The sequence below is a fragment of the Streptomyces sp. NPDC060205 genome, from assembly GCF_042728395.1.
In the GTDB taxonomy this organism is placed as follows: Bacteria; Actinomycetota; Actinomycetes; order Streptomycetales; family Streptomycetaceae; genus Streptomyces.
In genome coordinates this window covers 1-47,675 of the sequence record NZ_JBHWZP010000034.1, presented here as the reverse complement: position 1 = coordinate 47,675, position 47,675 = coordinate 1, and the positions used below count along the sequence as shown (strand labels likewise).

Annotated in this window: 30 protein-coding genes and 2 pseudogenes; 14 read left to right on the top strand and 18 right to left on the bottom strand. The window is 71.2% G+C overall.

Annotated features, from left to right (window positions below; translation table 11 throughout):
- From ACFWGJ_RS08950 to ACFWGJ_RS08910, 9 genes are all read right to left on the bottom strand, one after another.
- Nucleotides 1-10,853: amino acid adenylation domain-containing protein (locus ACFWGJ_RS08950; protein WP_387321970.1), on the bottom strand; the 10,853-nt coding region annotated here is incomplete at its 3' end.
- A 20-nt stretch (nucleotides 10,854-10,873) separates the two neighbouring features.
- Nucleotides 10,874-11,671 (bottom strand): alpha/beta fold hydrolase, encoded by a 798-nt coding sequence (locus ACFWGJ_RS08945; RefSeq protein WP_387321968.1) that lies wholly within the window; start codon nucleotides 11,669-11,671, stop codon nucleotides 10,874-10,876.
- A 14-nt stretch (nucleotides 11,672-11,685) separates the two neighbouring features.
- Nucleotides 11,686-11,907 (bottom strand): MbtH family protein, encoded by a 222-nt coding sequence (locus ACFWGJ_RS08940; RefSeq protein WP_387321966.1) that lies wholly within the window; start codon nucleotides 11,905-11,907, stop codon nucleotides 11,686-11,688.
- Nucleotides 11,908-12,025: 118 nt separating this feature from the next.
- Nucleotides 12,026-13,975, bottom strand: coding sequence for an ABC transporter ATP-binding protein (locus tag ACFWGJ_RS08935; RefSeq protein WP_387321972.1), 1,950 nt, complete (start codon nucleotides 13,973-13,975; stop codon nucleotides 12,026-12,028).
- A gap of 303 nt (nucleotides 13,976-14,278) precedes the next feature.
- Entirely contained in the window at nucleotides 14,279-14,986 is a 708-nt protein-coding gene (locus ACFWGJ_RS08930) for a response regulator (RefSeq protein ID WP_387321964.1), read from the bottom strand.
- Nucleotides 14,983-16,239: a sensor histidine kinase gene (locus tag ACFWGJ_RS08925; RefSeq protein WP_387321961.1), complete on the bottom strand. Its 1,257-nt coding sequence runs from the start codon at nucleotides 16,237-16,239 to the stop codon at nucleotides 14,983-14,985. The genes ACFWGJ_RS08930 and ACFWGJ_RS08925 overlap by 4 nt, the downstream gene beginning before the upstream one ends.
- A gap of 115 nt (nucleotides 16,240-16,354) precedes the next feature.
- Nucleotides 16,355-17,470 (bottom strand): capreomycidine synthase, encoded by a 1,116-nt coding sequence (gene vioD, locus ACFWGJ_RS08920; RefSeq protein ID WP_387321959.1) that lies wholly within the window; start codon nucleotides 17,468-17,470, stop codon nucleotides 16,355-16,357.
- Between the two features lies 1 nt (nucleotide 17,471).
- Nucleotides 17,472-18,473 (bottom strand): guanitoxin biosynthesis L-enduracididine beta-hydroxylase GntD, encoded by a 1,002-nt coding sequence (gene gntD, locus ACFWGJ_RS08915; protein WP_387321956.1) that lies wholly within the window; start codon nucleotides 18,471-18,473, stop codon nucleotides 17,472-17,474.
- Nucleotides 18,474-18,737: 264 nt separating this feature from the next.
- Nucleotides 18,738-19,778, bottom strand: a complete 1,041-nt coding sequence (locus ACFWGJ_RS08910; RefSeq protein WP_387321952.1) for an ornithine cyclodeaminase family protein — start codon at nucleotides 19,776-19,778, stop codon at nucleotides 18,738-18,740.
- Nucleotides 19,779-20,038: 260 nt separating this feature from the next.
- On the opposite strand from ACFWGJ_RS08910, the gene dpgD reads away from it, so the two are divergent.
- The 4 genes from dpgD to ACFWGJ_RS08890 all read left to right on the top strand — a co-directional run bounded on the left by dpgD (nucleotide 20,039) and on the right by ACFWGJ_RS08890 (nucleotide 25,643).
- Nucleotides 20,039-20,758: an enoyl-CoA-hydratase DpgD gene (gene dpgD / locus ACFWGJ_RS08905; RefSeq protein ID WP_387321949.1), complete on the top strand. Its 720-nt coding sequence runs from the start codon at nucleotides 20,039-20,041 to the stop codon at nucleotides 20,756-20,758.
- Between the two features lie 104 nt (nucleotides 20,759-20,862).
- Nucleotides 20,863-22,974 (top strand): ArnT family glycosyltransferase, encoded by a 2,112-nt coding sequence (locus ACFWGJ_RS08900; RefSeq protein WP_387321947.1) that lies wholly within the window; start codon nucleotides 20,863-20,865, stop codon nucleotides 22,972-22,974.
- Nucleotides 22,975-23,188: 214 nt separating this feature from the next.
- Entirely contained in the window at nucleotides 23,189-23,731 is a 543-nt protein-coding gene (locus ACFWGJ_RS08895) for a GNAT family N-acetyltransferase (RefSeq protein ID WP_387321945.1), read from the top strand.
- A 481-nt stretch (nucleotides 23,732-24,212) separates the two neighbouring features.
- Complete coding sequence (locus tag ACFWGJ_RS08890) at nucleotides 24,213-25,643, top strand: MFS transporter (RefSeq protein WP_387321943.1); 1,431 nt, start codon at nucleotides 24,213-24,215, stop codon at nucleotides 25,641-25,643.
- 70 nt (nucleotides 25,644-25,713) lie between these two features.
- Here the strand turns inward: ACFWGJ_RS08890 and ACFWGJ_RS08885 are convergent.
- The 4 genes and pseudogenes from ACFWGJ_RS08885 to lnt form a co-directional block, all read right to left on the bottom strand.
- Nucleotides 25,714-27,553: pseudogene (locus tag ACFWGJ_RS08885) on the bottom strand (GAF domain-containing protein).
- A pseudogene (locus tag ACFWGJ_RS08880) lies at nucleotides 27,528-27,986 on the bottom strand (SDR family NAD(P)-dependent oxidoreductase); the annotation flags it as partial. The pseudogenes ACFWGJ_RS08880 and ACFWGJ_RS08885, both read right to left, overlap by 26 nt.
- A gap of 60 nt (nucleotides 27,987-28,046) precedes the next feature.
- Entirely contained in the window at nucleotides 28,047-28,520 is a 474-nt protein-coding gene (locus tag ACFWGJ_RS08875) for an NUDIX domain-containing protein (RefSeq protein ID WP_387321941.1), read from the bottom strand.
- A gap of 26 nt (nucleotides 28,521-28,546) precedes the next feature.
- Nucleotides 28,547-30,175 carry an apolipoprotein N-acyltransferase gene (gene lnt, locus ACFWGJ_RS08870; protein ID WP_387321939.1) on the bottom strand — a complete coding sequence of 543 codons (1,629 nt, stop codon included), beginning with the start codon at nucleotides 30,173-30,175 and terminating at the stop codon, nucleotides 28,547-28,549.
- A gap of 263 nt (nucleotides 30,176-30,438) precedes the next feature.
- Between lnt and ACFWGJ_RS08865 the strand changes: the two genes are divergently transcribed.
- The gene (locus tag ACFWGJ_RS08865; RefSeq protein WP_387321937.1) at nucleotides 30,439-31,473 is read left to right on the top strand and encodes an O-antigen ligase family protein; all 1,035 of its coding nucleotides are present in this window, start codon (nucleotides 30,439-30,441) and stop codon (nucleotides 31,471-31,473) included.
- Between the two features lie 67 nt (nucleotides 31,474-31,540).
- Here ACFWGJ_RS08865 and ACFWGJ_RS08860 read toward each other — a convergent pair whose 3' ends face one another.
- Nucleotides 31,541-32,098: a hypothetical protein gene (locus ACFWGJ_RS08860; RefSeq protein WP_387321935.1), complete on the bottom strand. Its 558-nt coding sequence runs from the start codon at nucleotides 32,096-32,098 to the stop codon at nucleotides 31,541-31,543.
- A 141-nt stretch (nucleotides 32,099-32,239) separates the two neighbouring features.
- Nucleotides 32,240-33,025, bottom strand: coding sequence for a glutamate racemase (locus ACFWGJ_RS08855; RefSeq protein ID WP_387321932.1), 786 nt, complete (start codon nucleotides 33,023-33,025; stop codon nucleotides 32,240-32,242).
- 58 nt (nucleotides 33,026-33,083) lie between these two features.
- On the opposite strand from ACFWGJ_RS08855, the gene ACFWGJ_RS08850 reads away from it, so the two are divergent.
- Nucleotides 33,084-34,256, top strand: coding sequence for a glycosyltransferase (locus ACFWGJ_RS08850; protein ID WP_387321930.1), 1,173 nt, complete (start codon nucleotides 33,084-33,086; stop codon nucleotides 34,254-34,256).
- A gap of 19 nt (nucleotides 34,257-34,275) precedes the next feature.
- On the opposite strand, the gene ACFWGJ_RS08845 is transcribed toward ACFWGJ_RS08850, so the two are convergent.
- Nucleotides 34,276-35,577: a TerD family protein gene (locus ACFWGJ_RS08845; RefSeq protein WP_387321928.1), complete on the bottom strand. Its 1,302-nt coding sequence runs from the start codon at nucleotides 35,575-35,577 to the stop codon at nucleotides 34,276-34,278.
- A gap of 293 nt (nucleotides 35,578-35,870) precedes the next feature.
- Here ACFWGJ_RS08845 and ACFWGJ_RS08840 point away from each other — a divergent pair, with 293 nt between their 5' ends.
- The 4 genes from ACFWGJ_RS08840 to ACFWGJ_RS08825 all read left to right on the top strand — a co-directional run bounded on the left by ACFWGJ_RS08840 (nucleotide 35,871) and on the right by ACFWGJ_RS08825 (nucleotide 40,584).
- Nucleotides 35,871-36,332 (top strand): DUF6643 family protein, encoded by a 462-nt coding sequence (locus ACFWGJ_RS08840; RefSeq protein WP_387321926.1) that lies wholly within the window; start codon nucleotides 35,871-35,873, stop codon nucleotides 36,330-36,332.
- 46 nt (nucleotides 36,333-36,378) lie between these two features.
- Entirely contained in the window at nucleotides 36,379-37,203 is an 825-nt protein-coding gene (locus tag ACFWGJ_RS08835) for an MOSC domain-containing protein (RefSeq protein WP_387321924.1), read from the top strand.
- Nucleotides 37,204-37,364: 161 nt separating this feature from the next.
- Complete coding sequence (locus ACFWGJ_RS08830; RefSeq protein WP_387321922.1) at nucleotides 37,365-37,970, top strand: hypothetical protein; 606 nt, start codon at nucleotides 37,365-37,367, stop codon at nucleotides 37,968-37,970.
- Nucleotides 37,971-38,148: 178 nt separating this feature from the next.
- Complete coding sequence (locus ACFWGJ_RS08825) at nucleotides 38,149-40,584, top strand: right-handed parallel beta-helix repeat-containing protein (protein ID WP_387321920.1); 2,436 nt, start codon at nucleotides 38,149-38,151, stop codon at nucleotides 40,582-40,584.
- A gap of 36 nt (nucleotides 40,585-40,620) precedes the next feature.
- Here ACFWGJ_RS08825 and ACFWGJ_RS08820 read toward each other — a convergent pair whose 3' ends face one another.
- Nucleotides 40,621-43,038, bottom strand: a complete 2,418-nt coding sequence (locus ACFWGJ_RS08820) for a hypothetical protein (protein WP_387321917.1) — start codon at nucleotides 43,036-43,038, stop codon at nucleotides 40,621-40,623.
- 269 nt (nucleotides 43,039-43,307) lie between these two features.
- Here ACFWGJ_RS08820 and ACFWGJ_RS08815 point away from each other — a divergent pair, with 269 nt between their 5' ends.
- Together ACFWGJ_RS08815 and ACFWGJ_RS08810 are read left to right on the top strand one after the other, a co-directional pair.
- Nucleotides 43,308-44,162 carry a DeoR/GlpR family DNA-binding transcription regulator gene (locus tag ACFWGJ_RS08815; RefSeq protein ID WP_387321914.1) on the top strand — a complete coding sequence of 285 codons (855 nt, stop codon included), beginning with the start codon at nucleotides 43,308-43,310 and terminating at the stop codon, nucleotides 44,160-44,162.
- A gap of 185 nt (nucleotides 44,163-44,347) precedes the next feature.
- Nucleotides 44,348-44,833, top strand: coding sequence for an SRPBCC family protein (locus ACFWGJ_RS08810; protein WP_387321912.1), 486 nt, complete (start codon nucleotides 44,348-44,350; stop codon nucleotides 44,831-44,833).
- A 63-nt stretch (nucleotides 44,834-44,896) separates the two neighbouring features.
- Here the strand turns inward: ACFWGJ_RS08810 and ACFWGJ_RS08805 are convergent, their stop codons facing one another.
- Nucleotides 44,897-46,030 carry a PLP-dependent cysteine synthase family protein gene (locus ACFWGJ_RS08805; protein ID WP_387321910.1) on the bottom strand — a complete coding sequence of 378 codons (1,134 nt, stop codon included), beginning with the start codon at nucleotides 46,028-46,030 and terminating at the stop codon, nucleotides 44,897-44,899.
- Between the two features lie 478 nt (nucleotides 46,031-46,508).
- On the opposite strand from ACFWGJ_RS08805, the gene ACFWGJ_RS08800 reads away from it, so the two are divergent.
- On the top strand, nucleotides 46,509-46,832 hold the full coding sequence (locus ACFWGJ_RS08800; RefSeq protein WP_107019186.1) for a hypothetical protein: 324 nt from the start codon (nucleotides 46,509-46,511) through the stop codon (nucleotides 46,830-46,832).
- Nucleotides 46,833-47,049: 217 nt separating this feature from the next.
- Complete coding sequence (locus ACFWGJ_RS08795; protein ID WP_387321907.1) at nucleotides 47,050-47,598, top strand: ATP-binding protein; 549 nt, start codon at nucleotides 47,050-47,052, stop codon at nucleotides 47,596-47,598.
- Nucleotides 47,599-47,675: the final 77 nt, after the last annotated feature.

Genomic DNA, 47,675 nt, shown 5'->3' with positions numbered 1-47,675 from the left:
CGCTCACCCACCGCAACCACGTAATGCACCAGACCACCATGCGTGACCTGCACACCCTTCGGCCGCCCCGTCGAACCCGACGTATAAATCACATACGCCAACTGATCAGGAGACGTCACCACCTCGGGCGCACGCGCCGGCAGCCCCGCCAGCGCGGCCACGACCGCCGGATCGTCCACGACGACCGTCCGCAGCCGCCCCACCGGCAGCTCGTCCACCAGCTCCTCGGTACCCACCAGCACCGTGGCCCGGCTGTCACGCAGCATGAACCCGAGCCGGTCCACCGGATACTCCGGGTCCAGCGGCAGGTACGCCCCACCTGCCTGCCACACCGCGAGGATCGCCACCACCATGTCCACACCACGCGGCAGACACAGCGCCACCACCGACTCCGAGCCGACCCCCACCGACCTCAGGTAATGCGCCAGACGACTCGCCCGGCCCATCAACCCGCCATAGGTGACCCACTCACCGCCAACGACGACAGCCACCGCATCCGGCGTCGCAACCGCCCGCTCCGCGATCAGCTCATGCACCCCACCCACCGCAGGCACATCCAGGCCCTCCACACCCGGACCACCCACCAACAGTTCACGCTCACCGGCCGACAACAGCGGCAGCGCACCCACCCGCTGATCCGCGTCCGCCGCCACCGCCGACAGCAACGTGACGAGATGCCCGCCTAGCCGCTCCACCGTCACCGCATCGAACAACGCGGTGCTGTACTCGAACTCGGCACCCAACCCGGCACCGCCATCACTCAGTACCAACCGCAGGTCGAACTTCGCGACGATCCGTTCCGCGGCGCTGCCCGTACGGTCCACCGACCGATCCACCGGGCCGCCGGCCGCGTCGCCATCGCCACCGTCTTCGCTCTCCACGAAGTCGTAGTTGAACAGTGCCTGGAACAACGGCGTCCGCGAGCGATCCCGCTCCGACACCAACGCTTCCACCACCTGCTCAAACGGCACGTCCTGATGCGCATACGCACCCAGAGCCGTCTCCCGCACCCGCCCCAACACCTCACGGAACGACGGATCACCCGACAGGTCCGTCCGCATCACCAACGTATTCACGAAGAACCCGATCAGGCCCTCCGTCTCGGCACGGTTCCGGTTGGCGACCGGCGTGCCCACCACCACATCCTCCGACCCCGCACACCGCCCCAACAGCACCGCATACGCCGACAACAGCAGCATGAACATCGAGACACCACACACACGCGACAACTCACGCAGCGACTCCACCGTCCCCCGCGGAATCTCAAACCTCGCCACCGCACCCGCAGACGACCGAATCGCCGGCCGAGGCCGATCCGTCGGCAGATCCAGAACCGCAGCCCCCTCCAACCGCTCCGACCAATAACCCAGCTGACGCTCAAGCAACTCACCGTCAAGCCACTGCCGCTGCCACACCGCAAAATCCGCATACTGCACCTCAAGCGGCGGCAACGGATCGGACTCACCCGCACGGAACGCCTCGTACAAGACCCCCAGCTCACGGTGGAAGATCCGGTCCGACCACTCGTCGAAGACCACGTGGTGGATCGCCAGCGCCAGTACGTGCTCCTGCGCGCCGAGCCGGAACAGAGTGGCCCGCACCAGGGGCCCCGTCGCCAGGCCGAACGGCACGGCCGCGTCCACGGCCGCCAACTCCCGTACGGCTTCTGAGGGTTCGGGGCAGTGGGACACGTCGACGACCGGCAGTGGGAACGGCGCCGGCGCGTCGATCACCTGATGCGGCACACCGTCCGCACCGGCCACCAAACGCGTCCGCAACACCTCGTGCCGCGCCACCACCCCGCCCAACGCCGCGCCCAGCGCCGCCACGTCCAGGGGCCCGTTCCATGCCACGGGTGACAGCAGGGCGTACTCCACCGCCCCGGGGGCCAGTTGGTCCAGGAACCAGAGGCGCTGCTGCGCGAACGACAGCGGCAGCGGCCGGGAGCGGTCGGCCGGCGTCAAAGGATGCACGACGGTGCCGGTGGCCGAGTTCTCCAGGACCGGTGCCAGCTCGCGCACCGTGGGCAGGTCGAACAGGGCGGAGAGGGGCACATCGGCTCGGAACGCGTCCCTGATACGGGAGACGACCTGGGTGGCGAGCAGTGAGTGCCCGCCCACCTCGAAGAAGTTGTCGTCGGCGCCGATCCGGTCCACGCCGAGCACCTCGGACCAGATGCGTGCGAGCTGTTCCTCCGTGGCGCCGGCCGGGGCGGCGAAGTCGGCGGCGGTGGCGTGTGCCGGTTCCGGCAAAGCCGCCCGGTCCAGCTTTCCGTTCGCGGTCAGGGGCAGTGCCGCGAGCTCGACGAAGGCGGACGGGATCATGTAGTCGGGCAGCTCACGGCGCAGGTGGGCGCGCAGCTCCTCTGCGTCCGGAACGCCCGCGGTGTGGGCGGCGGGGACGAGATAGGCCACGAGCCGCCTGTCCGTACCGTCGCCGGAGGCCGTCACCACGGCGGACCGGACGGCCGGGTGGGCAGCGAGCAGTGACTCGATCTCACCCGGTTCGATCCGGAAGCCCCGGACCTTGATCTGCTTGTCGGCGCGGCCCAGGTACTCCAGGGTCCCGTTGGGCAGGAAGCGGGCGCGGTCGCCGGATCGGTAGAGCCGGGAGCCATCCGCGGCGTACGGGTCGGCGACGAAGCGCTCGGCCGTGAGCGCCGGCCGGCCGCCGTATCCGCGCGCGACACCGGCGCCGCCGATGTACAGCTCGCCGGGCACACCGGTGGGTACGGGCATGAGGTGCTCGTCCAGTACGAGGGCCCGCCAGCCGGGGAGCGCACGCCCGAGCGGCAGTTTCGGATCTGCCTCCATGTCGGTGGCGTCGATCCGGTGGTGGGTGACGTGGACGGTCGTCTCCGTGATGCCGTACATGTTGACCAGGGCGGGTGTGTCCAGGCCCCATGTGTCGACCCACCGCTGAACGTGAGCCCGCTGCAGCGCGTCGCCGCCGAAGACGACGAATCGCAGGTCGGTGGGCGTGCGTCCCGGCCCGGCGGCCTCGGCCAGCTGACGGAACAGCTCCGGAGTGGCACTCAGTACGGTCACGCCCTCGCCGGCCAGGACGTCACGGAGCAGCCACGGCTGCCGCACGGTCTCGGTCGGTACGACGAGGCACCGGGCGCCGTGGGCCAGGGCTCCCCAGATCTCCCAGACGGAGAAGTCGAACGCCGAGGAGTGGATCACGCTCCACACGTCGGCAGGCCCGAGGTCGAAGGTCTCTGTACGGTCCACGGCCGCGAGGAGGCTCTGGACGTTCGCGTGCGGGACGTGGACGCCCTTGGGGCGGCCGGTCGAGCCCGACGTGTAGATCACGTAGGCGAGTTGTCCGGGCTCGGTGACGGCGACGAGTGCGGTGGCCGGACGCCGGGCGATCTCGGCGGCGGTGCCGGGGGCGTCGACGACGAGCAAGGGCACGGTCCGGGCGTCCGCCTGCACGCCGGTCATCGTGTCGGTGAGGACGCCGGTCATCACGTCGGTGAGGACCCCGGTCAGCGTCGCCGCGTGATGCTGCTGCGTCACCACCGCCTTCGCGCCGCTGTCGGCCAGCATGAAGGCGAGCCGCTCGGACGGGTGCGCCGGGTCGAGGGAGAGGTAGCCGCCGCCGGCCTGCCATACGGCGAGCATGGCCGTGACCATGTCGGCACCGCGGTCCAGGCACAGTCCGACGACGGTCTCCGGGGCCACGCCGGCATCGCGCAGGCGGTGCGCGAGACGGTTCGCTCCGGCCATCAGCTCCGCGTAGGTGAGCTGCTGCTCGCCGCTGACGAGGGCCACCGCGTCGGGGGTCTCCGCGGCCCTCTGCGCGATGAGCGCCGGGACGCCTCCGGCCGCGGGCGCCGCAGCGAAGTCGTCCCACTCGGCGACCAGGCGATCGTGTTCGTCCCCCGACAGCAGGGACACCTGCGACAGCGGCCGCGTGTCGTCGGCGGCCACCGTCTCCAGGAGGCCGACGAAGTGCCCGATCATCCGCTCGACCGTGGCTGCGTCGAAGAGCGCGGTGCTGTACTGCAGCTCACCGACGAGAGCGCCGCGGCCGGCACCGGAACCGTCGCCGTCGCCGTCGCCGTCGCCGTCGCCCAGCGTCAGAAGCAGGTCGAACTTCGCCGGGAGACTGTCCGCGAGGAAGTCGGTCGCGAGAGCGTCCGGGCCGAAGAGGTCACCGCGGCCCGGCAGGGCCCCGGGCTCCCGGGACTCGTACGTGAACATGACCTGGAACAGCGGCGTCCGGGACCGGTCCCGCTCACCGACCAGCTCGTCGACGAGCTGATCGAACGGCAGGTCCTGGTGCGCGAAGGCCGCAAGAGAGGTCTCGCGCACGCGGCCGAGGAGTTCTGCGAAAGAAGGGTCTCCGGACAGGTCCGTGCGCATGACGAGCGTGTTCACGAAGAACCCGATCAGGTCCTCCGTCTCGGCGCGGTTCCGGTTGGCGACCGGGGTGCCCACCACCACGTCCTCCGAGCCCGCGTAGCGGCCCAGCAGGACGTCGAAGGCGGCGAGGAGTGTCATGAACATCGTCGTGCCGCGCTCGCGCGAGACGACCCGCAACGCTTCGGCCGTACGCGCAGGCACGGTGAACCGGAGCGCCGCACCCTGCGTGGACCGTACGAGCGGCCGGGGCCGGTCGGTCGGCAGCTCCAGCACCGGCGCGCCCGCCAAGTGCTCTGACCAGTACGCGAGTTGCGAGTCAAGTACGTCACCGGAAAGCCACTGCCGCTGCCATGCCGCGAAGTCGGCGTACTGCACGGCCGGCGGCTGGAGCGGATTCGGCGCACCCTCGCTGAACGCCTCGTACAGCGCGGCGAGTTCACGGCGGAAGACCTGATCCGACCACTCATCGAAGACGATGTGGTGCACCGACAGCATCAGGACGTGCTCGTCGGGAGCCACCCGGATCAGCATGGCGCGGATCGGTGAGTCGGCCGCCAGGGCGAAGGGCAGCACCGCGTCGGCAGCGACCAGTTCGCGGGCGGCGGCCACCGGGTCGCGCTCCGCGGAGACATCGACGAGCGCGAGCGGGAACGTGTCCGCCGGCTGATCGATCACCTGGTACGGGATGCCGTCCGCACCGGTGACGAACCGGGTGCGCAGTACCTCGTGCCGCGTCACTACGGCGCCGAGAGCGGCGGCCAGGGCGCCCACATCGGGCTTGTCGCCGCGCAGCCACACAGGTAGGGCGACGTTGTACTCGGCGGCCTCGGGGTCCATCTGCTCCAGGAACCAGAGGCGCTGCTGCGCGAACGACAGCGGCAGTGGCTGCGTACGGTCCGCCACACCGACGGGCGGCAGGGCGTTCGCCCGGTCGGCGCCCTCCACGGCGGCGGCCAGACCGCGCACGGTCGGCCGGTCGAAGAGCAGGTGCAGCGGGATCTCCGCCCCGATCAGCTCTCGGACGCGCGACCTAACGCGCGTGGCCAGCAACGAGTGCCCGCCCAGCTCGAAGAAGTTGTCCGTCGCCCCGACGCGGTCCAATCCGAGCAACTGTGCCCAGACACCAGCGAGCAGTTCCTCGGTGGCCGTGCCCGGGGCCACGAACACGTCCAACTCGGGCCGCACACCCGTCGGCTCGGCGAGGGCAGCACGGTCGAGCTTGCCGTTCGGGGTCAGCGGCAGGGCGGCGAGTTCCACGAACCCGGACGGGATCATGAAGGCGGGCAGCCGACTGCCCGCGTATGCGCGCAGGTCGGCGACGGAGGGGATGCCGGCTGCCTGGTCGGCGGGCACGAGGTAGGCGACGAGGCGGCGGTCCTCGATGTCACCGAAGGCGGCGACGACCGCCGTGCGGATCTGCGGGTGGTCGGTCAGGACGGCCTCGATCTCGCCCGGCTCGATACGGAAGCCACGGACCTTGACCTGTCCGTCGGCCCGGCCGACGAAGTCAAGCTGCCCGTCCGGCAGCCAGCGCGCCCGGTCACCCGAGCGATACATGCGGCTGCCGTCGCCGGCGATGGGGTCGGCCACGAACCGCTCGGCGGTCAGGTCCGGGCGACCGCGGTACCCGCGGGCCACCTGCGGACCGGCGATGTACACCTCACCGGCCACGCCCACCGGGAGCGGGTTCAGCCGGTCGTCGAGAACGTACAGGCGGGCGTTGGCGACCGGCGCACCGATCGCGGGCGCACCGGTGAGGAGGTCCGGGTCCACGACACCGGTGGTCACCATGACCGTCGACTCCGTCGGCCCATACGTATTCACCAGACGCCGACCAGCCGACCAGGCACGGGCGACCGGCTCGGTCAGCCGCTCCGCCCCCAGCAACAGTGTCCGCAGCCCCGACACGCCCTCCGGGTCCAGGACACCCAGCAGGGACGGGACGACGCTCGCCGCACCCACGCCCTCGGTGCGCAGCATCGACGTGAGCTGGGCCGCCTCGGCCCGCTCCTCCGCCGTCGCCACCGCCAAGACACCGCCGGAAGCGAGCGTCACCGCCACATCAAGGACGGCCGCGTCGAAGCTGAAGGAGGCGAACTGAAGCATCCGCGTTCCCGGTCCCGCGTCGAGGACCGGAGCCAGCGCGGACACCATGCCCACCACACTGCCGTGCCCGACCTGCACACCCTTCGGCCGGCCCGTCGAACCCGACGTATAGATCACGTAGGCGAGTTGGTCAGCGGTCGGAGTCGTCTCGGGCGCCTCCGCAGGCAGCCCGGCCAGGGCCTCTCGTACGGCCGGGTCGTCGAGCCACACGCCCTGCCCGACGGGCAGTCCTTCCACCAGGGAACGCTCGCCCACCACGACCTGCACACCCGCATCCGCCAGCATGAACTCCAGCCGGTCAGCCGGGTACTCAGGATCCAGCGGCAGATACGCCCCACCCGCCTGCCACACCGCGACCATGGCCGCCACCATGTCGATCCCGCGCGGCAGGCACAGCCCCACCACCGACTCGGCGCCCACACCCAGACCGCGCAGGTGATGCGCCAGACGGTTGGACCGTGCCATCAACCCGCCGTACGTCACCGACTCCCCGCCTGTGACAACAGCCACGGCATCCGGGGTCGCCACCGCACGCTCGCCGATCAACTCATGCACCCCACGCACCATCGGCAGCTCGACCGACGACGCGTTCCACCCCTCCGTCACCAGCTCGCGCTCAGCCGCCGACAGCACCGGTAGGTCACCCACCCGCTGCCCCGGGTCGAGAACAATGGCGTCCAGCAGAGTGACCAGATGACCCGCCAGGCGCTCCACGGTGGCCGCGTCGAACAGCGCGGTGCTGTACTCGATCTGCCCCGACAGGGTGTCGTCGGCGCCCTCGATCCGGACTGAGAGATCGAACTTCGAGGGCAGGACGCCGTCCGGGTTGGTGTACATGCCACCGTCGGCGACATAGCTGAACAGGACCTGGAACAACGGGGTCCGGGACCGGTCCCGCTCCGTGACCAGCTCGTCCACCAACTGCTCGAACGGCACGTCCTGATGCGCGTACGCACCGAGAGCCGTCTCCCGCACCCGCCCCAACACCTCACGGAACGACGGGTCGCCGGACAGGTCCGTCCGCATGACGAGCGTGTTGACGAAGAGCCCGATCAGGTCCTCCGTCTCGGCACGGTTCCGGTTGGCGACCGGCGTGCCCACGACCACGTCATCCGACCCCGCGTACCGGCCGAGCAGTACGTCGAAGGCGGCGAGGAGTGTCATGAACATCGTCGCGCCGCTCTGCCGCGACAGCTTCCGCAGCGCCTCAACCGTCCGCGCCGGCACGCTGAACGTCTGAACCGCACCTGCGGAGGAACGAACCGCCGGACGCGGCCGGTCGGTGGGCAGGTCGAGTACCGGCGTATGAGCCAACTCGTCGCGCCAGTAGGCGAGCTGGCTGTCCAGGACGTCACCGGCCATCCATGCGCGCTGCCAGACGGAGAAGTCGGCGTACTGCACGGGCAGAGGGGGCAGCGGGTTCGGCTCACCGGCGCGGAAGGCCTCGTACAGAGCCGACAGCTCACGTTGGAACAGGTGATCCGACCACTCGTCGAAGATCACATGGTGCGCCGTCAGCAACAGAACATGCTTCTCGTCGGCCACCTTGATCAGGGTGCCTCGGACGAGCGGGCCGTCCGCCAGGTCGAAAGGCTCCGTCGCATCGGCGCGCAGCAGCTCCGCCGCGTATGTGTCGGGGTCCGGCTCGCCGGACGCATCGACCACCGACAGCGGGAACTCGGCAGGCGGGTCGATCACCTGATGCGGTACGCCGTCCGCGTCCGCGACGAGTCGGGTGCGCAGCACTTCGTGGCGGACGGTCATCGCATCCAGTGCGGTGGTCAGCGCGGCCACGTCCAGGTCGCCGTCCAGCCGGATCGGCAGGGGCAGGTTGTATTCGGTGGATCCGGGGTCGAGCTGGTCGAGGAACCACAAGCGCTGCTGCGCGAACGACAACGGCAACGGCCGCGTGCGGTCGACCGGCCTGACCGGCTCCGCCAGCGGCCCGCGGACCGTGTCCTCGACCACCGCGGCCAGACCCCGCACCGTCGGCTGATCAAACATCGCCGCCACAGGCACATCAACACCCAGCACCTCACGGATCCGGGAGACCACCTGCATGGCCAGCAGCGAATGCCCGCCCAGCCCGAAGAAACTCTCGGTCACACCCACCCGGTCAAGCCCCAGCACACCCGCCCAGACACCGGCGACCAGCTCTTCCGTCGTCCCGGACGCAGCCACGAAGTCTGCGGCCTGGCTCATGGACTGCTGCATGTCCGGGGCAGGCAGCGCCGCACGGTCCAGCTTCCCATTGGCCGTCAACGGCAGCCCGGCCAGCTCCACGAACACCGACGGCACCATGAACTCCGGCAACCGACCCGCCACGAACTCCCGCAGCTCAGCCGCCGCCGGCATCCCGATGACACCGTCGGCCGCAACCACATAGGCGACGAGACGACGATCCGTCCCCTCACCGAACGCGACCACCACCGCGGTACGGATCTGCGGATGACCGGTCAGGACGGCCTCGATCTCACCCGGCTCGATACGGAAGCCCCGCACCTTCACCTGCTCATCCGCACGGCCCACGAAATCAAGCCGCCCGTCCCCCAGCCACCGCACCACATCACCCGAGCGATACATCCGACTGCCGTCCGCCGCGAACGGATCAGCAACAAACCGCTCACCCGTCAGCCCCGCACGGCCTCCATAACCACGCGCCACCCCGGCACCCGCGATATACAACTCCCCCGCCACACCCACCGGCACCGGACGCAACCGCGCATCCAGCACATACACCCGCGTATTCGCCAACGGCCTGCCGATCGCCGGCACACCCACAGCGGCAGCATCCGCATCCGATTCCGCTTCCGCATCCGCATCCGCATCCGCATCCGCGAGGCCCGCACAGGCAATCACCGTGGTCTCGGTCGGCCCATAGCCGACGAAGAACCTGCGGCCCGGCGCCCACTCCCGCACCACCGAACCGCTGACGCGCTCCGAACCCACGAACAGACTGCCCACACCCGCCAGCGCCGCCTCCTCCAGAACCCCCAGCAGAGACGGCGACACACTCGCCGACACCACACCCTGCGCACGCACCAGAGCCTGCAACTCCACCGGCACACGCCGCTCCGCAGACGAGGCCACCACCAGCACCCCACCACCAGCCAACGTCACCACCACATCCAGCACCGCCGCATCAAAACTCAGCGACGCAAACTGCAACACCCGCACACCCACACCCACACCCAGCGCCGACCCCAACCCCAACGCCAGATTCACCACACCCCCATGCGCGACCTGCACACCCTTCGGCCACCCCGTCGAACCGGAGGTATAGATCACATACGCCAGCTGACCCGGCACCACCGACACACCCGGCGCCTCCGAAGGGAGCCCAGCCAGCACACCCACCACAGCCGGGTCGTCCAGCCACACCACACGGCCGGCCACCGCATCCACAGGCAAGCCCTCGGCCACCGACCGCTCACCCACCAACACCTCCACACCCGCATCCGCGAGCATGAACTCCAGCCGATCAGCCGGGTATTCGGGGTCCAGCGGCAGATACGCCCCACCCGCCTGCCACACACCGAGAATCGCCGCCACCATGTCCACACCACGCGGCAGACACAGCCCCACCACCGACTCGGCGCCGACACCCACCGACCGCAGGTAATGCGCCAGACGATTCGCCCGAACCATCAACCCGCCATACGTCAACGACTCCCCGCCCGCCACCACAGCCACCGCATCCGGAGCCGAGGCAGCCCGCTCGACGATCAGCTCATGCACCCCACCCACCACCGGCAGCGCCACCTCGCCACCGTCGCCAGCGGCCACCAACAGCTCACGCTCACCCACCGACAACACCGACAGGTCACCCACCCGGCAGTCGCCCTCCTCGGCCACCACCTCCAACACCCGCACCAAATGCGCGGCCAAGCGCTCCATCGCCACCGCGTCGAACAGAGCGGCGCTGTACTGGACCTCACCCGCCAGACCCTCACCTGAGTCCGCGACCCTGACCGTCACCGTGACCGGTGCTTCGTCGGATGGCAGGTCCACGTCCTGGCTGAGGTCCCGATCCGATTCGGCTCGGCGTACCTGATCGAGCAGTTCCGCGAACGACGGATCGCCGGACAGGTCCGTGCGGTGGACCGTCGCGCCGGAGCCCTCCAGCGCCACTGCCACATCGTCCGATCCGCTGTACCGCCCGATCAGCACCATGAGCGCGGCGAGCAGTGTCTGAGGAAGTGTCGCGCCGTGTTCGTCGGCCAGTGCGCGCGACCGCTCCACAGTCGGCGCCGGCACTTCGAATCGGACGGTTGCCGTCTCGGTGAGCCGGTTCGGCGTGTACGGCCGGTCCGTAGGCAATTGCGGTGCCGGCAGATCGAACGATCGCCCACGCCTGTTGTCCGGTTCACCGTTCATGACGCCCCCACGCGGTTCCGCTAGTTCTTGTCCAGGAATTCGATGACTGCCGCGTTCACCTCGTCAGGACGTTCCAGATATCCGAAGTGACCGCTCTTGGGAATTTCCACGTAATCGCAGTCGGGGATCGCTTCGGCGACCTCGGCCGCGAGATGTGGCGGGGTGATGAAGTCGTCGCTGAAAGCGATGACACGACAGGGCGCGGACACGCTCCGCAGTGCTTCCCTGCGGTCGGCGTCCGTGTTGATCCACGACTGCCCGACGGAGCTTTCGCCGCCGGAGAGGCGGAAGGTTTCCAACCAGAGCGAGACGGCTTTGTCGTCGTTGAGGGTGGAAGGGGAGAGCCATTGCAGCGCCGACACGGCCGCTTGGTGCTCGGCGGGCAGTTTCGTGCCGTTCTGCAGCAGGGCTCGTTCGGCGGATCCCAGCGCGGCACGGGTGACGTCGGAACGCGACTTCGTGGCGATCAGTACGGCGCACCTGACGAGGTGCGGCGCGCGGATCGCCAGTTCCTGCGCGATCATCGCTCCCAGGGAGACACCCACGATGCGGCAGGGCGCCGCGTCCAGGGCCTCGATGAGGCCCTGGGTGTCCGCGACCATGTCGTCGAGGGTGTACTTCCCCGGGGGGATGTCCGAGGGGGCGATTCCCCGGTTGTCGACCGTGACGGTCTGGTAGCCGGCCGCGTTCAGCGCGGGGGTCTGGTGCAGCGTCCAGACCCGTCCCGAGGCCGAGGACCCCATGATCATGAGGACCCGTTCACCGCGGCCCGACCGTTCGTAGGAAAGCCGAATGCCGTTGGTGAATACGTGCGGCATGTCCGTGCGGCCCCTCACTCACCGTCGAGCGCGAGGCGGAGGCTCTTGGGCCGCATGTCGGTCCAGGTCTCTTCCAGGTAGGCGTCGCACTCGGCCTTGGAGGCCTTGACGCCCGTCTCGGTCCAGCCGCCGGGGACGGCCAGGTCGGCCGGCCAGATCGAGTACTGCTCCTCGTCGTTGATGAGCACCTTGAACCGGGCTTCGTCGTTCTCGAAGTCGAAGGTGACGGTACGCATGGCTGTCTCCTCTTCAGGCGTTCTCAGGCGTTCTCAGGCGTTTTCGCGCATTGTCGGGAAGGAATGGAAAGGTCAGGGCGGACGAGGGGCAAAAAGGCGGCGGCAGCGGCGCCGGGGGTCAGTTGACCGGCCCGGCGGCGCCGAGCACGACGTCGTCGCCGCTCTCGCCCACGGCCTGCCGGGCGAACTGTGTGGAGTACAGGTCGGCGTAGAGGTCGCCGGCCGCCAGCAGTTGCTCGTGCGTGCCGCGTTCGCGGATCCGGCCGTTGTCTATGACAAGGATCTGGTCGGCTTCTCGGACGGTGGAGAGTCTGTGGGCGATCACCACGGACGTACGGCCCTTGAGCGCGGTCCCCAGGGCCTGCTGAATGGCGACCTCGGACTCGGCGTCCAGGTGCGCGGTGGCCTCGTCGAGGACGACCACGGGGGGCGCCTTCAGGAGCAGTCTGGCCAGGGCTATGCGCTGTTTCTCCCCGCCGGACAGCCGGAATCCGCGGTCGCCGACGACCGTGTCCAGGCCGTTGGGGAGGGCTTCGACGACATCCCAGACCTGCGCGGCCCGGCAGGCCTCGACGAGGTCGGGCTCGGTGGCGTCGGTGCGGGCGTACAGGAGGTTGGCCCGGATGGTGTCGTGGAACAGGTGGGCGTCCTGCGTGACCACGCCGATCGTGTCCTGGAGGGACTGCATGGTGAGGTCGCGGAGGTCGTGGCCGCCGATGCGCACGGTTCCGGAGACGGGGTCGTAGAACCGGGGCATCAGATTCGTGATGGTCGTCTTGCCCGCGCCGGAGCGGCCGACGAGGGCGGTCAGTTTCCCTGCGGGTGCGGAGAAGCTGATGCCGTCGAGGACCCATCCTTCGTCGTTGCGTTCCGGGCCGCGGGCGTGGTCGGTGGACTCCAGGGAAGCCAGGGCGACTTCGCCGGCGGAGGGGTAGCGGAAGGAGACGCCTTCGAAGTGCACGTCCGGTGCCGCGTCGGGGCGGCCCGGGGGCAGGTCGACCGCGCCGGGCCGTTCCTTGACGAGCGGGTCGAGGTCGAGGATCTCGAAGACCCGGTCGAAGCTGACGAGGGCGGTCATGGCGTTGGCCTGGATGCTGGACAGCTGCTGGATCGGCGTGTAGAGGCGGCCGACGAGCGTGACCAGGGAGACGAGGGTGCCGACGGCGATGACGTCGTTGACGACCAGGGCTCCGCCGAACCCGAAGAGCAGGGCGAGCGTCACGGAGGCGGTGACTCCCATGATGATGCCGAGCAGTTGGGCGGTGACGTTGGTCTTCACGCCGATGTCCCGTACGGCGCCCGCTCGTTCGGCGAAGTACTGCGTCTCGCGGGCCGGGTTTCCGAACAGCTTGTTGAGCATGGCGCCCGCGACGTTGAAGCGCTCGTTCATCAACGAGCCCATCTCCGCGTTGAGTTGCATGCTTCCGCGGGCGAGGTGCTGCATGCGCCGGCCGATGGCCTTACCCGGGATCAGGAAGATCGGGACGATCAGCAGGGCCACCAGGCTGAGCTGCCAGGACAGGTAGAACATGGCGCCGAGCACCAGGACCAGGGTCAGTACGGTGTTGACCGTCTCGGCCATCAGTACGGTGACGGCCTGCTGGGCGCCGATGACGTCGGTGTTCAGCCGGCTGACGAGGGACCCGGTCTGCGCGCGGGTGAAGAAGCCGATCGGCTGCGCCTGGACGTGCCGGAAGACCTGGGTGCGCAGGTCGTAGACGAGGCCCTCGCCGATCTGGGCGGAGAGTTTCGCCTGGAGGTACTGCGTCAGGGCGTCGACGAGTGCGAGGGCGAGCAGCGCGGCGGCGACCCAGACGACGACGTCCATCTCGCCGGGCACGATGCCCTTGTCGATGACGATGCCGAACAGCAGCGGGCTTGCCGCGGTGACGAATGCGCTGAGCCCGGAGGCACCTACGAGAAAGGAAAGCCGAAGGCGATAGCGCTTTGCATAGGGGAGAATTCTCTGGATGGTGCCGGGACGAATTCCTTTGTTCCCTTCCGGACCGTCGTCTCGAATGCCTTCCTGCGACGGGTCAGGGAACTCTCCGTCGTCCGGCGCCCGCACCGTCACTCTCACAGCGCTCTTCTCCTCACGGAAATTGTCACACGGTGTTCTACGCGGCACAGCTTCGCTCGGCCGCAAGCATCCATGAGAGCGCCCTGCAGTGGCAACGGTGTCCGGCGGCGGTGCCGGGACGGCCTGGAGAGGGGGTTTTCAACTGACGCGATGCCGCAGTTGAACGCCCCCGGAACACTTCCTGGGGAAGAACGTGCGAATAGCGCCGCCGCTCATACTGCAGCGAGGGCGCCGACCACCAGAGGGGTATCGGATTCGTTCAGCCGCCGGGGTTCGGTCAGCCGCCGGCGGTCAGTCGGTGCGGCGCAGTCCCGGGACGACGAGGCCGGTTTCGTACGCCGTGATGACGGCCTGGGTGCGGTCCCGCAGGCCGAGTTTCGTCAGGGTCCGGCTGACGTGTGACTTGACCGTCTCCTCCGTGACGTGGAGGCGGGCGGCGATCTCCCCGTTGGACAGGCCGTCGGCGACGAGCAGCAGGACCTCGGTCTCCCGGGCCGTGAGCGTGTCGAGGGTCGAGGACGCGGGCTTGGCGGCCGGGGTGCCGGCGGGCAGCTTCGTGAACTCGCTGATCAGCCTGCGGGTGACTCCTGGGTCGAGCAGGGCCTCTCCGGCGGCGACCACGCGGACGGCGTCGAAGAGCCGCTCGGCGGTGGCGTCCTTGAGCAGGAAGCCGCTGGCGCCGGCGCGCAGCGCGTCGTAGACGTACTCGTCGAGGTCGAAGGTCGTGAGGATGAGGACGCGGGGGACGTCCGCTCCGTCGGGTGCGTCGCCGAGGAGCTGCCGGGTGGCCTCTATGCCGTCCATCTCGGGCATGCGGATGTCCATGAGGACGACGTCCGGGGACACTTCGCGGCAGACCCGGACCGCTTCGGCACCGTTGGTGGCGGTCTCGACGATGGTGAATTCCGGCTGGGAGTCGAGGAGAGCGGCGAATCCGGTGCGGACGACGAGGTGGTCGTCCGCGACGACGACGCGGATCGGGGTCGGCGGGGTGGTCATGGGGTCCGTTCTGGCTCGGCGGGGAAACGGGCTTGGACGAGGAATCCGCCGGCGTCCGCCGGACCTGTGCTGAGCTGCCCGCCGACGGCGGCGACCCGTTCCCGCATGCCGAGCAGGCCGTAGCCGCCGGTGGCGGGCGGCGCGGGCGGCGCTCCGGGGCCGTTGTCGCGGATGCTGACGTGCAGGGCGTCGTGGGTGTAGTGCAGTTCCACGTCGACGGGGGCGCCCGTCGCGTGTTTGCGGGCGTTGGTGAGGGACTCCTGGACGATGCGGTACGCGGCCAGCTCGATGCCGGGTCCCATGGGGTGCGGGCTGCCGCTGAGGATGAGCCGGATGGTGGCGGTGCCGGCCTTGCGGGCCTCGTCGAGCAGGTCGTCGAGCTGGGTGAGGTCGGGCTGCGGCCGGCGTTCGGCTCCGGCGGGGGGCTCGTCGTCGTCGCGCAGTACGCCGAGCAGGCGGCGCATCTCCGTGAGGGCGGCGCGGGCGGTGTCGCCGATGCCGAGGAGCCGTTCGCTGCCCGCGGCGGGCATGCCGGGGGTGGCTACGCGGGCGGTCTCGGCCTGCACAGCGATCATGGAGACGTGGTGGCCGACGACATCGTGGAGTTCGCGGACGATGCGGGCGCGCTCCTCGCGGGCGGCGTTCTCCCACAGGCTGCCGGCCATGATCTCGCGGGTGGCGTCGTGTTCGCGGTCGCCCCGCCGTGCGTGGCGGGCGAGTCCGGTGAAGGCGGCCATGGGGGCGAGCGCGGCGAGAAGGACGGCGCGCACTCGGTAGTCGGTGCTGTCCGCGGATCCGGTGCCCGCGGTCTCGAAGGCGAGGACGAGGAACGGCACGTTGAACAGCATCGCCGCGAGGTGGTGTCCGCGGCGGCCGAGCCGGTACTGGGCGAGGAGTTGGGCGGCGAAGCCCGCCAGCGTCAGTGTGTGGAAGATCGTGAGGGAGCCGAAGCTCGCCGCGGTGACCGTGAGTCCGGCGAGGACGGGGCTCAGGAGGGCCAGGGGCAGGGCGGTGCAGAGGCATAACAGGCCGATGACCATGGCGAGTTGGATGCTGCCGGCGTCCTCGGTGGCGTTCTGCGTGGTGGTCGCGAACATCCGGGGGATCGATCCGCGCTCGGCGACCAGTTCGGTGAGCGATTCGGCGATCGCGAGCACGCCCAGCGTGGCGACGAACACGGCGTTGCGGGGGAGGGCCGAGGCCCGCCGCAACACTCCGGTCCAGCTGTCACGCCAGGCACTCGCACGGTTCACACCGGTCATTATGGTGGTCGGTCCGGTGCGCGGTCGTCCCTCCAGCCGGTGATCAGGTGCTCCCTCGTGCGAGGGAGCACCTTTCGCTCGCACGAGGGAGGTGGGTGGTGCACGGTCAGCGACGGGTCTCCTTGAGGGCGTTCGCGAGTCGTTCGAGGCCCTGGGTCAGCTGGTCCGTACGGCCGCCGAAGCCCACGCGGATGTGCTGCGGGCTGTCGAAGCACGAGCCGGGGATGACGAGCACTCCGCTCTTCTTGAACAGCGCGTCGCAGAACGCGTCGACGTCGGGGATGTCGACGAGCCGGGGGAACGCGCTGACACCGCCGGCCGGCGCGGCGAGCGACACCAGGTCGGAGTGTGCGGCGGCCCAGTCGAGCAGGAGCTCGCGGTTGTGGCGGGCCTGGTCGAGGCGCGGCTGGACGAAGGCCGGAGCGTTCTCCAGTACGGCCTGGGCGAGCAGTTCGTTGAGCGGCGACACGTGGAGCGTGGTGTAGTCGCGGAGGTGGACGCAGTCCGTCAGCAGCTCGGTGGGCGCGATGCACCAGCCGAAGCGGAGTCCGGGCAGTCCGAACGCCTTGGAGAAGCTGCCGAAGCTGACGGCCCGCTCGTAGAGCGTGGTGACGTCGGGCAGCGGCGGTGTCCCGTAGGTGAGGTCGCGGAACGCGCCGTCCCACAGGAGCCATGCGCCGGCCTCGCCCGCGAGGGCGACGATGCGGCGCAGTTCGTCCTCGGTGACGGTGGTACCGGTGGGGTTCTGCGGGAAGTTGACGATGATCGCCTTGGTCCGCTCGGTGACCAGGGCGGCCAGCTCGTCGATGTCGGGGTGCCAGTCCCGCTCCGGGTCGAGGTGCCAGTCCTTGATGGTGCAGCCGAGGGCCGTCGCGTACTCGACGAGCAGGTGGTAGCCGGGCCGGACGACGACGACCTCGTCGCCGGCTTCGAGCAGTGCGGACATCACCAGGGCCAGTGCTTCGCCGGAGCCGCTCGTCGTCATGACCCGGTCCGGGTCGCTGTCGCCGGAGTGCCGGGCGACGGCGGCCCGTACGGCGGGGGCACCGAGGGAGTAGCCGTCGTCGAAGACGAGCCGGTCGAGGTCGTCGTGGCGCAGCCCGGTCAGCGTGCGGAGTTCAGCCATGGAGTACGAGTGGACGCCGCTGGAGCTGATGTCGATGTCCGCGGTGAAGTAGGACTCGCGGAGCCAGTCCTCCAGGGGTGCGGGTCGGGGCCTCATGTCAGGCCCCCGCCCGGATCGCCCTGGCGTCCCGGGCGCCACGGGACTTGCGCAGGTCGCCGGTGACGTTGATCCGCTTGAGCCAGCGGTCCGTGCCGTCGTGGCGTGCGGTGAAGGGCTTGCGGCCGTGGACGACCCGGAAGTTGTCGAGGAAGCAGAAGTCGCCGCTTTCGAGGACGAGGTCGAACATGGCCTCGTCCATCGCCTTGCACAGCGCGTCGAGGGCGAAGCGCGCCTGGTCGTCGTCCTCCGGGACGGCCATGAAGTACGGGTCGGCGCGTACGTAGGGCCGGTCCGGGACGCCGAAGAGGACGGCGACCGGCTCGGGGGCGGTCTGCATCTTCTCGATGTCCTCGAACGCCTCGGTATCGGTGACGGAGTTGTTCTTGCTGAAGTGGGACTCGTCGGGGCGGATGATGAACCGCCGTTCGAAGAGGACGTCCCTGACGTCGTCGGGCAGGCGCAGGTCGTCGGCGTATCCGACGGTGGTCGCCGCCTGGTAGGGGTTCCGGAGGCAGGCGAAGGAGAGGAAGTCGCCCCGCAGCGGGTGGAAGGCGTCCTCGGTGTGCCAGGTCAGGAGTGCCTCGCTGCTGGAGCCGAGCTGCTCGTGCTCGTGGCCCTGGATCGGGATGATGTCGTGGATGAGCCGTCCGTCCTGCTGGGTCGCCCAGCAGAAGGGGTCGCCGATCAGGGAGCTGTACATCATGAGGAGGAGTTCCTCACGGTGGCTGGGTGACGGCTGCGCCTGTCCGCGCCAGTGCGCGGGGGTGCGCCCGAGGCGCTTCTCGTCCACCTGGTGGCCGGATATGCACAGCACTCCGGAGAGCTGTTCCATCCGGAAGGCGTTGAGGTGGTGCCTGATCCTGCGGGGCAGTTCGTGGGCGAGCAGGGTGGCGCGGTGCAGCGCGTCCTCGGAATCGAGGGTCTCGAACTCTCCCTCGAAGGTGTCGAGGATTTCGTCGACCGCGCCGATCTCGGTCGCGTCGAGTGTCAGTTTTTCCATGCTGGAACTGCCTCTCCGTGCTTTTCAGGGGATGACTGCATTTCGGATACGCCATCGAGAATTTCTCTCCGGCCCGTTGAGAAGGTGCTGACCGAGCGACGCCTCAGGGGCATCACTGGTCGCGATCCTTCGACATCGACATCCGCACATGGGATTGCTGCTGTGTGCTCTGCGCTGCCGCAGCGAACGCTGGTTCGCACTCCTCACCGGGCGATGGGCGCGTCTGCGCAGTGGGATCGCCGGTCGAAGCAGGAGTTGGCCGGGTCACGTCACGGCGGCTCCCGTGAGGGGAGACGGCGTCGTGCCGAGGTGTGCGGTGTGGATCCGGCCCGCGACCGCCACGTCGTGCAGGGACATCCCGAACGGGTTGATCACGACGCGGTCGGTGGCGGACGTGCGGGGTGAGGCGGTGCCGCTGATGATGTCGCAGAGTTCGGCGGCGACCTCGACGCCGTGGGGCCCGGAGGCGTGGGCGGCGCGGGCGCGCGGCGGCGGCAGGACGTCGCCTGCGCGGTACATCCTGCCGAGCAGCCGGGTGGTGTCGGCGGCGACGAGGCTCCAGTCGTCGACGATCACCTTGTCGGCGCTCGTGAACACGTCGGGCAGCAGGTCGTCCAGGGACACGTTGACGACGACGGCTCCCTCCGCGATCCATTCGCCGGGGATGTACCCGGTGGTCGTCGTCGTGGCCGGGACGACCAGCTCCGCCCCACGTACGGCTTCCTCGGCGGTCCCGGTGACGTCGAAGGAGACCTCGGGGTGGGCGGCTCCCAGGCGTTCGGCGAGGAGGGCCGCCCGCTCGGGGGCCCGGTCGTGGAGCCGTACGGTCCGCAGGGACGGCCAGCGGCGCAGCGCCAGCCCGAGGTGGGCGTCGGCGAGCGCTCCGGCGCCCACGACGGCGACGGAGCGGGTGGGGTGGGCCCAGCTGAGCTCGGTCGCGAGCACGCTCACCGCAGCGGTACGGGCGGCCGACACGCGGGCCGCCGGCATGAGGCAGACCGGCCGGGCGGTGGTGAGGTCGAAGAGGAGGACGAGGCCGTCGGCGCGCGCCAGTCCGCGGTCCGGGTTGCCCAGGCTGGCGTTGATGATCTTCGTGCCGGCGTATCGTCTGCCGTCGATCTCGACGAGACCGGGCATGTTGAGACTGCGACAGGACTCACCGTGGTCGTTGGTCCAGCGCAGGCAGCTCTCCTCCGGGAGCACCGTGCGCTGTGCGGCGTGGGCGAGGAACACCTCACGTACGGCATCCACGACGTCGACCGTCTCGATGAGTTTCTCCACGTCACCGTCGGTGAGTTGAAGCACGGCCCCTCCTGCACATTTCTCACGTCATACGGGGACAGGAACCGAAAGCGCGAATCGCGCTCGCCGTTGCACTATGGCCCGGCCGTGCGCCGGACATCAATATTCGTCCGGGTGGCGACAGGTACGTTCAACTGCGGCCGAGCGCCGGTTGAACATGGATATCTACAGTGCACACCATGATGAATCTGTCGCGAGTGCGCTACGAAAAGGCTGATCACGTCGCTCGAATTACGTTGAACAGGCCTGAGGTCCTCAATGCGATGGATCTTCGTATGCACGAGGAACTGGGCGAGATATGGGACGACTTCGAGGCTGACGACGACATGCGGGTGGCCCTGCTCGCCGGCGAGGGCGACCGCGCCTTCTCCGTGGGGCAGGACCTGAAGGAGCTGGCCGCCCGGGAGCAGGCCGGCCTCGCCGCGCCCTCGACGTTCGGAAGCCGGGGGAAGCCCGGCTGGCCTCGCCTCACGGAGCGCTTCGACCTGACCAAGCCGGTGGTCGCGAAGGTGCGTGGTCACGCGCTGGGCGGTGGTTTCGAACTGGCGCTGGCCTGCGACATCGTGGTGGCGTCCGAGGACGCGCGGTTCGCCCTGCCCGAGGTCTCCCTCGGGCTGATCGCGGGGGCCGGGGGCGTGTTCCGGCTGACGCGGCAACTGCCGTGGAGAACGGCCATGGGTCATCTGCTGACGGGACGCCCGCTGGGCGCGGTGCGGGCGTACGAACTCGGACTCGTCAACGAGGTCGTGCCGCCGGGGGATCTGGACGGCTGCGCGGAGACGTGGGTGGCCGACCTGGTGCGCAGCGCCCCTCTGTCGGTCCGCGCCGTCAAGGAGGCGGCGGCCCGGTCGGCGGGTCTGTCCCTGGAGGAGGCTTTCGCGGCCGGATATCCGTGGGAGCAGCGGCGCATGCACAGCGCGGACGCGGTCGAGGGCCCTCGGGCGTTCGCCGCGGGACGCGAACCGAAGTGGCAGGGACGCTGATCGGCCCGGTCCGTACCCTCCGGATTCCGTTCGGCATGGTGTCCGGCGTGACGGACGCTCTAGCTTCCTGTCATGAACACATTAAATTGCTGCGGATGTGGCCGATGACCAGTGCCGCACCGCTCACCACCGACGCCGCCTCGCCGGAGCGCGAACCGGCCGTGCACGGCCGCCGCGAACGCTGGAAGGTGTGGAAGTCCCCCGCGGACCAGCCCCGCTGGGCCAGACCCGCACTGCTGGGCATCGCCGCCCTCGCGGCCCTGCTCTACTCCTGGAACATCACCACGAGCGGCTACGCCCCCTTCTACGCGGTGGGGGCCCGCAGCATGTCGGAGAGCTGGCGGGCCTTCTTCTTCGGCGCCCTCGACCCGGGTGCCACCCTCACCCTCGACAAGCTCGGCGGCTTCCTCTGGCCGCAGGCCCTGTCCGTACGCCTCTTCGGATTCCACGCCTGGTCGCTGACGCTCCCCCAGGCCGTCGAAGGCGTGATCAGCGTCCTCGTGCTGTATCGGGTCGTACGCCTCTGGGCGGGCGTCGTACCGGGCCTGCTGGCAGCCGGCATCATGACGCTGACCCCCGCGGTCGCCTCCATGTTCGGGCACTCCATGGGCGACGGGGCGATGACCATGTGTCTCGTCCTGGCCGCCGACGCCTGCCAACGTGCCATGTTCAGCGCCCGGTTGCGCCCGCTCCTGCTCGCCGGTGTGTGGATCGGCCTCGGCTTCCAGGCCAAGATGCTGCAGGCCTGGCTGATCCTGCCGGCCCTCGCCGTCGGCTATCTCATGGTCGCCCCCGCGCCGCTGCGCCGCAGGGTGGTCCACCTGCTGGCCGCAGGCGCGGTCACCCTCGCGGTCTCGCTGTCCTGGGTGGCGGTCCTGACATTCGTGCCGGCCTCGGAACGGCCCTACGTGGACGGAACCACCAACAACAGCGCGTTCAGTATGGTCTTCGGCTACAACGGCCTCAACCGGTTCTCCCGTGACCTGATCCCAGGTTCCGTCAGCCAGATGAACGACACGGTCGGCCCGCCGCAGGGCGAGCGCGCTCCCGACCCGGCGGGCGGGCCGGACCAGCCGGGCTCGCCGGACCAAGCCGACGCACCCGGCTCATCGCCGGGCACCAGCCCCTCCGGCGGCGGGGCGGTCCCCGGCAAGCTCCTCGGCAGCCGCTTCGCCCCGCAGGTGGGCTGGCTGTACCCGCTGGCGCTGACGAGTCTGGTGCTCTGCGCCGGCTGGCGGCGCAAGGTCCCGCGCACCGACCGGCTGCGCGGCGGGTTCGTGCTATGGGGAGGCTGGCTGACCATCAGCGCCCTGACGCTGAGCGCCATCGAAGTGCCGCACACCGCCTATGTCGCCATGCTCGCGCCCGCCCTCGCGGCACTGTCGGGGGCCGGTCTCGTGGCCTTCTGGAAGATGTACCGGGAAGGCCGGGGTGTGCGCGTGCTGCCCGCGGTGATCGCGGCGGAACTGGTGTGGAGCGCCTTCCTCTGCTTCCTGTACCCGGACTTCCTGCCGTGGCTGCCGTGGCTGCTCATTGTGGCCGGCCTGGTCGCCGTGCCCTCTCTCGTCGTGGCCCACCGCAAGGACCGGCGGACGGGCCGACTGGCCCTGGTGGGGCTGGCGGCCGGACTGGTCACCATGTTCGCCGGACCCGCGGCCTGGTCCCTGTCGGTGCTCGACCCGACGTACGCCGGCAGCGCGATGGACGCGTCAGCCGGTCCGTTCGCCACAGGCGGCAGCGCGGTGCGACGGGCGGCCAACGTCGTGGGCGTGGGCAACGCGCCGAGCGGCACAGCCGCCGCCGCGGCGTCGCTCAACGAGTCGGACGTCCTCACCGACAGCCAGCACCGGTTGCTCACCTACACCCGACAACACGGCGACGGCGCCAAGTTCGTGTTCGCCAACGACTCCGCCGTCATGTCCTGGAACTACATTCTCGCCACCGGCGCCCCCGTGCTGCCGATGGGCGGATTCAGCGGCGGTTCGCCGACGCCCGCACCGGACGAGGTCAAAAGGCTCGTCTCCGAAGGGGAGTTGCGCTTCGTCCTGCTCAGCGCCGACGGCTGGCAGGGCTACGCGCAGAGCCAGGGCTACCGGAACACGGCCGTCGACGCGGTACGCGCATGGGTGAAGGCCGACTGCACCGCCGTACCGGCCACCACCTTCGGCGGCAACGACAAGGACCTCCAAGGCACCCTCTACCGCTGCGGCGACTGACGCGAGGGACCGTTCAACCGGCGGCCTCGCCTCGACGGCACGGCCGCCGCTACCCTTTTCATTCATCTCGCCGGAGAAGCCGGAGAGCGGCGACCGCGGACCGAGGGCGTCCGCGGTCTGCCCGGCAGGTCACCGAGGTTCGCGAGGGACCACGGCTAAACGGAGGCTGACACACACTCTTTCCAGGGCCGCACAATCCTGCGATTTTTGCGGGATGCAGATCGAAACCTCCCGGCTCCGCCTCAGACGTTTCCTTCCCGACGATGTCCCGGAATTCGCGGCCTACCGCTCGGATCGCGAAGTCGCCCGCTACCAGAACTGGGATTTCCCTTTGCCCCTCCCGGCGGCACGCCGTCTGGTGGACGAGTACTCCCGCCGCGACCCGGCCCGGCCGGGCTGGTTTCCCTACGCGATCGAGCTGAAGGAGGACGAGCGCCTCATCGGCGACATCGCCGTGAACCGGCATCCGGGCGGCGCGCAGGCCGAGTTGGGTTTCAGCATCGCCCGCGCCCGGCAAGGCCAGGGCTATGCGTCCGAGGCCGTCCGCGGCGTACTCGCCACGCTGTTCGGGCAGGGGCTGCGGGCGGCCGTGGCCGAGTGCGACGCACGCAACACACGCTCCGCGCGCCTGCTGGAGCACCTCGGCTTCACGTACACGCGACAGCACGGTTTCTTCGACCGGCAGAGACAAACACGCGTGGAAATCAGCCAGTTCATTCTCCCCGCGGAGCGATGGGTGACGCCGGAACAGCAGTGAGCGGGGTGCCGCCGAAGAATGGCCGAATTCAGAAGGCGGTCTTTCCTCCTCTGTAGACTGGAGTTCCCGGACCCCATTCCACAAAGGAAGTGACGCATGGCCAAAACGTCCCGCACGCACGGAACTTCGCGTCGACGCGTCCTCAGGGCCGGCGTGACGGCACTCGCCCTCGCGACTGCACTCACCGCATGCGGCACCAACGACAAGGAAAAGGCCCCCGACCAGAGCGGCACCCCCACCCTGAGCACCACCCCGACCCCCTCCCAGAGCTCTTCCCCCAGCCCCTCCACGACACCAGGCTGACCGGCGGGGCGCCGCGGACCACGACCGTCCGATCAGCGTGGCGTCGTGGAGAACCATGGCGGCCGGACGCATGCGGGGGCGTCGAACTATGGTGTCCCACCACATACGCCCATGACCTGTGCCTTCCTACTGTATGGCGACACCGAACCGTCCCCGTACCTGCCTGGAAGTGGTGCACATGGCCGCCGCAACTCCCTCCCCGACACCACCGGGTTCCCTCAAGCGGATCGTCGCCGCCAGCCTCATCGGCACGACGATCGAGTGGTACGACTTCTTTCTCTACGGATCCGCCGCCGCCCTCGTCTTCAACAAGCTGTTCTTCCCGGGCTCCGACCCGCTCGTCGGGACCCTGCTGTCGTTTCTGACGTACGCGGTGGGGTTCGCCGCCCGGCCGCTCGGGGCGCTGGTCTTCGGGCACTACGGCGACCGACTCGGACGCAAGAAGCTCCTGGTGCTGAGCCTGCTCCTGATGGGCGGGGCCACCTTCGCGATCGGGCTGCTGCCCACGCACGCGACCATCGGTACGGCGGCCCCGGTACTGCTGACCGTGCTGCGCCTGGTGCAGGGCTTCGCTCTGGGCGGGGAGTGGGGCGGCGCCGTACTGCTGGTGTCGGAGCACGGGGACGCGCGGCGACGCGGTTTCTGGGCCTCGTGGCCGCAGACCGGGGCGCCCGCCGGACAGCTGCTGGCGACGGGTGTGCTGTCCCTGCTGACGGCCCTGCTCTCGGACGCGGCGTTCACCGCCTGGGGCTGGCGCATCCCCTTCCTGCTGTCGGGCGTGCTCGTCATGGTCGGTCTGTGGATACGTCTGTCCGTCGACGAATCGCCCGTCTTCAAGGCCGCCCTGGCCCAGGCCGAGGCCCGCAAGTCGGTGCGGGACGGCGCCGCCGAGAAGCTGCCGCTGGTCTCCGTGCTGCGGTACCACTGGCGGGACGTCCTCATCGCGATGGGCGCGCGCATGGCGGAGAACATCAGCTACTACGTGATCACCGCGTTCATCCTCGTGTACGCCACCACGTCCACCGGACTGTCCAAGCAGACCGCGCTGAACGCGGTGCTCATCGCGTCCGCGGTGCACTTCGCGGCGATCCCGGCGTGGGGCGCCCTGTCCGACCGGGTCGGCCGCCGGCCGGTGTACCTGCTGGGCGCGGCCGGTATCGGCCTGTGGATGTTCCCGTTCTTCGCGCTCATCGACACGGGGAGCTTCGGGAACCTGATTCTCGCCGTGACCGTGGGCCTGGTCCTGCACGGAGCCATGTACGCCCCGCAGGCCGCGTTCTTCTCGGAGATGTTCGCGACCCGCATGCGGTACTCCGGGGCCTCGATCGGCGCGCAGTTCTCGTCGGTCGCCGCGGGCGCGCCCGCGCCGCTCATCGCGACCGCGCTGCTGGCGGACCACGACAGCTCCACCCCGATCGCCCTGTACGTGATCGGGGCGGCCGTGCTGACCCTGATCGCCGTGGGCGTGGCGAAGGAGACCCGCCACCGCGACCTGGCGGACGTCGACGGGGATGCGACGGCGGACGCCGGAACGGGGTCGTCCGGGGCCGACGGGCCGGGCGCGGAGGTCGCGAAGGAGTCCCGCCCCGCGGACGCCCGTACCGTCTGAGCACCGGCCGACCACCGGTTGAGCGGCCTCTGAGCGGCGACCGGCCCCCGCGCGCCCGTGCGTGCGGGGGTCACTGCTGTCCGGGAGGAGCCGAGGACGACAACCGGTGCAGTCGCAGGGCGAGCTGGATCTCCAGCGCGCGAGCCGGGCTCTGCCACTCGGGCCCGAGCAGCCGGCCCACCCGCTCCAGACGCTGCGCGACCGTGTTGACATGGACGTGCAGTTCGTCCTTGGTACGTGCCGGGCTCATCCCGCACGCGAAGTACGCGTCGAGGGTGCGCAGGAGGTCCGTCCCGCGCTTCTCGTCGTACTGGACGACCCGGCCGATGGTGCGCTCGACGAAGCCGGCGATGTCCCTGCTCCCGGCCAGCAGCAGCCCCAGGAACCCGAAGTCCTCGGCGGCGGCGCCCTCCCCCGGGCGGCCGAGGAGCCCTAGCGCGTCGAGGCACCGCTGCCCCTCGGCGTAGGCCTCGGCCACGGTCTCGGGGCGCGCGGAGAGATCGCGGACGGGCGCGGAGGCCCCGACGGTGACCGCCTCGTGCACGGCCGTGCCCAGGTCCCTTGCCGTGCGGCGGGCCAGCTCCGTCGCCGTGTCGCCGGGGCCCAGGGGCAGCAGCAGGACGGTGCCTCCGTCGCGGGCCGCGGCGAGTCCCTGCCGGGTGGCGGCGAGGTGGGACGCCGCGGACCACAGTCTGCGCCGGGCCGCCGCCTCCTGGTCGGCGTCCGCCACCGGGCCGTCCATGCGGGCGGCGAGCACCACGTGGACGGAGTCGAGGTCGGCGCCGAACCGGGCCGCGCGCTCGCGCAGCAGCCGGGGGTCGCGGTCGCGGGCGTCGAGCAGATCGTCCAGCAGCTCGCCCCGGACGCGTTGTTCGGCCTCGGCCGCCGAACGCCGGGCGAGCAGCAGGAGCGAGGTGACCATGGCGGCCCGCTCCAGGGTGCGCTGGTCGACGGGGTCGAGTCCCGGCTGGCCGTCCAGCACCAGCGCGCCGAGCAGTTCGCCGCCGGCGGCGACGGCCGCGACCCAGTCGTCCCCGTGCCGGACCGCGTGGCCCTCGGCCCGTGACACCTCGACCGCGTCGCCGAGTGCCGCTCCCGCGTCGGCGAAGTGCACGGTGCCGTCGAGGACCTGGGAGACCGCGGCGGACACGTCATGGACCCCGCCGCCCCGCAGAACGAGCTCCGCGAGCCGGTCGTGGACGTCCGAGGCCCGCTCGATGACCCCGCTGCGGTCCCCGATGATCTCGTTGGCCCGCTCCAGGTCCGCCAGTGCCTGACGGGTTTCCGTGAGCAGGTTCGCGGCGTCGATGGCGGCGGCCGCCAGGGCCGCGAACGAGCCGAGCAGCGCGATCTCCTGCCGCTCGAAGACCCGCGCGCGGCGGTCGGCGGCGAAGAGCACACCGATGACGTGCGGGCCGAGTGTGAGGGGCACGCCGAGGATCGCCACCAGCCCCTCGTCCCGGACCCCCGTGTCGATCGTCAGCGTGTGCCGGAAGCGGTCGTCCCGGAAGTAGTCGTCCGTGACGTAGGGCCGGGCCGTCTGGGCGACGAGTCCGCCCAGCCCCTCCCCCATGCCCAGGCGCAGCTGCTGGAAGCGGGCCGCGACCGAGCCCTCGGTGACCCGCATGTAGGTGTCGCCGCGCGCCGGGTCGTTCAGGCTGAGGTACGCGACGTCCGTGCTCAGCAGCGAGCGGGCGCGCTGCACGATCGCCTGGAGTACGGCGTCGAGGTGAGCGCACGCGCAGCGCGAGCGCCTTGGCGTCCTCAAGGGCGGCGATCCGGCCGGCGGCCATGCCGTCCGCGCGGGCGAGCAGCACCGGCTGCTCGTACGCGTCGGCGGACGCGCCCCTGGCCAGGAGTTTCAGGTACGGCGTCTCCGCGCTCGCGCAGCCCATGGACGGAGGACACATTGACGATGCGGCCCCACCCCTGCCCGTACATGTGGGGCAGCGCCCCGCGGATGAGCCGGAAGGGGGCCTCCAGCATCACGGTCAGCACGGTGTGGAAGGTGTCGGGCGGGAAGTCCTCGATGGGCCGCACCAGTTGCAGCCCGGCGTTGTTGACGAGGATGTCGGTGCCCGCCGCGGCCGACTCCGCCGCGTCCAGGTCGGTGAGGTCGAGGACGTGCGGTTCGACGGTTCCGGCCAGGCCCCGGGCCTCTTCGGCGAGTGTCTCCAGTCCTTCGGCCTGCCGGTCGACCGCCCGCACCTTCGCACCGGCCGCGGCCAGCCGCAGCGCGCACGCGCGGCCGATGCCGCCTGCGGCGCCGGTGACGAGGGCGGTACGGCCGCCGAGGTCGAAGGAGGGGGCCTGGGGGCCTGTGAGGACACTGCGCGCGGTCATGCTCCGACCCTAGGGAGCCCCTCCGACTCGACCCATGTGGTCACAACCCATACTTCGCCCTCAGGTCGTGGGGTCGAACCACGTGGGCTCGTCGGACAGCGCCTGTTTGATCCGGACCAGCCCGTGCTCGTTCAGCTCCGGAAGCGCGTCCACGGCGAACCAGGCGACCTCAAGCGACTCGTCGTCGTTGACACGGGCCTCGCCGCCGACGGCCCTGCACCGGATGGTGATGTCCATGAACTGGCAGATGTCGCCGTTCGGGTACGTGATCGGCTTCAGCGCCTGGACGAGGACGACACGCTCGGCGACACACCGTACGCCCGTCTCCTCGTAGACCTCCCGGACGGCGCAGGCCGCGGGCTGCTCCCCAGGGTCCGACATTCCGGCGATGACGGCCCACTTGCCGGTGTCGACCCGGCGTCCGAGCAGGACTCTGTCCTCGTCGTCGAAGACGACGGCGGTGACTCCGGGAAGCCACAGCAGCTGCTGTCCGGCGCTGGCCCGGATCGTACGGATGAAGTCAGGGGTAGCCATGGACCGACCCTAACGGGCCGGTCAGGTCACCCTGCCGCGTTCGGACCACCGCGCTGGGAACGTCCCCGCGCGGCCGACGTCACCGCCCAGCCGAGTCCGCCCGCGGCGATCAGGACCAGCACCATCTCGGGCGCGATGCCCAAGCGGGTGGCGGGGGTCTCGGAGGACCGCAGCGGCACCTTCTGGACGAGGGAGTCGGCCACGAACATGCCGGTGCGCTGGGTGATCTCCCCGTCCGGCATGATCATGGCGCTGACGCCGCTGGTCACCGGGACGGTGACGGTCCGGCTGTGCTCGACGGCCCGGATACGGGACATGGCGAGCTGCTGGTACGTCATCTCGCTGCGGTCGAACGTGGCGTTGTTGCTCGGTACGGAGATGATCTGGGCGCCGTGGGTGACGGTGTCGCGCACGGCCCAGTCGAAGGCGGCCTCGTAGCAGGTCGCGAGGCCGACCTCGGTGCCCGCCATGGTGAACACACCCGGCTTGTCGCCCCGGCTGAAGTCCTGGCGGACCATGGAGGTCCAGTTCTCGTTGATGGCGCCGAGGAGCGAGCGCATGGGGAGGTATTCGCCGAACGGCTGGACCTGTCGCTTGTCGTAGGTGGCGCCGGGGCCCTTCACCGGGTCCCACAGGATCTGCTCGTTGTAGAGCTTGCCGTCCTTCTCCACGACGCCGCCGACCGAGATGGGCGCGCCGATGGCCCGGGCCGCCTTGTCGATCACGGCGTAGGCATCGGGGTTGCGGAAGGGGTCGATGTCGGAGGAGTTCTCCGGCCACAGCACGAAGTCGGGCTGGGCGGCCTTGCCCGCCTTGACCTTCGCGGCGAGGCGCTCGGTCTCGCGCGCGTGGTGGTCGAGGACGGCGCGGCGCTGGGAGTTGAAGTCGAGGCCCGCGCGCGGGACGTTGCCCTGGATGACGGCGACGGTCGCGGTGCCGTCCTCGGCACTGTCGCTGACCAGGGAGCGTGCGGCGAAGGCGCCCGCCACGGGCAGGACGAGACTGACCAGGGCCACCGCGGCGGCTCCCCGGCGTACGACACGGGTGCGCCGCGCTTCGAGGCCCAGCCGGACGGTCTCGTACAGGCCGAAGCCGCACAGGACGACCGCGAAACCGAGCACGGGGGTGCCGCCCACCGCCGCGAGCGGCAGGAAGACCCCGTCGGCCTGGCCGAAGGCGATCTTGCCCCAGGGGAAGCCGCCGAACGGCACGCGCGCGCGTGCCGCCTCACCGGCGACCCACAGGGCCGCGGCCCACAGCGGCCGGCCGGGCAGCTTGGAGACGGCCGCGATGCCGGCGCCGACGAGCGCGACGTAGACCGCCTCGATGACGACGAGCGCCAGCCACGGTCCGGGGCCGACCTCGACGCCGGTCCACACGAGCAGCGGCAGCAGGAAACCGAGGCCGAAGAGGTAGCCGAGACCGAGGGCCGCCTTCCAGGTGCGGCCGTGCAGGCACCAGGCGAGGATCGCGAAGGCCGGCAGGGCCAGCCACCACAGGGTGCGCGGCGGGAAACTGACGTACAGCAGCACCCCGGAGAGTGCCGCGGCGGCGGCCGGAAGCAGCCGTCGGGCCAGGCGAACCGTGCGCGAAACGGGCCGGTCCTGCGGGTCGAGCTGTTCCGGCTCGTCTACGGGGGTCGCTGTGGCGGTCACGCGGGGAGTCTACGGCGCCTGACCACGGCGCCGACAGCGCGGCCCCGGCTCCCGACCGGGCGCCCGCCGGGTGCGGACGCGGTCCTGCCGAGGCACTGACCGGGTGTTTACCCCTCACTTGCCGCATCGTTTCTGCGCAACTCGTCCACAAACCGGCGCATCACCCGTTACGGTGTGCCGGAGCCTTCGACGTACGGGCCGTTTCCGGCCGGGCGGGCGGGGCCTGTCACAGGTCGGGGGGCGTCGGGGTGAGGTCCACGGGGATGGCTTCGGCGACCGGTCAGGCATCGGCACACGACAGACGCAGCGCGTCGGACGCGACGGGTGTCGTCGTGCTCGGCGCGTGCGCGGCCTGGTCCCTGATCACCGCCGCGGCGCACGGCGGGCGACCCGAGGGGGTCCTGCTCGCGGTGCTCGCCGTGGCCGCGGGCTACGCGGTGGGGCGGATCTGCGGCGAACTGCTGCCGGTCGCCGTGCCCGGTGCGGGCGCGTTCGCCGGACTGGGGCTCGCCGTGGCCGCCCCGCACATCAACCCGGGCAGCCAGGTGACCTCACCGCTCGGCCAGACCGGCGCGACCGCCGCGCTGCTCACGCTCTCCGCGGGGGCCGCGTGCTGTGCGGCCTGGGCGGCGCGCTCGCCGGGGTTGCGGCTCGCCCTGCGGCTGCTGGCCGCCGGTATCGCGGTCACCGCGGCGGTCCTGGGGTCGACGTCGGGCTTCGTGGCCTGTCTGGGCGTGCTGCTCTGCTCGCTCGCCGCCGACCGTATGCGCCGCCGCGCCGTGGGGCTCGGCGGTCTCGCGCTCGCCGCGGCCCTGGTGACGGGCGCGACCTGGGCGACCGCCGAGAACGTACTGCCGGACGGTCTGACCTCGTCCCTGGAGGGGCAGCTCACCCAGCACCGCGTCCTGCTGTGGCACGACGCGCTCGACATGGCGGCCCGGGAACCGGGGCTCGGCATCGGCCCCGGGCGGTTCGCGGAGGTGAGTCCGACCGTCACGCAGACGCTGCCGCCCGACGGCAAACCCCACTCGGCACCGTTCCAGCAGGCCGCCGAGCAGGGGATCTTCGGCGTGGTCCTGCTCGCCGCGGTGTTCGGCTGGGTCCTGTACGCGCTGTGGAGGTCGCCGCGCCCCACGCCCGTCGTCCTCACCGCGGGCGCCGCGCTGACGGCGCTGGCCGCGATCGCCTCGGTCGGCAACGCGCTGAGCTTCACGACGGTGACGGCGGGCGCCGGCCTGCTCGCGGGCCTTGCCACGGCGCGTCCCGCGCCGGCCGTGCCGGCCGTCTCCACGGGGTAGCCGGCGCACCTGGTCGGGAGAGTGGTCGCGAAGAGGCCGTGGTTACGGAGGGGGCGTGCTTACGGCGTCAGTGGGCGCGGCCCGTGGCGGCGATCCTCAGCCGGTCGCGGATCACCCGTACGGCCGCCTCCGCGTTGTCCACCGTGATGGTGAACGTATGCCCGTCGCCCAGGAGCAGCACCAGGCCCTCGCCGCGTCGCACGACCACGGCGGTTCCCTGGTCGGGCCGCCAGCGGTAGCCCCAGCCGCCCCACTGCCGCGGGGTCACCCGGGGCGCGAAGTCGGCTCCGGTGATGTGCGACAGCGGGATGCGGCGGCGCGGGACACCCATGTGGCCGCAGCGCACTTCGAGGCACTCCTTGTCGACCTTCACGGCCACATGCACGAACGCCAGCGTCCCGAAGAGGACCAGGAGCCCCGCCGCGATGCAGCCGACCACCGACATGGCGAGGGCGGCGATGCCCGACGTCCAGGTCGAGTCGACGGCCAGCTGGATGCCCAGCGCCAGGCAGGCGGCGCCGATGCTCGCGAGCAGCCACTGCATACGGTTGGACGCGCGGCCGTGCCAGACCTCGGTATGCGGGGCGTCGGCAGCGCCCTGTTCGCCGTGGGGGTGGTCCGTCATGCCAATGAGCGTACTCACGTTCCGCAGAGAGGGCACCTGGTCGCGGACAGTGACCGTCGCGCGTGGAGGCGAAGCCTCCGCCGGGCGAGCGCCGCCGCGCGCTCGGGCGGCCGTCCGGGCCGGTGGCGGCTCGGTGGGGGGTCAGCGGGCGGGGCTGACCGCCTGGAGCAGCCGGCCCTCGTCGTACGTCAGCGCGGTGGCGGGCAGGACGCCCTCCCGGCCGCCGAGGAGCACCGTGAGCGTGCCCTGGTCGGGTGCCTGCGGGGCCGCCGCCTCGCCGGTGCGGCGCAGTGCCTGTGCGGCCACGGCGCCGGCCGAGCCGTGCAGGACGAGCGGTGCCGTGCCGGGCCGCTGGACGGCCGCGCGGATGCGCTCGGCGACCAGTTCGTAATGGGTGCAGCCCAGGACGACGGTCGTTACGTCGTCGGGTGTACGTGCGGCGGCAGCGGCGATCGCGGCGTCGATGCCGGCCTGGTCGGCGTGCTCGACGGCGTCCGCGAGGCCGGGGCAGGGCACCTCGGTGACGCTCGCCCCGTCGGCGAACTCTCGGATGAGACCGCGCTGGTAGGGGCTGCCGGTGGTGGCGGGCGTGGCCCAGATCGCGAAGGGGCCGCCGCCCGCGGCGGCCGGCTTGATCGCGGGGACCGTGCCGATGACGGGAATCCCCGGCTCCAGGCGGGCCCGCAGGGCGGGCAGCGCGTGCACGGAAGCGGTGTTGCAGGCGACGATCAGGGCGTCGGGCCGGTGCGCGGCGGCGGCCTCCGCGACGGCGAGGGCACGCGCGGTCACGTCCTCGGGCGTACGGGGTCCCCAGGGCATGCTGCCGGGGTCCGAGGAGAGAACGAGCTCCGCGTCGGGGCGCAGTCGACGGACCGCGGCGGCCGCCGCGAGCAGTCCGATTCCGGAGTCCATGAGCGCGATCTTCACCCGGTCACCATAGTCGATCTGGCTCAACGGGCCGCAGTGGTGCGGCAGACTGCGGCGGGTGAGCGCCCTTGTGTGGACCGCTGTCGGATCGCTGGCCGCCTGGCTGTGGCTGCTGCTCGGCCAGGGCTTCTTCTGGCGTACGGACCTGCGGCTGCCGCCGCGCGGGGAGCCGGAGAGCTGGCCGTCGGTGTGCGTCGTGGTACCGGCGCGCGACGAGGCCGCCGTCCTGCCCGTGAGTCTGCCCTCGCTCCTCGCGCAGGAGTATCCGGGGCGGGCCGAGGTCTTCCTCGTCGACGACGGCAGTTCGGACGGCACCGGGGAGCTGGCCCGTGAGCTGGGGCGGCGGCACGGCGGGCTGCCGCTGACCGTCGGCTCGCCCGGGGAGCCGCCCGCGGGCTGGACCGGCAAGCTCTGGGCGGTGCGGCACGGCATCGGCCTGGCACGCGCGCGTGGGCCCGAGTATCTGCTGCTCACGGACGCGGACATCGCCCATGCGCCGGACAGTCTGCGGGAGTTGGTGGCCTCGGCCGTGACCGGGGACTTCGATCTCGTCTCCCAGATGGCCCGGCTGCGGGTGGAGAGCGTCTGGGAGCGGCTCGTGGTGCCCGCGTTCGTGTACTTCTTCGCGCAGCTGTACCCGTTCCGGTGGATCGCCGTGAAGGGGTCGCGGACCGCCGCCGCGGCGGGCGGCTGTGTCCTGCTGCGGACCACCGCCGCCGAGCGGGCCCGGATCCCGGACGCCATCGGGCGGGCCGTCATCGACGACGTGGCGCTGGCGAGGGCCGTCAAGGGCTCCGGAGGGCGCATCTGGCTGGGGCTCGCCGAGCGCGTGGACAGCGTGCGTCCCTATCCGCGGCTGCACGACCTGTGGCGGATGGTCTCGCGCAGCGCGTACGCCCAGCTGCGGCACAACCCGCTGCTGCTCGCCGGCACCGTGGCAGGTCTCGCCGTGGTGTATCTGGTGCCGCCGGTGGCGCTCGTCGCGGGTGTCGTGACGGGCGCCCGCCTGGCGGCGGCGGCCGGCGGGCTGGCGTGGCTGGTCATGACCGGGACGTATCTGCCGATGCTGCGGTACTACCGGCAGCCTCTCGCGCTCGCCCCGCTGCTGCCGTTCACGGCCCTGATGTACCTCTTCATGACGGTGGATTCCGCGGTGCAGCACTACAGGGGACGCGGCGCGGCCTGGAAGGGACGCACCTACGCCCGCCCGGACGCGGCGCCCGGCCCCTGAGCGGGCGCCGCGCGGCGGCTCACTTCCTGCCCGGGGTCCAGTTCATGCCCCAGCCGTAGGCGTAGTCGACGGTGCGCTGCGGGCTCACACCCCGGTCGGGGACGAGGAAGCGCGCCTCGCGCTGGACCACGAGGTCGCTGCCTGTGTTCGTGATGAGGGCGAGGGCGCACACCGTGGAGGGCACGGTGCATTCGCCGAGCGAGAAGTCGACGGGTGCGCCGTGCAGTGGCTGGAGGGTCACCGAGGCGTCGAGGTCGGCGAAGGAACGCGCTCCTTCGTAGATGGTCACGAAGATGAGGATGCGGCGGAAGTCCCGGATGTGGTCGAGGTTGACGCTGATGTTCTCGCCGCTCGACGACGCGCCGGTCCGGTCGTCGCCGTCGAGGTGGATGAACGGGGGCTGGTGCAGCGCTCCGAACGCGTTGCCCAGGGCCTGTACGACGCCCTTGCTGCCGTCGGACAGTTCGTAGAGGGCGCACAGGTCGAGGTCGAGGTCCGCGTGCATGGCGATCGCCCGGCCCAGCTTGGCCTGCCATCCCGAGAACTGCTTGCGGACCGTCCAGTTGAGGTTCACGCGCATCACGCCCGAGGTGCCGCCCTGCTTGGTGAGCGAGACGGACGGGGCGTCCTTGGTGAGCGTGACCTTGGTGAGGCGGACGGGGGCCGGAGGCTGGGCAGGGGGCGCCGGAGGGGCGGGCGGGGGTGTCATCGGCCGGGGGGCCGTGACGGGCGGGGCGACGGGGGCAGGAGGCGGGGTGGCCGCGACCGGCGGAGCGACGGGGGCGGGCGGCGCCGGCTGCTGCGGCTCGTCGACGGTGATCCCGAAGTCCGTGGCCAGCCCCATGAGTCCGCTGTCGTAGCCCTGTCCGACGGCGCGGAACTTCCAGGCGCCCTGTCTGCGGTAGAACTCGCCGAGCACGAAGGCGGTCTCGACACTTGCGCCCTCGCTGTCGAAGCGCGCGACCTCCGTGCCTGCCTGTGCGTCGAGGACCCGGATGTACAGCCCGGGGACCTGTCCGAACGTGCCGCCGTCCGCGGAGGCGGCGAGGACCACCGTCTCGATTCCGGGCTCCACGCGCGCGAGGTCGACGAACAGCGTGTCGTTCACCTGGCCGCCGGCGTTGCGCTTGCCCTCGTGGCGCACCGCGCCGGAGGAGTGCGCCGGCTGGTTGTAGAACACGAAGTCCTGGTCGGAGCGGACCTTTCCGGACGCCAGCAGCAGCGCCGAGGCGTCCGCGTCGGGCACGCCGGGGCCCGTGCGCCAGCCCAGCTCGACGCGCAGCCCCGTCGTCGGCACCGGAACGTTCGATCCTTTAGGCATTGGCATGTCCGCCCCCATCGGGTGTCTCCGCGACGACCGCGACTCGGTCCGTTCGCCCGTTCTGCGCCAACCTAATCCCCCGGGCGGCGAACGCCCATGACCGGACCCGGAAGATCGGCGGCCGACCCGTCGGTAACCCCTCCGGAACTCGGCCTTTACACGATCCTGGCAGTCTCCGCTGCCCTTTTTCGCCAAGTTCGCTCACATTGGGGGTCCCGCGTCACTGCCGACACGGAAAACAACCCTCTTATCGGTCTCCCCAACCGGCAGATCGTGGGCTTAACTTATGTGCCATGACCTCCCCCCGCTCCACCTATGGCGGCGGTTACTACTCCGCCTCCTTCCCGGACACCCCGATCTACGACTCCCTCGTGGCCGAACGGGGCACCCCGCAGATCGCCCCGATCCGGGTTCCCGCGGCGTACGACACGGGCGGCAACCTGCCCGCGCTCCCGTCGGCGCTGCCCGCTCTGCCCGCCGCACCCTCCCCGCAGGTGCCCCAGTACGGCTACCCCCAGGCCCAGCAACCGGCTCCGCTGCAGCAGGCCGCGGCCCCGTACATCCCGCAGCAGGGCGGCGCCCCGCGCGGCTACCCGGGCCCCCAGGCTCCGCAGCAGCAGCGCCCGATGAACGGCGGCGGCACGGGCTACGAGGCGATGCGTCCGGCAGCGCCGCGGCCCGCCCCCGCGGCCCCGCGCCCCGCTCCGGCGCCGTACCAGGACCCGTACAACAACCAGCAGTACCGCGGCTACTGAGGGTGATGCGGCGGAGGTTGTCCGAGCCCTCCGGCAGGATGACCTCATGTCGAAGCCGGTACTGCACTCGATCCACGTCTATCCGCTGAAGGCGGCTGCGGGCCACGACCCGCACGAGGCCGTCGTGGAGCCATGGGGTCCGGCGGGCGACCGGCGCTGGGTGCTGACCGACGACAAGAACAGGATCATCACCCAACGCGCGCGGCCGCGGATGGCGTTGGTCCGCGCAGAGCCCCTGGCCGGCGGCGCGATCCTGGTGTCCGCGCCCGGCCGGGAGTCACTGACCGTCCCCGTGCCCGAACCGGGCGGCACCACGACGGTGGAGATCTGGAACGACAAGGTGGAGGCGGTGCCCGCCGGCGTCACGGCGGACGCCTGGTTCAGCGACTTCCTCGGCATCGCCGTACGGCTCGCGCATCTCGACGACCCGGCCACCCGCAGACCCGTCGACCCGCTGTTCGCACGGCCGGGCGAGACGGTCAGCTTCGCGGACGGCTACCCCCTGCTCGTCACCACGCTCGCCTCGCTCGACGCCCTGAACACCCTGATCGCGCAGGGCGACCGGCCCGAAGAGGGCCCCCTCCCGATGAACCGCTTCCGGCCGAACATCGTGGTCGACGGCACCGCCCCCTGGGCCGAGGACGGCTGGTCCCGGATCGCCGTCGGCGAGGTCGTCCTGCGCGTCGCCAAGATGTGCGGGCGCTGTGTCGTGACCACCACCGACCAGACGACGGCCGAGCGCGGCAGGGAGCCGCTGCGCACCCTCGCCCGCCACCGCCGTTTCGGCGACAAGCTGGTCTTCGGGCAGAATCTCGTACCGGAGTCCCCCGGTTCGGTCCGGGTGGGCGACCCGGTGCGGATCCTCGAATAGGACTTCGCCCGGGGAACACGCACGCCGGGCACAGCCGTTGAGTCCGTGTGAGAAGTTCATGAGAGGCCGGCAGGAGGGGTGATTTCCCTCTCTCTTGCCCGGCCGCGCGCGTGAACGGCTCCGAGGGGGGTTATCACGGACGCGGAGGGGGGTGCGGAGCGGTGCGGGCAATCCGGGGAATCTGGCGCTGGCGGCACAACCCGCTTCGGCGTACGACGGATCTCTGCGAGGCGTGGCTGGCGCTGGGGGCACTTGTGCTGATCCTCGTCGCCGCGCCCCTGGTCGGTGTGCTGGTCGGCGGGATCGCCGGGGACGCCCTGCAGCGGTCCGTGCGGGAGCAGCGGGAGAGCCACCACCCGGTGGTCGCGACCGTGATCAGAAAGTCGGACCGCACGCCGCTGGACCCCGACCCCGAGACGGCTTCCGGACGTGACTCCCACAGCCGGGTGCTGGCCCGCTGGACGGCACCCGACGGCACCGCGCACCGGGGCACGGCCATGGCGGCCCTCAAGGCCCCCGGGCGCGGCGACCACTTCACGGTGTGGACGGACGGACAGGGCCGAATAGTGGGCCGCCCGCTGGACAGCGCGACCGCCGCGACGCACGCCGTCCTCGCGGGCTTCGGCACGGCCGCCGCCTGCGCGGGCCTCGTCGAGGGCACCCGGCGGCTGCTGGTCTGGCGCATGGTGCGGCGCAGGTACGACCGCTGGGACCAGGCATGGTCCCGGGCGGGGCCGGACTGGGGCAGGACGGGCACGGGCAGCTGACGGCCTGCACGCTCCGGTCAACCACGCGGCCCCGCGCACGCTACGGTGGACCGGCCGAGGTGTTCGGCACCGTCATGAGAGGCTGTTTCCCGTTCCCCGTGAGCCGAGTTGACGGCCAGGCGCTGGGAACACGGCTTCTCAGGACCCGCGTACGACAAGGTGGGGGCACAGCAGCGCCATGGCACAGGGCACGGTCCAGGTGACGCACACCGGCACGTCGCGGTGGCGGCGCCGCACAGGTGAGTACGCATCGCTCGCCGCCGCCCTGGAGGCCGCGGCCGACGGTGACGTGCTCACCATCGCCGCCGGGACCTACCGGGAGAACCTCGTCATAGAGCGGGCGGTGACGCTGCGCGGCCCCGAGGGATCGGCCGGTTCCGTGCGCATCGCGCCCGTCGACGGCGTGCCCCTGACCGTACGGGCCTCCGCAGTGGTCCAGGACCTGCTCGTGGAGGGCCAGGACTCGGCCGCGCCCGCGCTGCTCGTCGAGGAGGGCACCCCGGAGCTCATGGACATCCGGATCGTCACCCGGTCCGCGGCCGGTGTCGAGGTGCGCGGCGGCGCGCGCCCGACCGTGCGCCGGTGCACCGTGGACAATCCGGCGGGCGTCGGCATCTCCGTGCTCGACGGCGGGGGCGGGGTCTTCGAGGAGTGCGAGGTCGTGGCCGCAGGACAGTCGGGCGTCTCGGTGCGCGGCGGCGCGCATCCGCGTCTTGAGCGCTGCCGGGTGCACCACACGGCGGGCGCGGGCCTGTCGGTGACCGGTGAGCAGTCCGCCCTAGAAGCGGTGGGCTGCGAGGTCTACGAGGTCAGGGGCAGCGGCGTACAGGTCTCCGCGCGGGCCACGGCGCACCTCACGGACTGCGATGTGCACCGCACGACGTCGGACGGTGTCACGCTCGACACGGACGCCGTGCTGACGCTCGCCGACTGCCGTATCCACGACATCCCGGAGAACGCGGTCGACCTGCGCTCCCGCTCGGTCCTCACCATGACGCGGTCCACCGTGCGCCGGTTCGGGCGCAACGGCCTGTCGGTCTGGGATCCCGGCACGCGCGTGGACGCCAACCAGTGCGAGATCCACGACAGTACGGGCGACTACCCCGCGGTGTGGGTCAGCGACGGCGCGACGGTCGTCCTCGAATCCTGCCGGGTGCACGACGTACCGGACGCCCTGTTCGTGCTCGACCGCGGCTCGCGCGCCGACGTCGTCGACAGTGACATCACCCAGGTCCGCAACACGGCCGTGTCGGTGAGCGACGGCGCCACCGCGCAGCTCGACGACTGCCGGATCCGGGACGCGGCGACGGGCGCCTGGTTCCGCGACCACGGCAGTGGCGGGACGCTCTCCGCCTGCACGATCGACGGCACGCAGACCGGCGTGATCGTCACCAAGGGCGCCGACCCCACCATCGAGCGGTGCACCGTCACCTCGCCCGCGGAGGCGGGTTTCTACGTGTCGGCCGGCGGTCGCGGCAGCTTCCACGGCTGCCGGGTGACGGGCAGCGGCGGGTACGGCTTCCACGTGATAGACGGCTGCCGCGCCACCCTGAAGAAGTGCCGTACGGAGCGCTGCGCGCGCGGTGGTTACGAGTTCGCCGACGCCGGGGGTGACCAGGCGTCCGGCACCGGGCCGCTGGTCGAGGACTGCACGAGCGACGAGAGCGCCCACGCGCGGACCCCGGCCCCGGAACCCGCCGTACAGACCGCGGGGCAGTCCTCCGGCCTGCTGGGGGCCATCCCGGGCCAGCGGGCCACCGAGCAGGAGCCGCTGCTCGCCGCCGCGGAGCCCGAGCAGCCGGCGCGCACCTCGGAGGCCGTGCTCGGCGAACTGGACCAGCTGGTGGGCCTCGACAGCGTCAAGCGCGAGGTGCGGGCGCTCACCGACATGATCGAGGTGGGCCGCCGACGGCAGCAGGCGGGCCTCAAGGCGGCCTCCGCCCGTCGCCACCTCGTCTTCACCGGCTCCCCCGGCACCGGCAAGACGACGGTCGCGCGGCTGTACGGCGAGATCCTCGCGTCCCTCGGCGTCCTGGAGAAGGGCCACCTCGTCGAGGTGTCCCGCGTCGACCTGGTCGGCGAGCACATCGGTTCCACGGCGATCCGTACGCAGGAGGCGTTCGACAAGGCGCGCGGCGGCGTCCTGTTCATCGACGAGGCGTACGCGCTGTCGCCGGAGGACTCGGGGCGCGACTTCGGCCGCGAGGCGATCGACACGCTCGTGAAGCTGATGGAGGACCACCGGGAGGCCGTGGTCGTGATCGTCGCGGGCTACACGGCCGAGATGGAGCGCTTCCTTTCGGTCAACCCCGGTGTGGCGTCCCGTTTCTCACGGACCATCACCTTCAACGACTACGGCTCCGAGGAACTGCTGCGGATCGTGGAGCAGCAGGCGGACGAGCACGAGTACCGGCTGGCGCCCGGCGCGGACGAGGCGCTGCTCACGTACTTCTCGGCGATCCCCAAGGGGCCCGCGTTCGGCAACGGCCGTACCGCGCGGCAGACCTTCGAGGCGATGGTGGAGCGGCACGCGGGGCGGGTCGCCCAGCTCGCCGAGACGAGCACGGACGACCTCACCCTGCTGTACGCGGAGGACCTGCCGGAACTCCCCTGAACCGGCCGGGAGTTCCCCCGGTCCCGGCCGCCGGTCCTAGACCGGCGCCGGTTCCGCCCGGGGGCCGCCCTGGGGTTCCTCGGGCCCGGTACCCGCTCGCGGGGCCGGGACGTCCGGCCTGAGGCGGGCCAGGAGCTTCTCCCGCTCCTCGGCGAAGACGGGGTCCGCCTGGTAGTCCGAGTGTCCGAGGATCGGCGCGGGCAGCGGGTGCTTCTCCGACCGGCAGTACGCGAGCGGATCCTCCAGTGCCTCCCGGTCGACCTGGGGGCCGCAGTCGCCGGGCAGCCGCATGGGGCCGCCGATGGGGTCGGTGGCCCGGTACAGATTGCGCCAGCAGTCGACGTCCCGGTGCAGTCCGCTGAGCGCGGCGGGCCCGAAGTGCGCCGGGAACCAGCGCCCGTACAGCCGCTCCAGCGGTGAGCCGTAGGTCAGCAGCGCGACGCGCTTGCGCACCGCCGGTTCGAGCTGCCAGGCAGCGGCGGCCGCGAGGACACTGCCCTGCGAGTGGCCGGACAGGACGAGCCGGCCGCCGGTGGCGCGGATCCAGCCGGCGATGCGCCAGGTCAGGTCGGGCACGGCGCGCTCGGCGTAGCAGGGAGGCGCGAAGGGGTGTGCCGCACGCGGCCAGAACGTACCGACGTCCCACAGGATGCCGATGGTGCGGCGGGCGGTCTGGTCCTTGTAGGCGCGGCGGCCCCAGGTGACGAACAGTATGAAGCCGACCCCGATCAGCCAGGAGCCCAGTGCCTGCGCGGTCTCGGCGGCGCCCTGTACGACGGGGTAGGTGCCGCGGGCCGCCTCGCCCGGGGCGTCCTTGGTGGCCAGGGCTCCCGCGACGGCCAGGCCGCCCAGGATCAGCGTCACCACGGAGGTGATGCCGATGATCCGGGGGGCCCGGTCGGTGAGGGAGGCCATCGCCCGGATGCTCGCGATGCGGCGGGTGGTGGCCTCGTCCTTGGGCTCGTCCTCGTAGGCGGATTCCACGGCAGCCGTCTCGGTGCGGCGCAGCACCACCGTGCGCCTGGCCAGCCAGCCGACGAGGACGAACAGGACCAGCAGCAGGGGCGGGATGACCGATGCCTGCCAGGTCAGCAGCACGGGCGGGCCCGCGATCGTGTGCCCGGTGCCGTCCAGCCAGTCGGCGACGCGCTGGGAGACCCCGCCGGACATCACCCCGCCCAGCGCGCAGGCCAGCATCGCGACGGCGGGTCCCGCCAGGCCCCGCATCGCGGTACGGGGATCGGGCTGGGCGCGGTACAGGACGTGCGCCACCACCCCGAGGACGATCACGAGCAGGCACTCGACCAGCGCGATGGTGCCGAAGGCGGTGCCGCCGCCGGCCAGCCGGTGGTCCGAACTCCATCCGGGGCGTGACCAGCCCGCGTAGACGAAGGTGAGGACGAGCAGGGCGAGCGAGCCGAGGGTCAGCCGGCGCACCAGGGCCGCGTCGAGCCGCCGGTCGAGGCGGTGCTCGCTGCGGCCCCGGCTGCAGACGACCCACAGCACGAAGACCGCTCCCAGCACGAACGACCCGTTCAGGAGCCACCCGAGCACGTCCAGGGCGGCCGGCCCGCCGGCCTCGCGGTCGTGGCGGGCGGCGGCGGCGCCGACCGCCGCGGCGATCGTCAGTAGACCCGCGGCGGTGTGGGCGACCCGCAGCCGGGCGACCAGCCGGCGTCCGTACCAGAAGCCGGGACGGCCGAGCCCGGCCCTGCTGCCCTCCTCCGGCTCGTTCTCGCGCGGCCTCGGCTGCTGGGACTCGTACGCGCTCCAGGTGCGGTGCGAGAGGTACCAGAGGAGACCCGTGAGCGCGGCGGGCACCAGTGCGGCGAGGGCGAGGCGGCGGCCGGGCTGGCTCCACCAGCCGTCGTCGGAGACGGCCGGGGACAGGAAGCCGAGCCAGGAGTGCTCCCTGGCGCAGTCGGCCGTACCCGCGCACTGCCAGGCGGCCAGGTCGAGGGCGACCTCGCAGGCCGCGGCGACCAGGAGCACCGTGAGGGTCAGCCCGGCCAGGCGCACCAGCAGGCCGTAGAGGCGGACCGCCGGTTTTCGGTTGTCGCTCACCGTGGGCCGCATCCAGTGGGCGAGGTTGACCACCATGAACGGCAGGAGCAGCAGCCACAGCGCCCGGGAGCCGTTGCCCGAGGTGAGGTTGCACCAGACGTACGCCTCGGGAATCGGTTTGCCCTGGTGCTCCGCGGGCCGGCGCGTCGCGTCCGTCTCGGCTTCGACGTCGTCGGCGCGGCGGAAGACCGCGGCCGTGTCGTCGCCGGTGATCCGGACCGTGCGCGGATCGTTCAGCATTTCCTGGGGCGTCGTGCCACCGACGCCGTGGACCAGGAGTTCGAGCGCGGTGTCGGACGCCTGCGGCCCGGATCCGTTCGTCTCGTTCGTCGGGGCGTGCCCCTGTAGACGCTCCACTGTTGTGTGTCCCCCGTGATGCCCGTACGACATGTGTCATGTCCAGATACAAGGATCTCCTCTGCTGACCCTGCGCGCACCACTCGTCACGGAATCTCCCCGATCCGTGTGACAGTGCCGGACCCGAGGTGGCAGCGTGACGTGTGCGCATCGCCACAGGCAGTGGCGCGACCTGCGGCGGCCCGTGCAAGGATGGGGCGTCCCGCGGTCCACAGGTGAGGCGAACGTCCTTGTCGGTGTGCGACGCAGGGGCTGCGCAGGACTATGTCGAGCGGGTCGAGGCGAAGGGAACCGGAGCGGACGTGAGCGAGAATCAGAACCTGCTCGCGGAGCAGCGGCGCGCTCTGATCCTGGACGAGGTCCGGCGGCGCGGTGGCGTCCGCGTGAACGAACTGACCAGGAAACTCGGCGTGTCCGACATGACGGTCCGCCGCGACCTGGACGCGCTCGCCCGGCAGGGCGTGGTGGAGAAGGTGCACGGCGGCGCCGTCCCGGTGGTCGAGGCGAGTACGCACGAGCCGGGTTTCGAGGCCAAGTCGGGGCTGGAGCTGACGGCCAAGGAGGACATCGCGCGGGCCGCCGCCTCTCTGGTGGCCCCGGGCACGGCGATCGCGCTGTCCGGCGGCACGACGACGTACGCGCTCGCCCATCAGCTGCTCGACGTGCCGGACCTGACGGTGGTGACCAACTCGGTGCGGGTGGCCGACGTCTTCCACTCGGCGCAGCGCACCTCGGGGCAGCGGCAGGGCGCGGCGACGGTCGTGCTGACGGGCGGGGTGCGCACCCCGTCGGACTCCCTGGTGGGTCCCGTCGCGGACCAGGCGATCGAGGCCCTCCACTTCGACGTGCTCTTCCTCGGGGTGCACGGCATATCGGTGGAGGCCGGTCTGTCCACACCGAACCTCGCGGAGGCGGAGACGAACCGGCGCCTCGTGCAGTCCGCACGGCGGGTCGTCGTGGTCGCGGACCACACCAAGTGGGGCACGGTGGGGCTGAGTTCGTTCGCCGCGCTGGAGCAGATCGACACCCTGGTGACGGACGACGGGCTGCCCGCCGAGGCGCGCTCGGAGATCTCCGAGCATCTGCGGCGCCTGGTGGTGGCGGGCGAACCGGAGGCCGAGGACGAGGGCGAGGACGAGGGCGCGTCGGACGCCTGAGTGTTTGGCCGGGACGTGCAGGCGCGCCTCCGGCTCCGGGGGCGTCGAGGGGTGTCCAGGGGTGTCCAGGGACGGTACAGACATCTGACGTCCCCGCGGTTATGGTGACCCCCCTTGCCAACTGCCGCGGTTCGGGAACGCGTTCAGGACTGTTCCCGACGTGCCCCCGTGCGGAGGTCGTACGCATGGTTCATCGACTGCGCCCCGTGGAGCTCGACTTCGTCGAGAGCGCTCCCGTGCGGCTGGTGTTCGCGCGAGGCGTGACCTCGTCCCCCGAAGCGGTCCACCGCGCGCTGGCCGAGGACGTCGAAGGCTGGCCGCAGTGGTTCTCCGCCGTCTCGTCGGCACAGCCGTCCGACGGCGGCTCAGGACGGCGGATCCGCCTCAGGGGCGGCACCCGCTTCGAGGAGACGATCCTTGCGGCCGAGCCCCACGAGGTGTACGCGTACCGCGTCGACGTGACGAACGCCCCCGGCGTGCGCGCCCTCGCCGAGGAGTGGCGGCTCACCCCGGACGGCGCCGCCGGTACGCGGGTGCAGTGGACCATGGCCGCCGACGGCACGGCGGCGTTCCGCCTGGTGATGAAGCTGAGCCGGGCGGGTCTCGGCCGGGCGTTCCGTGACGCGGTACGGAAGCTGGACCGGCGGATCGGCTCGACGCACGCGCGCTGACGGTCACCACCGTCCTGGCGGGACCGCGTCACCCGGGGACCGCGTCGCCCGGGAGCGGGCCGCTCAGGCGGGCCAGATCCCTGTGGCCAGCAGCGAGTCGATCGTGGCCGCGTAGGGCGCGATGTCCAGGCCCTGACCGGCCAGCCAGTCGTCCGAGTAGTACTTGTCCAGATAGCGGTCCCCGGGGTCGCACAGCAGCGTGACCACGCTCCCGGTCCGTCCCGCCGCCGCCATCTCCGCCACGATCCTCAGCGAACTCCACAGACCCGTGCCGGTCGAGCCGCCCGCCTTGCGCCCGATGGCCTGTTCCAGCGCCCGCACGGCCGCCACGCTCGCCGCGTCCGGCACCTTCATCATCCGGTCGACGGCCCCGGGTACGAAGCTGGGTTCCATCCGCGGCCGGCCGATGCCCTCGATCCGCGAACCGCAGTCGGTGGTGACCTCCGCGTCACCCGTGGTCCAGCCCTCGAAGAAACAGGAGTTCTCCGGATCGGCCACACAGATACGGGTGTTGAACTGCATGTAGTGCACATAGCGGGCGATGGTCGCCGAGGTGCCGCCGGTCCCCGCGGTCGCCACGATCCACGCGGGCTCGGGGTAGCGCTCCAGCTCCAGCTGGCGGTAGATCGACTCGGCGATGTTGTTGTTGCCGCGCCAGTCCGTGGCCCGTTCGGCGTACGTGAACTGGTCCATGAAGTGCCCGCCGGTCTGCGCTGCGAGGGCCGCCGACTCCGCGTACATGGTGCGCGGGTCGTCGACGAAATGACATCGGCCGCCGTGGAACTCGATCAGACGGCACTTCTCCGCGCTCGTGGTGCGGGGCATCACGGCGATGAACGGCACCCCGATCAGCTTGGCGAAGTACGCCTCGGAGACGGCCGTGGAGCCGCTGGACGCCTCGATGACGGGACGGCCGTGCCGGATCCAGCCGTTGCACAGCCCGTACAGGAAGAGCGAGCGGGCGAGGCGGTGCTTGAGACTGCCGGTGGGATGGGTGGACTCGTCCTTGAGATACAGGTCGATGCCCCACCGCTCGGGCAGCGGGAAGCGCAGGAGATGGGTGTCGGCCGATCTGTTCGCGTCGGCCTGGACCTTCCGCACGGCTTCTTTGAGCCAGTGCCGGTACTCCGCGTCGCTGTGATCGACATCGAGCGTGGCCGTCGGCTCATGGGGGCGGGCCTGCTGCGGGGTGGTCACGGCGGGGCTCCTTCGGGTGGCTGCCGACGTCGGGTCGCGCGGTCGGACGCACCGATCATAGGCACCTCGCGCACGCTTCTCACCTGCATAAACACTCCTTTGAGGACCTCAAAGGGACTCCTGGTGCGGTCGGTCGGCAGGAGGTCGGGGGGCGCATTCACGCGAGTGCGCCACAGGGCATGTGCCACGCCGTGATGCGCACTGGTGCTCGACGCCCTGCGCGGGCAGACTGCACGCACAGGACGCCGGTCCCGGCGGGACGCACAATGGGACGGGACCGCGCCGTCCGCACGACGGGCTCGTCCTTGTACGCACGAGGGGTGTGCCCCGTACGCACGAGGGGCGTGACCCGCACGCACGACGGGTGCGACCCGTACGTACGAGGGGCGCGACCCGTGGTGTGCGTCGGGGTACGAGCCGTATCGCACGACCGTATGCATGACGGGGCACGACCGAAGCGCACAAGGGGGTGGGGCACATGGCGGAGCCGGAGTTCACAGCCACAGGCGTGCGGATCGGCAAGCGGCTGCGTTCGCTCACCCGGGCCGGGCAGGTCCGGATCAGCGACGGCAGGCTGGAGTTGCTCACCAGCTACGGCAGTGAGATCGACAGCGCGCCGGTGCAGGCGGTCCGTGCGTCCAAGCCCTGGTTCGCCCAGGCGGACCGGGCGCTGGCGGACGTCAACGGCACCCGCTATCTGCTCACCCTCGGCGACCACGATCCGGCCCCCGGAGAGCCCGGTCCGCCGGCGGCCCGTCGGTTCATCGAGGCCGTGCGCAACGCGGCGGGGCGCGTGCGCTGAGCAGCGCGCGCGGCGCCGTTCGTCCGGCCGCCGAAACAACCGCGAGTTGCGGGAGCGCGCCTCCTGAGCCACTCTGTTGTCACGTCACTCTGGGTTTACCGGCGATAACGCTGCGAACCAGCCCGCCGGCCACCGACAGCAGGCGGTCGGCGCGCGCAGGCAGCCCGCTGGATCCGCACTCGTCTTCTTCCGGACCTCAATTCGGGGAGTCGCAGCCGTGATCAGCCAGCCAAGCAAACATTGCACGGTGGAGCTCAACGCTCTGCCGTCGCGGATCGGCCAGGTCCGCAGAATCGTATCTGCGCAGTTGCGCTACTGGCGTCTGGATCCCTTGATAGACCGGGCCGCGCTCGGCGTGACCGAGCTGTTGACCAACGTCCATCTGCATGCCCGGCCCGACAAGCTGTGCACCGTCGAGATCGAGCTGCTGCTCGACCGGCTCACCGTGTCGGTGCACGACCGCGACCCGCGCCTTCCCGAGGTGCGGGACGCCACCTCGCTCGCGACGTGCGGGCGTGGGCTTTCCATGGTCGCCGCGGTGAGTGAGAGCTGGGGTGTGCGGCCGGACGGTGAGTCGGGGAAGGTCGTGTGGTTCACCCTCACGGCTCCGGCTCCGTCTGCGGCGGCTTCGCTGCCCGTCCGGCCGCCGTACTCCGCTGTCGCGGGGGCGGGTGGGGTCGGGTTCGTGGAGGTGGAGCGTGCGGATGCGATGGCGCCGGTGCCGGGGGGTGGACACGCTCCCGCCCGGTCGGCCGTTGCCGGCTGACCGGGCGGTGACAGGTTGCTCCGCGGTGGGGGGGGGTGGGGGTGGCGGCTTGTTTCTCGCCCCCGCCGCCCCTACCC

Coding starts and splice junctions, on each gene's coding strand:
- ACFWGJ_RS08945 (WP_387321968.1), bottom strand. CDS start 11,671: ATGCCGCACGTATTCACCAACGGCATTCGGCTTTCCTACGAACGGTCG.
- ACFWGJ_RS08940 (WP_387321966.1), bottom strand. CDS start 11,907: ATGCGTACCGTCACCTTCGACTTCGAGAACGACGAAGCCCGGTTCAAG.
- ACFWGJ_RS08930 (WP_387321964.1), bottom strand. CDS start 14,986: ATGACCACCCCGCCGACCCCGATCCGCGTCGTCGTCGCGGACGACCAC.
- vioD (WP_387321959.1), bottom strand. CDS start 17,470: ATGAGGCCCCGACCCGCACCCCTGGAGGACTGGCTCCGCGAGTCCTAC.
- gntD (WP_387321956.1), bottom strand. CDS start 18,473: ATGGAAAAACTGACACTCGACGCGACCGAGATCGGCGCGGTCGACGAA.
- dpgD (WP_387321949.1), top strand. CDS start 20,039: ATGGATCTTCGTATGCACGAGGAACTGGGCGAGATATGGGACGACTTC.
- ACFWGJ_RS08900 (WP_387321947.1), top strand. CDS start 20,863: ATGACCAGTGCCGCACCGCTCACCACCGACGCCGCCTCGCCGGAGCGC.
- ACFWGJ_RS08895 (WP_387321945.1), top strand. CDS start 23,189: ATGCAGATCGAAACCTCCCGGCTCCGCCTCAGACGTTTCCTTCCCGAC.
- ACFWGJ_RS08890 (WP_387321943.1), top strand. CDS start 24,213: ATGGCCGCCGCAACTCCCTCCCCGACACCACCGGGTTCCCTCAAGCGG.
- ACFWGJ_RS08875 (WP_387321941.1), bottom strand. CDS start 28,520: ATGGCTACCCCTGACTTCATCCGTACGATCCGGGCCAGCGCCGGACAG.
- ACFWGJ_RS08865 (WP_387321937.1), top strand. CDS start 30,439: ATGGCTTCGGCGACCGGTCAGGCATCGGCACACGACAGACGCAGCGCG.
- ACFWGJ_RS08860 (WP_387321935.1), bottom strand. CDS start 32,098: ATGACGGACCACCCCCACGGCGAACAGGGCGCTGCCGACGCCCCGCAT.
- ACFWGJ_RS08845 (WP_387321928.1), bottom strand. CDS start 35,577: ATGCCTAAAGGATCGAACGTTCCGGTGCCGACGACGGGGCTGCGCGTC.
- ACFWGJ_RS08840 (WP_387321926.1), top strand. CDS start 35,871: ATGACCTCCCCCCGCTCCACCTATGGCGGCGGTTACTACTCCGCCTCC.
- ACFWGJ_RS08835 (WP_387321924.1), top strand. CDS start 36,379: ATGTCGAAGCCGGTACTGCACTCGATCCACGTCTATCCGCTGAAGGCG.
- ACFWGJ_RS08825 (WP_387321920.1), top strand. CDS start 38,149: ATGGCACAGGGCACGGTCCAGGTGACGCACACCGGCACGTCGCGGTGG.
- ACFWGJ_RS08820 (WP_387321917.1), bottom strand. CDS start 43,038: ATGTCGTACGGGCATCACGGGGGACACACAACAGTGGAGCGTCTACAG.
- ACFWGJ_RS08810 (WP_387321912.1), top strand. CDS start 44,348: ATGGTTCATCGACTGCGCCCCGTGGAGCTCGACTTCGTCGAGAGCGCT.
- ACFWGJ_RS08800 (WP_107019186.1), top strand. CDS start 46,509: ATGGCGGAGCCGGAGTTCACAGCCACAGGCGTGCGGATCGGCAAGCGG.